The organism is Pseudomonas sp. CAN1 (genome assembly GCF_030462585.1).
Lineage (GTDB): Bacteria > Pseudomonadota > Gammaproteobacteria > Pseudomonadales > Pseudomonadaceae > Pseudomonas.
On record NZ_JASMRU010000009.1, the window covers coordinates 1 to 57,469 of the forward strand.

Annotated in this window: 47 protein-coding genes and 1 pseudogene (1 of these 48 cut by a window edge); 21 read left to right on the forward strand and 27 right to left on the reverse strand. The window is 66.4% G+C overall.

Annotation, left to right across the window (positions count from 1 at the left end):
• Positions 1-283 (forward strand): annotated as a pseudogene (locus tag QO207_RS14505) (methyl-accepting chemotaxis protein); the annotation flags it as partial.
• 691 nt (positions 284-974) lie between these two features.
• Here QO207_RS14505 and QO207_RS14510 read toward each other — a convergent pair.
• Together QO207_RS14510 and cra are read right to left on the reverse strand one after the other, a co-directional pair.
• Complete coding sequence (locus tag QO207_RS14510) at positions 975-1,754, reverse strand: TatD family hydrolase (RefSeq protein WP_301533086.1); 780 nt, start codon at positions 1,752-1,754, stop codon at positions 975-977.
• Positions 1,755-1,758: 4 nt separating this feature from the next.
• Positions 1,759-2,751: a catabolite repressor/activator gene (gene cra, locus QO207_RS14515; RefSeq protein ID WP_301533087.1), complete on the reverse strand. Its 993-nt coding sequence runs from the start codon at positions 2,749-2,751 to the stop codon at positions 1,759-1,761.
• Positions 2,752-2,954: 203 nt separating this feature from the next.
• Between cra and ptsP the strand changes: the two genes are divergently transcribed.
• The 3 genes from ptsP to QO207_RS14530 are packed head-to-tail and all read left to right on the forward strand — an operon-like array spanning position 2,955 to position 8,577.
• Positions 2,955-5,849: a phosphoenolpyruvate--protein phosphotransferase gene (gene ptsP / locus QO207_RS14520; protein ID WP_301533088.1), complete on the forward strand. Its 2,895-nt coding sequence runs from the start codon at positions 2,955-2,957 to the stop codon at positions 5,847-5,849.
• The gene (gene pfkB, locus QO207_RS14525; protein ID WP_301533089.1) at positions 5,849-6,796 is read left to right on the forward strand and encodes a 1-phosphofructokinase; all 948 of its coding nucleotides are present in this window, start codon (positions 5,849-5,851) and stop codon (positions 6,794-6,796) included. The genes ptsP and pfkB overlap by 1 nt, the downstream gene beginning before the upstream one ends.
• 26 nt (positions 6,797-6,822) lie before the next feature.
• Complete coding sequence (locus QO207_RS14530; protein ID WP_301533090.1) at positions 6,823-8,577, forward strand: PTS fructose-like transporter subunit IIB; 1,755 nt, start codon at positions 6,823-6,825, stop codon at positions 8,575-8,577.
• Between the two features lie 789 nt (positions 8,578-9,366).
• Here QO207_RS14530 and QO207_RS14535 read toward each other — a convergent pair.
• From QO207_RS14535 to arnB, 8 genes are read right to left on the reverse strand one after another with little or no spacing between them, the layout of a single operon-like run.
• The gene (locus QO207_RS14535; protein ID WP_301533091.1) at positions 9,367-10,764 is read right to left on the reverse strand and encodes a UDP-glucose/GDP-mannose dehydrogenase family protein; all 1,398 of its coding nucleotides are present in this window, start codon (positions 10,762-10,764) and stop codon (positions 9,367-9,369) included.
• A 38-nt stretch (positions 10,765-10,802) separates the two neighbouring features.
• Positions 10,803-11,231, reverse strand: coding sequence for a 4-amino-4-deoxy-L-arabinose-phosphoundecaprenol flippase subunit ArnF (arnF, locus tag QO207_RS14540; protein WP_301533092.1), 429 nt, complete (start codon positions 11,229-11,231; stop codon positions 10,803-10,805).
• Positions 11,228-11,572 (reverse strand): 4-amino-4-deoxy-L-arabinose-phosphoundecaprenol flippase subunit ArnE, encoded by a 345-nt coding sequence (gene arnE, locus QO207_RS14545; protein ID WP_301533093.1) that lies wholly within the window; start codon positions 11,570-11,572, stop codon positions 11,228-11,230. Before arnE ends, arnF begins: the two co-directional genes overlap by 4 nt.
• Positions 11,569-13,218, reverse strand: a complete 1,650-nt coding sequence (arnT, locus tag QO207_RS14550; RefSeq protein WP_301533094.1) for a lipid IV(A) 4-amino-4-deoxy-L-arabinosyltransferase — start codon at positions 13,216-13,218, stop codon at positions 11,569-11,571. Before arnT ends, arnE begins: the two co-directional genes overlap by 4 nt.
• Complete coding sequence (arnD, locus tag QO207_RS14555; RefSeq protein ID WP_301533095.1) at positions 13,215-14,099, reverse strand: 4-deoxy-4-formamido-L-arabinose-phosphoundecaprenol deformylase; 885 nt, start codon at positions 14,097-14,099, stop codon at positions 13,215-13,217. Before arnD ends, arnT begins: the two co-directional genes overlap by 4 nt.
• Positions 14,099-16,120, reverse strand: coding sequence for a bifunctional UDP-4-amino-4-deoxy-L-arabinose formyltransferase/UDP-glucuronic acid oxidase ArnA (arnA, locus tag QO207_RS14560; RefSeq protein ID WP_301533096.1), 2,022 nt, complete (start codon positions 16,118-16,120; stop codon positions 14,099-14,101). The genes arnD and arnA overlap by 1 nt, the downstream gene beginning before the upstream one ends.
• Positions 16,117-17,121, reverse strand: a complete 1,005-nt coding sequence (gene arnC / locus QO207_RS14565; protein WP_301533097.1) for an undecaprenyl-phosphate 4-deoxy-4-formamido-L-arabinose transferase — start codon at positions 17,119-17,121, stop codon at positions 16,117-16,119. The genes arnA and arnC overlap by 4 nt, the downstream gene beginning before the upstream one ends.
• Before the next feature lie 7 nt (positions 17,122-17,128).
• Positions 17,129-18,268, reverse strand: a complete 1,140-nt coding sequence (arnB, locus tag QO207_RS14570) for a UDP-4-amino-4-deoxy-L-arabinose aminotransferase (protein WP_301533098.1) — start codon at positions 18,266-18,268, stop codon at positions 17,129-17,131.
• Positions 18,269-18,559: 291 nt separating this feature from the next.
• On the opposite strand from arnB, the gene QO207_RS14575 reads away from it, so the two are divergent.
• The 4 genes from QO207_RS14575 (at position 18,560) to QO207_RS14590 (ending at position 23,006) form a co-directional block, all read left to right on the forward strand.
• Complete coding sequence (locus QO207_RS14575) at positions 18,560-20,605, forward strand: aminotransferase class I/II-fold pyridoxal phosphate-dependent enzyme (RefSeq protein ID WP_301533099.1); 2,046 nt, start codon at positions 18,560-18,562, stop codon at positions 20,603-20,605.
• Positions 20,606-20,674: 69 nt separating this feature from the next.
• Positions 20,675-21,460, forward strand: coding sequence for a transporter substrate-binding domain-containing protein (locus QO207_RS14580; protein WP_301533100.1), 786 nt, complete (start codon positions 20,675-20,677; stop codon positions 21,458-21,460).
• 72 nt (positions 21,461-21,532) lie between these two features.
• Positions 21,533-22,243 (forward strand): ABC transporter permease, encoded by a 711-nt coding sequence (locus tag QO207_RS14585; RefSeq protein WP_301533101.1) that lies wholly within the window; start codon positions 21,533-21,535, stop codon positions 22,241-22,243.
• A 13-nt stretch (positions 22,244-22,256) separates the two neighbouring features.
• Positions 22,257-23,006 (forward strand): ABC transporter permease, encoded by a 750-nt coding sequence (locus tag QO207_RS14590; RefSeq protein ID WP_301533102.1) that lies wholly within the window; start codon positions 22,257-22,259, stop codon positions 23,004-23,006.
• A 4-nt stretch (positions 23,007-23,010) separates the two neighbouring features.
• Here the strand turns inward: QO207_RS14590 and QO207_RS14595 are convergent, their stop codons facing one another.
• Complete coding sequence (locus QO207_RS14595; protein WP_301533103.1) at positions 23,011-23,634, reverse strand: TetR/AcrR family transcriptional regulator; 624 nt, start codon at positions 23,632-23,634, stop codon at positions 23,011-23,013.
• 118 nt (positions 23,635-23,752) lie between these two features.
• On the opposite strand from QO207_RS14595, the gene QO207_RS14600 reads away from it, so the two are divergent.
• Complete coding sequence (locus QO207_RS14600) at positions 23,753-24,766, forward strand: succinylglutamate desuccinylase/aspartoacylase family protein (RefSeq protein ID WP_301533104.1); 1,014 nt, start codon at positions 23,753-23,755, stop codon at positions 24,764-24,766.
• A 139-nt stretch (positions 24,767-24,905) separates the two neighbouring features.
• Here the strand turns inward: QO207_RS14600 and QO207_RS14605 are convergent, their stop codons facing one another.
• Positions 24,906-26,489: a peptide chain release factor 3 gene (locus QO207_RS14605; protein WP_253449548.1), complete on the reverse strand. Its 1,584-nt coding sequence runs from the start codon at positions 26,487-26,489 to the stop codon at positions 24,906-24,908.
• 127 nt (positions 26,490-26,616) lie between these two features.
• The gene (locus tag QO207_RS14610) at positions 26,617-27,888 is read right to left on the reverse strand and encodes a sodium:proton antiporter (protein WP_301533105.1); all 1,272 of its coding nucleotides are present in this window, start codon (positions 27,886-27,888) and stop codon (positions 26,617-26,619) included.
• Between the two features lie 80 nt (positions 27,889-27,968).
• Between QO207_RS14610 and QO207_RS14615 the strand changes: the two genes are divergently transcribed.
• The 6 genes from QO207_RS14615 (at position 27,969) to QO207_RS14640 (ending at position 33,554) form a co-directional block, all read left to right on the forward strand.
• Positions 27,969-28,154, forward strand: a complete 186-nt coding sequence (locus QO207_RS14615; protein WP_301533106.1) for a hypothetical protein — start codon at positions 27,969-27,971, stop codon at positions 28,152-28,154.
• A 180-nt stretch (positions 28,155-28,334) separates the two neighbouring features.
• A complete protein-coding gene (locus QO207_RS14620) occupies positions 28,335-29,051 on the forward strand; it encodes an ABC transporter permease (protein WP_301533107.1) in 717 nt (238 codons plus the stop codon).
• A 26-nt stretch (positions 29,052-29,077) separates the two neighbouring features.
• The gene (locus QO207_RS14625) at positions 29,078-30,019 is read left to right on the forward strand and encodes a glycine betaine ABC transporter substrate-binding protein (protein WP_301533108.1); all 942 of its coding nucleotides are present in this window, start codon (positions 29,078-29,080) and stop codon (positions 30,017-30,019) included.
• A gap of 1 nt (position 30,020) precedes the next feature.
• Entirely contained in the window at positions 30,021-30,686 is a 666-nt protein-coding gene (locus tag QO207_RS14630) for an ABC transporter permease (RefSeq protein ID WP_301533109.1), read from the forward strand.
• 2 nt (positions 30,687-30,688) lie between these two features.
• A complete protein-coding gene (locus QO207_RS14635; RefSeq protein ID WP_301533110.1) occupies positions 30,689-31,855 on the forward strand; it encodes a betaine/proline/choline family ABC transporter ATP-binding protein in 1,167 nt (388 codons plus the stop codon).
• Between the two features lie 535 nt (positions 31,856-32,390).
• Positions 32,391-33,554, forward strand: a complete 1,164-nt coding sequence (locus QO207_RS14640; protein ID WP_301533111.1) for a type III PLP-dependent enzyme — start codon at positions 32,391-32,393, stop codon at positions 33,552-33,554.
• Positions 33,555-34,393: 839 nt separating this feature from the next.
• Here QO207_RS14640 and QO207_RS14645 read toward each other — a convergent pair.
• From QO207_RS14645 to QO207_RS14655, 3 genes are all read right to left on the reverse strand, one after another.
• Entirely contained in the window at positions 34,394-36,196 is a 1,803-nt protein-coding gene (locus QO207_RS14645; RefSeq protein ID WP_301533112.1) for a phosphoethanolamine transferase CptA, read from the reverse strand.
• A gap of 103 nt (positions 36,197-36,299) precedes the next feature.
• Entirely contained in the window at positions 36,300-37,094 is a 795-nt protein-coding gene (locus QO207_RS14650; RefSeq protein WP_301533113.1) for a tetratricopeptide repeat protein, read from the reverse strand.
• Between the two features lie 6 nt (positions 37,095-37,100).
• On the reverse strand, positions 37,101-37,781 hold the full coding sequence (locus tag QO207_RS14655; RefSeq protein WP_301533114.1) for a Fe2+-dependent dioxygenase: 681 nt from the start codon (positions 37,779-37,781) through the stop codon (positions 37,101-37,103).
• A 201-nt stretch (positions 37,782-37,982) separates the two neighbouring features.
• On the opposite strand from QO207_RS14655, the gene QO207_RS14660 reads away from it, so the two are divergent.
• Both QO207_RS14660 and QO207_RS14665 read left to right on the forward strand, forming a co-directional pair.
• A complete protein-coding gene (locus tag QO207_RS14660; protein WP_301533115.1) occupies positions 37,983-40,244 on the forward strand; it encodes a TonB-dependent siderophore receptor in 2,262 nt (753 codons plus the stop codon).
• A gap of 198 nt (positions 40,245-40,442) precedes the next feature.
• Positions 40,443-42,989: a sulfite reductase flavoprotein subunit alpha gene (locus QO207_RS14665; RefSeq protein WP_301533238.1), complete on the forward strand. Its 2,547-nt coding sequence runs from the start codon at positions 40,443-40,445 to the stop codon at positions 42,987-42,989.
• Positions 42,990-43,356: 367 nt separating this feature from the next.
• Here QO207_RS14665 and lpxO read toward each other — a convergent pair whose 3' ends face one another.
• Positions 43,357-44,256 carry a lipid A hydroxylase LpxO gene (gene lpxO / locus QO207_RS14670; protein WP_301533239.1) on the reverse strand — a complete coding sequence of 300 codons (900 nt, stop codon included), beginning with the start codon at positions 44,254-44,256 and terminating at the stop codon, positions 43,357-43,359.
• Positions 44,257-44,387: 131 nt separating this feature from the next.
• On the opposite strand from lpxO, the gene QO207_RS14675 reads away from it, so the two are divergent.
• Genes QO207_RS14675 through QO207_RS14685 form a run of 3 tightly spaced genes read left to right on the forward strand, consistent with a single transcriptional unit; the run spans position 44,388 to position 46,731 of the window.
• Positions 44,388-45,143 (forward strand): 5-oxoprolinase subunit PxpA, encoded by a 756-nt coding sequence (locus tag QO207_RS14675; protein WP_301533116.1) that lies wholly within the window; start codon positions 44,388-44,390, stop codon positions 45,141-45,143.
• On the forward strand, positions 45,140-45,817 hold the full coding sequence (gene pxpB, locus QO207_RS14680; RefSeq protein ID WP_301533117.1) for a 5-oxoprolinase subunit PxpB: 678 nt from the start codon (positions 45,140-45,142) through the stop codon (positions 45,815-45,817). Before QO207_RS14675 ends, pxpB begins: the two co-directional genes overlap by 4 nt.
• Entirely contained in the window at positions 45,814-46,731 is a 918-nt protein-coding gene (locus QO207_RS14685; protein ID WP_301533118.1) for a biotin-dependent carboxyltransferase family protein, read from the forward strand. The genes pxpB and QO207_RS14685 overlap by 4 nt, the downstream gene beginning before the upstream one ends.
• A gap of 2 nt (positions 46,732-46,733) precedes the next feature.
• Here QO207_RS14685 and prfH read toward each other — a convergent pair whose 3' ends face one another.
• The 3 genes from prfH to QO207_RS14700 all read right to left on the reverse strand — a co-directional run bounded on the left by prfH (position 46,734) and on the right by QO207_RS14700 (position 49,174).
• Positions 46,734-47,345 (reverse strand): peptide chain release factor H, encoded by a 612-nt coding sequence (gene prfH / locus QO207_RS14690; protein ID WP_301533119.1) that lies wholly within the window; start codon positions 47,343-47,345, stop codon positions 46,734-46,736.
• Entirely contained in the window at positions 47,345-48,481 is a 1,137-nt protein-coding gene (locus QO207_RS14695; RefSeq protein ID WP_301533120.1) for an RNA ligase RtcB family protein, read from the reverse strand. Before QO207_RS14695 ends, prfH begins: the two co-directional genes overlap by 1 nt.
• Positions 48,482-48,691: 210 nt before the next feature.
• Complete coding sequence (locus tag QO207_RS14700; protein WP_301533121.1) at positions 48,692-49,174, reverse strand: Lrp/AsnC family transcriptional regulator; 483 nt, start codon at positions 49,172-49,174, stop codon at positions 48,692-48,694.
• Positions 49,175-49,309: 135 nt separating this feature from the next.
• Here QO207_RS14700 and QO207_RS14705 point away from each other — a divergent pair, with 135 nt between their 5' ends.
• Positions 49,310-49,936 carry a LysE family translocator gene (locus QO207_RS14705; protein ID WP_301533240.1) on the forward strand — a complete coding sequence of 209 codons (627 nt, stop codon included), beginning with the start codon at positions 49,310-49,312 and terminating at the stop codon, positions 49,934-49,936.
• A gap of 381 nt (positions 49,937-50,317) precedes the next feature.
• Here the strand turns inward: QO207_RS14705 and QO207_RS14710 are convergent, their stop codons facing one another.
• From QO207_RS14710 to QO207_RS14740, 7 genes are all read right to left on the reverse strand, one after another.
• Positions 50,318-50,980: a hypothetical protein gene (locus QO207_RS14710; RefSeq protein WP_301533122.1), complete on the reverse strand. Its 663-nt coding sequence runs from the start codon at positions 50,978-50,980 to the stop codon at positions 50,318-50,320.
• A 160-nt stretch (positions 50,981-51,140) separates the two neighbouring features.
• Positions 51,141-52,112: a peptide ABC transporter ATP-binding protein gene (locus QO207_RS14715; RefSeq protein ID WP_301533123.1), complete on the reverse strand. Its 972-nt coding sequence runs from the start codon at positions 52,110-52,112 to the stop codon at positions 51,141-51,143.
• On the reverse strand, positions 52,109-53,086 hold the full coding sequence (locus tag QO207_RS14720; RefSeq protein ID WP_301533124.1) for an ABC transporter ATP-binding protein: 978 nt from the start codon (positions 53,084-53,086) through the stop codon (positions 52,109-52,111). Before QO207_RS14720 ends, QO207_RS14715 begins: the two co-directional genes overlap by 4 nt.
• A gap of 148 nt (positions 53,087-53,234) precedes the next feature.
• Complete coding sequence (locus QO207_RS14725) at positions 53,235-54,146, reverse strand: ABC transporter permease subunit (protein ID WP_301533125.1); 912 nt, start codon at positions 54,144-54,146, stop codon at positions 53,235-53,237.
• 14 nt (positions 54,147-54,160) lie between these two features.
• Positions 54,161-55,171: an ABC transporter permease subunit gene (locus QO207_RS14730; protein WP_301533126.1), complete on the reverse strand. Its 1,011-nt coding sequence runs from the start codon at positions 55,169-55,171 to the stop codon at positions 54,161-54,163.
• 74 nt (positions 55,172-55,245) lie between these two features.
• Positions 55,246-56,832, reverse strand: a complete 1,587-nt coding sequence (locus QO207_RS14735; RefSeq protein WP_301533127.1) for an ABC transporter substrate-binding protein — start codon at positions 56,830-56,832, stop codon at positions 55,246-55,248.
• 11 nt (positions 56,833-56,843) lie between these two features.
• A protein-coding gene (locus tag QO207_RS14740) for an OprD family outer membrane porin (RefSeq protein WP_301533128.1) crosses the window boundary here: on the reverse strand, positions 56,844-57,469 show its final stretch. 790 nt of this gene lie beyond the right edge of the window; only the last 626 of its 1,416 coding nucleotides appear in the window; its start codon lies off the right edge, out of view — the gene reads right to left on this strand; its stop codon occupies positions 56,844-56,846.

The following is a 57,469-nucleotide window of genomic DNA, read 5'->3' on the forward strand; positions in this document are numbered from 1 at the left end:
CCACCAGACCGCCGATGGCACCGTCAGCCAGTCGGCCCAGGTGCAGCAGGCGCTGGAGAACATCCTCCAGGCGGTGGGCGCCATCGTCGACCAGAACCAGCAGATCGCCGCCGCCGCCGAGCAGCAGACTGCCGTGGCTCATGACATCGACCAGAACATCGTCGAGATCAACCAGGCTGGCGAGCGCACCTCCGAAGGCGCCAGCGAGACCGAGCGCGCCAGCCGCGAACTGGCCGGCCAGGTGGTGGAACTCAAGCGGCTGATCGGCGCGTTCCGCGTCTGATCGTCACTGACTTTGGGGCGGATGCTGTGATCCGCCCGGTAACCAGGTTTTCGCCAGCAGGCCGATGCCCGTGGGTCGCATGGATGCACCCCATCTCACGGGTATCGGTTTGTCGGTGAACTCAGGACTCTTGCCGTCTTGCGTGAGCACCATGGGGTTGGGTGTTTCTGCGCCGCTTCGGTGTGCGCTTATGGATTTGGTTTCGCCTCTCGGCGAGTCACTTCTTCCAAACGCCGAAGAAGTAACCAAGAAGGCTTGCCCCTCCATCCGGTTTTTCGCCTAGGCGAAAAATTCCCTCGTTGAATCGAAGTTTCAGGGGCACGCCACGACGGGCCATCCCTGGCCCATCGTGGCTCTCGCGACATCCATGTCGCTCAACCCCTGAAACTCCAATTCAACGAGGCCTCCTGAAAGGGGCATTCCGGAGCGTGCGAATGTTTCTCTGGAAAACCTCAACAGCTAAAGCCAAAGGGATGCGTATGCTCTCGTAGGAGCAACTGTCTTCTTTTGATAGATCGTGCCTTGGATTTTCCCTCTCCCTAACCCTCTCCCTGAAGGGAGAGGGGACTGGTTCGGTGCCGACTGAAACCGCAATGTCAGCCGGCACGGATAGCTCCCTCTCCCTTCAGGGAGAGGGCGGGGGGAGAGGGCTGGGGGCGAGCACAAGATTATCCAGGTAGGAGCGGACGGCTCAGCTCCAGCCGAACAGCTCCAGCGCATTGCGCGTGCTGGCGCTCGCCAGCTCCTCGGGGCTGACGCCCTTCAGTTCGGCCAGTGCCACGCAGATATCCGGCAGGTGTTCCGGGCTGTTGCGCACGCCGGGGTACATCGACGGCGCCATGTCCGGCGAGTCGGTTTCCAGCACGATGGATTCCAATGGAATCTCCGGCACCACCTTGCGCAGGCGGTTGGCCTGCGGCCAGGTCGGGGCGCCGCCCAGGCCCAGGCGGAAGCCCAGCTTGAGGTATTCGCGGGCTTCCTCGCGGCTGCCGGCGAAGGCATGGATGATGCCCTGGCGCTTGGGCTTGTAGCGCTTGAGCGTGGCGATCATCGCCGCGTGGGCGCGACGCACGTGCAGCAGCACCGGCAGCTCGTAGTCGATGGCGATGCGCAGCTGCTCCTCGAAGATGGCCTGCTGGCCGTCGCGGTCGAGGTCTTCCAGGTAGTAGTCCAGACCGATTTCGCCTACCGCGCAGAGCTTCGGGTGGCCGGCGAGGCGCTGCAGCCATTCGCGCAGCGCGATGAGGTGTTCGGGCCGGTGCCGCGCCAGGTAGATCGGGTGCAGGCCGAGTGCGGCGTACAGGTCCGGTTCCTGCTCCACCAGCGCCCAGACGTCTTCCCAGTTCTCGCGGAAGACTCCCAGCAGCACCTGTCGCTCCACCCCCAGCTCGCGGCTGCGTTGCAGCACGGCGGCGCGGTCCTGCTCGAAGTCCGGGCAGTCCAGATGGTTGTGGGTGTCGATCAGGCGCATCGGTTCACTCCGTGCGCAGCTTGAGGTTGCGCGGGATCGGGTGCACGCCGGGGGTGTAGCTGTTCTGCTCGATGGCGGCCAGCGCCAGGTCCAGCGCCCGATCGGCGATCAGCGCGTGCTGCTGGGAGATGGCGTTGACCTTCAGCGGCACGAAGTCGAGCAATTGGGTGTCGCCGAAAGTGGCGATACGCAGGCCGTCCGGCCAACCCTTGGGGCGCGCCTGGAGGACGTCGAACACGCCTTCGAGCAGCACGTAGGAGGTGGTGATCAGCGCGTCGGGCAACTGGCCCTGGCCGGCCAGCAGTTCTTCCATCAGGCGCCGCCCGCAGTCGCGGCTGAAGGTTTCGCCATGTTCGATCAGCACCTGGCCCTTGAAGTCACGCAGGGCGCTGCGAAAGCCCGCCGCGCGTTCCTGGGAAATGATCAGTTCCGGCCGTGCACCGAGCAGGGCGATGCTGCGCGGCGCCGGCTTGAGCAGGCTGGCGGTGAGTCGTTGGCTGGCGTCACGGTCGTCGCTGACCACCGAGCAGAAGCGCTGCGGGTCGAGCTGGCGGTCCACGGCGATGATCGGCACGCCATCGGCCTGCAGGCGCGTGTGGCTGTCGTCACTGGCCGGCAGGCAACTGGCAACTATCAGTGCGTCGCAGCGTCGCGCGCGGAACAGGCTGAGTACCTGGCGCTCGGTGTCCGGCTCGTCGTCCGAGCAGGCGATCAGCAGCTGGTAGCCGCGTGCCCGCGCGCCCTGTTCGAGCAGCTTGGCGAGCTTGGCGTAGCTGGGGTTTTCCAGGTCCGGGAGGATGAAGCCCAGGGTGCGGGTCTGCCCGCGGCGCAGGCTGGCGGCCTGCTGGTCCGGGTGGTAGCCGTGCTCTTCGATCACCGCGCGCACGCGCTCCACCGTGGCGGCGCTGATGCGGCGCTGGACGGCCTTGCCATTGATCACATAGCTGGCGGTGGTGACCGAAACACCGGCCAGGCGGGCGATATCACTGAGTTTCAACGCGGAATGCTGCCGACAATTGGGGGCTTCAAGGATCACGCATTATCGAGTAACGTGCCAGTCTCAATAGGTGAAACGATTCAGCATTGCGCACGCAGTATTGCCTGAGCCCTGTTCCTGCGCCGCGCCTTCTAAGCTGTTCACCGTACAAGCGGATAACCGCCCCAGCGCCGGCGTGCGCAAGCGCCGGTGAGGAGAAGACGATGCTCGAATTCAACGCGCAGCAGGTCCGCATGGGCCAGCGCGCCGCCGACAAGCAGGCCGCGCTGGCCATGCTTGGCGCCGCCCTGGAGGACGACGGCCTGGTCGCCTCGGGCTACCTTGCCGGCATCCAGGCCCGTGAAGCGCAGGGCTCCACCTACCTCGGCCAGGGCATCGCGATTCCCCACGGTACGCCGGACACCCGCCACCTGGTGCAACGCACCGGCGTGCGCCTGATGCACTTCCCTGAGGGCGTGCACTGGGGCGACGGGCAGACCGTACACCTGGCGATTGCCATCGCAGCCAAGTCCGACGAACACCTGCGTCTGCTGCAACTGCTGACCCGCGCCCTGGGCGACGGTGAGGTGGGCAATGCGCTGCGTGCGGCGCAGAAGCCCGAGGACCTGCTGCGGCTCCTGCAGGGGGGCAGCTCGCAACCCTTGCTGTTCGACGAGCAACTGGTCGGCCTGGGCGTCGCTGCCGAGGACTTCGACGAGCTGGCGCTGGTCGGTGCCCGTCGCCTGAAGAAGGCCGGCTGCGTCGTCCCCGGCTTCGCCGCCGCCCTGCACGATCAGGAAGCGCTGCCGCTGGGCAATGGCCTCTGGTGGCAGGACAGCGAACAGTGCGTCACCCGTCCCGGACTGGTATTCGTGACCCCCACACGCGAGCTGAGCCACGCCGGCCAGCCGGTGCGCGGGCTGTTCTGCCTGGCCCGCCAGGGCGATGCCCACGAGGCGGTGTTCGCTCGTCTCTGTGATCTGCTGGTGGATGGCCGTGCCGGTGAGCTGGCCAGTGCCACGTCCGTGCGCGCAGTGCTGGAAGCCCTGGGGGGCGAACTGCCGGTGGACTGGCCAAGCGTCCGCGTACCGCTGGCCAACCCCCATGGCCTGCATGCGCGCCCGGCGCAGGTGCTGATGCTGCTGGCGCGCGACTTCAGCGGGGAAATCCGCGTGCGCATCGCCGAAGGCGACAGCGCCCCGGTGTCGATCCGCAGCCTGAGCAAGCTGCTCAGCCTCGGCGCGCGGCGTGGGCAGATGCTGGAGTTCTTCGCCGAGCCGGAGATCGCCGAGGCCGCGCTGGCCGCCGTGCGTGCGGCGGTGGAGCAGGGCCTGGGCGAAGAGGTCGAACCGCTGCCGGAAGCCGTCGAGCTGATACTCGAAAGCGTCGCCGTCGACGAACTGGAGTTGCAGGCCGTACGTGCTCCGGAAGCCGGTGCGCAACTCCAGGCCATTCCCGCCTCGCCGGGCATCGCCAGCGGGCCGGCTTATTTGCAGGTCGCCCGTGCCTTCGAATTCGCCGAGCGCGGCGAGTCCGCCGATACCGAACGCCAGCGCCTGGACGAAGCACGCAGCGCCATCAGCGCGGAGATCGAAGCGCTGGTGGAACGCAGCCAGGTGAAGGCGATCCGCGACATCTTCGTCACCCACCAGGCTCTGCTGGACGACCCCGAGTTGCTCGACGAAGTGCAGACACTGCTGGTCTTGGGCGCCAGCGCCGAAGCGGCCTGGAGCCAGGTGATCGAGCGCGTCGCCAGCCAGCAGGAGGCTCTGCGCGATGCGCTGCTGGCCGAGCGCGCGGCTGATCTGCGGGACGTCGGCCGGCGTGTGCTGGCGCGGCTGTGCGGCGCCGAGAGCGCGAGCGAGCCGGAGCAGCCTTACATCCTGGTAATGGACGAAGTCGGCCCTTCCGACGTGGCGCGGCTGGACCCGGAGCGAGTGGCCGGCATCGTCACCGCGCGCGGAGGTGCCACCTCGCACAGCGCGATCATCGCCCGCGCGCTGGGCATTCCGGCGTTGGTCGGTGCGGGAGTCAGCGTGCTGGCCCTGGAGTCCGGCACCGTCCTGCTGCTGGATGGTGAGAAGGGCGAGCTGAGCATCGCGCCGGACGCGCAAACCCTGCGCACCGCCGAAGCCCAGCGCGACCTGCGCCAGCGCCGCGCCGAGCAGGCCGAGGCGCGCCGCCACGAGCCCGCCGTCACCCGCGACGGGCATGCCGTGGAGGTCTGCGCCAACCTCGGTGATACCGCCAGTGCGGCGAAAGCTGTAGAGCTGGGCGCCGAAGGCGTCGGCCTGCTGCGCACCGAATTCGTTTTCATGGACAGCCCCCAGGCGCCGGACCAGGCCGCCCAGGAGCTGGAATACCGCCGCGTGCTCGACGCCCTGGACGGTCGCCCGCTGGTGGCGCGCACGCTGGATGTCGGCGGCGACAAACCGCTGCCGTACTGGCCGATTCCCGAGGAAACCAACCCCTACCTGGGCATCCGTGGCGTGCGCCTGACCCTGCAGCGCCCGCAGATATTCCGCACCCAGTTGCGCGCTCTGCTGAGTGCCGCTGCGGGCCGGCCGCTACGCATCATGTTCCCCATGGTCGGGCAGGTGGAGGAGTGGCGGCAGGCCCGCGACCTCACCCGCGAACTCTGCGCCGAGCTGGGCGGTGAACACGACTTGCAGCTCGGCATCATGGTCGAGGTGCCATCCGCCGCGCTGCTGGCGCCGGTGCTGGCGCGCGAGGTGGACTTCTTCAGCGTCGGCACCAACGACCTGACCCAGTACGCCCTGGCCATCGACCGCGGCCATCCGACCCTCTCCGCCCAGGCCGACGGCCTGCACCCGGCGGTGCTGCAACTGATCGACATGACCGTGCGCGCCGCCCACGCCCACGGCAAATGGGTGGGCGTGTGCGGCGAACTGGCCGCCGACCCGCTGGCAGTGCCGCTGCTCATCGGCCTGGGGGTGGACGAACTGAGCGTCTCGGCGCGCAGCATCCCGCTGGTGAAGGCGCGGGTACGCGAGCTGGACCTGCCGACCTCCCGCGAACTGGCACAGGCGGCGCTGGGCCTGTGCTCGGCGGCGGACGTGCGCCAGAGTGTCGCCCTGGCGCTGCCGGAGGTGCACTGATGGCCCGCATCCTGACCCTGACCCTGAATCCGGCGCTGGACCTCACCGTGCGCCTGCCACAGCTGGAACCCGGCGAGGTGAACCGCAGCGAGTCGGTGCTCAGCCAGGCCGCCGGCAAGGGAGTGAACGTCGCCCAGGTGCTGGCCGACCTTGGCCATTCGCTGACGGTTGCCGGCTTCCTCGGCGCGGACAATGCGCAACCCTTCGAAGCGTTGTTCCGCCAGCGTGGCTTCATCGATGCCTTCGTCCGCGTGCCGGGTGAAACCCGCAGCAACATCAAGCTCGCCGAAGGCACCGGGCGCATCACCGATATCAACGGGCCCGGCCCGCAAGTCGGTGAAGCGCAGCAGGACGCGCTGCTGGATCGCCTCGATCTGATCGCCGCCGACTTCGAAGTGGCGGTGGTGGCCGGCAGCCTGCCGCGCGGTGTCGATCCGCAGTGGTTGCGCGAGTTGTTGCTGCGTCTGCAAGGGCAGGGCCTGAAGGTCGCCTTCGACTGCAGTGGCACGGCTCTGCGCGCCGGCATCGAGGCCGCTCCGTGGCTGATCAAGCCCAACGACCAGGAACTGGGCGAGGCCTGTGGACATCTCGCTGGCAGCGCCGGGGAACTGGCTGCGCAGGTGGCGTCGTTTCGTGCTCGCGGCATCGAACAGGTGGTGGTTTCCCAGGGCGCCGACGGCGTGCGCTGGTTCGGCCCAGCGGGTGTCTGGCAGGCCGTTCCGCCGACGGTGGAAGTCGCCAGCACCGTGGGTGCGGGTGACTCGTTGCTGGCCGGTATGGTCCACGGCCTGCTCGCCGGCTGGCCGGCCGAGCGCGTGCTGCGCCAGGCCACGGCAGTGGCGGCGCTGGCCGTGACCCAGTTCGGCTTCGGCATCGGTGATGTGCAGCGCCTGCAGCGCATCGAAGACGCCGTGCAGGTTCAGGCGCTGGCCCCGAGCCGGACCTGAGCGCAAGAACAACAAGAGGTATGAAGATGAACCTTGCCTTGATCACGGCCTGCCCCAATGGCCAGATTTCCAGCGTGCTCAGCGCCCGCCTGCTGCGTTCGGCGGCCGAGCGCCTGGGCTGGTCGGTGTGCGTCGAACAACGCGACCCGCAGCATCCCGAACGCCAGCTGAGCGAAGGGCAGATCGCTGCTGCCGACTGGGTGCTGGTGGTCAGCGCGCAGCCGCTGGACCTCTCGCGCTTCGCCGGCAAGCGCCTGGTGCAGGCGCGGCCGGCCGAGGCTTTGGCCGAGCCTGCTGTCTTCCTCCAGCGCGCTGCGCAGGAAGCATCGGTCTGGCAGCGCGACGAAGCTCCGAGTGCACCCGCCGAGGTTCAGAAAGTGGCGAGGATAGTTGCCGTCACTGCCTGCCCGACCGGCGTGGCGCACACCTTCATGGCCGCCGAGGCGCTGCAGCAGTCGGCGCAGCAGATGGGTGTCGAGCTGCGGGTGGAAACCCAGGGCTCGGTGGGCGCGCGCAACCCGCTGAGTGCGGAAGAAATCGCCGCTGCCGATGTGGTCCTGCTGGCGGCGGATATCGAGGTCAACCCCGAGCGTTTTGCCGGCAAGCGCATCTTCCGCTGCGGCACCGGCGTGGCGCTGAAGCAGCCGCAGGCGACCATCGAGCGCGCACTGAAGGAGGCGACGGCGGAGTCTTCGTCTTCCGCTGGTAGCGCGGCGGCGCCGAGCAAAAATGAAGCGCGTGGCGTCTACAAGCACCTGCTCACCGGTGTGTCGTTCATGCTGCCGATGGTGGTGGCCGGCGGCCTGTTGATCGCGTTGTCCTTCGTCTTCGGCATCGAGGCGTTCAAGCAGCAGGGCACCCTGGCGGCGGCGCTGATGCAGATCGGCGGCGACGCCGCGTTCAAGCTGATGGTGCCGATGCTCGCCGGCTACATCGCCTGGTCCATCGCCGACCGGCCGGGACTGGCGCCGGGGATGATCGGCGGCCTGCTGGCCAGTACGCTGGGCGCAGGCTTCCTCGGCGGCATTGTCGCCGGCCTGCTCGCCGGCTATTCGGCACGGGCGATTGCCCAGTGGATTCCGCTGCCGAGCAGTGTCGCGGCGCTCAAGCCGATCCTGATCATTCCTCTGCTGGCCAGCCTGTTCACCGGGCTGGTGATGATCTACGTGGTGGGCTCGCCGGTGGCGGCGATGATGCGTTCGCTCACCGATTTTCTTGCCGGCATGGGCACCACCAACGCCATCCTGCTCGGCCTGCTGCTGGGCGGAATGATGTGCGTGGACCTCGGCGGGCCGATCAACAAGGCGGCCTATGCGTTCTCCGTCGGCCTGCTCGCTTCGCAGAGCTACGCGCCGATGGCGGCGGTGATGGCCGGCGGCATGGTCCCGCCGATCGGCATGGGCATCGCCACGCTGCTGGCGCGACGCAAGTTCGCCCAGAGCGAGCGCGAGGCCGGCAAGGCGGCGCTGGTGCTGGGGCTGTGTTTCATCTCCGAGGGGGCGATTCCGTTTGCCGCCAAGGACCCGCTGCGGGTGATCCCGGCGAGCATCGCCGGTGGTGCGCTGACTGGCGCGCTGTCGATGCTGTTCGGCTGCAAGCTGCTGGCGCCCCATGGCGGGCTGTTCGTGCTGTTGATCCCCAACGCGATGAACCATGCGTTGCTCTATCTGCTGGCGATTGCCATTGGCAGTGTGGTGACCGGCGTGCTCTACGCGCTGCTCAAGCGTGGTGAGGCGGCGCCGATGATGGTGATGGGGGAGCAGGTGGCGGGGCGGGTTTGAGGGGGGGCTCGGCGGGTATAGGAGCGGGCCATCCCCGCGAGTCGCGCGCACGGTGTTTCTGCAGGCTGGCAGTGGGGTTGGGGCTTTTGTAGGAGCGGAGCTTCTCCGCGATGCTTTGGCTCCGGGTGTTCTGCGTCGCTTCGGCGTGCGCTCGGACTTCTTGTTTCGCCCCCTCGGGCGAGTCCCTTTTGGCAAACGCCCCAAAAGGAACCAAAAGGTCTTGCCCCGGACATCCGGTTTTTCGCCTAGGCGAAAAATTCCCTCGTTGAAGCGAAGTTTCAGGGGCACGCTGCGAAGGGCCATCCCTGGCCCATCGCAGCTCTCGCGACATCCATGTCGCTCAACCCCTGAAACTCCACTTCAACGCGGCCTCCTGAACGGGGCAGTCGGAGTGCGCGGATATTTCACTGGAAGTCTTCAAGAGCCAGAGCCGGCCGGAACGGAGGCGCTCTTCGTAGGAGCGAGCTTGCTCGCGAACCGCATGGCACAGGTATTCCCCTGTAGGAGCGGACCTTGTCCGCGAAATCCATCGCGGATGAATCCGCTCCTACAGGGAGCGCACTGGGCGCGGCGCGTACGTAGGAGCGGACTCCGTCCGCGATAGGCGTGCATCACGCCGGATGCTGTCGGTAGCTGGCCATGGTCGGCAGCGACGGGTGGCCCGTTCGCGAGCAAGCTCGCTCCTACGAAGGGCACGCCGGCGTATAGCCTGGAAGGGGGACGCCCAGTTCTTGTTCGCGAACCGCCGGCGCGCCCCAGGATGGGCCGCACCGGCTGGTCATCACGTCGTCAGGCGATGCGCTTCTGCCGATGCACCACGACCGGCTTGGCCGGCTTCGGCGCCGGCACCGGCAGGCGGTGGGAGTCGCCGCGGCCCATGGGGAAGTATTCGAAGCCGTAGCGGGCCAGGCGCTCGGGGTCGAACAGGTTGCGCCCGTCGAAGATCACCGGGGTCTTCAGGCGGCTGGCCACCAGGTCGAAATCCGGGGCCTTGAACTGGCGCCACTCGGTGCAGATCACCAGGGCGTCGGCGCCGCCGAGGGTCGCTTCCGGGGTGCCCATCAGGGTCAGGCGTTCATCGTGGCCGTACAGGCGCTGGGCTTCGGGCATGGCTTCCGGGTCGAACGCGCGGACCTTGGCGCCGGCCGCCCAGAGGGCCTCCATCAGCACGCGGCTGGGAGCGTCGCGCATGTCGTCGGTGTTGGGCTTGAACGACAGGCCCCAGAGCGCGAAGGTGCGGCCCTTGAGCTTGCCGCCGTAGTAGGCGCGGATACGCTCGAACAGCTTGTCCTTCTGCCGCTGGTTCACTGCTTCCACGGCGCGCAGCAGGTCGCTGGAGCAGTGGGCTTCGTCGGCGCTCTGGATCAGCGCCTGGACGTCCTTGGGGAAGCAGGAACCGCCGTAACCGCAGCCGGGGTAGATGAAGTGGTAGCCGATGCGCGGGTCGGCGCCCATGCCCTGGCGGACCGCTTCGATGTCGGCGCCCAGGTGCTCGGCGAGTTCGGCCATCTGGTTGATGAAGCTGATCTTGGTGGCGAGCATGCAGTTGGCTGCGTACTTGGTCAGCTCGGCGCTGCGCAGGCTCATGGTGAGGATGCGGTCGTGGTTGCGGTTGAACGGCTCGTAGATCTCGCGCATCACGTCCAGCACTTCGGCGTTCTCGCAGCCGATGACGATGCGGTCGGGCTTGCGGCAGTCGGCCAGGGCCGAGCCCTCCTTGAGGAATTCGGGGTTGGAGACGATCTCGAAGTCCAGGCTGCGGCCCTGTTCGGCGAGCACTTCGTGGATGCGCGCCTTGACCCGGTCGCCGGTGCCCACCGGCACGGTGGACTTCTCGACGATGATCACCGGCTGGGTGCGGTTGCGGGCGATGCCTTCGGCCACCGCCAACACCGCGCGCAGGTCGGCGGAGCCGTCGGCCTGGGGCGGGGTACCCACGGCGATGAACTGCACGCGGCCATGGCCGGCGGCTTCGGCGACGTCATGGGTGAAGCGCAGGCGGCCGGCCTCCAGGTTGTCCTTCACCAGCTCGGCGAGGCCGGGCTCGAAGATGCTGATCTGCCCGCGCTTGAGCTTGGCCACCTTGTCCTGGTCGATGTCCATGCACAGGACGTCGTGACCGACCTCCGCCATCACGGCTGCCTGCACCAGGCCGACATAACCGATACCGAATACGCTGATTTTCATGCTGTGCTCTCCCGATAAGGGCTCGAAGCGGGATGGGGTCAGTCCAGCTGCACTCGATCGTTGCGAGCGTCGCTGGGTTTGATGACGGTTGTTCTGTCGTGCCGGCGTGGCGCGTTGATGGTGATCACGCCGGCGATCACCAGGGCGACACCCAGGGTGCGTGGCAGGCTCAGGGCCTCGCCGAAGCCGGGCAGCCAGGCGGCGCCGAGGTAGACCAGGGCGTAGCTGAGGCTGAGCAGGGAGTAGGCGCGGCTCAGCGGCAGGTGCTTGAGCGCCAGCAGCCAGCAGAGCATCGACAGTGCGTAGGCCAGCACGGCGGCGACCAGCACCAGCAGGGCCGACAGGTCCAGCTGGGCAAGTTCGAACGGCCATTGCCTCGGCAGGCGCGTGACGCTCCAGCGCATACCCAGTTGGGCGCTGCTGACCAGCGCTACGCTGCCCAGCGCGAGAAGGATTCCGCGCTTCATGTGTGCATCCCCAGCAGTGCCACGCCACCGACGATCAGTGCCACGCCCGCCCAGTGGCGGCCGTCGATGTGCTCGCCGAACAGGCGGCTCGCCAGCAGGGTCACCAGCACGAAGTTGAGGCTCAGCATCGGGTAGGCGACGCCGACCTCCAGGCGCTGCAGCACCAGCAGCCAGAGCAGCAGGCCGCCGCCCAGGCAGGCGATGGCCGTCAGCAGCCAGGGCGAGAAGAGCTTCGCGGCGATGCTGGCTGGCGCATCACGCCAGCTTTCCACGGCAAGCTTCTGCGCCATCTGGCCCAGGCAGGTCAGCAGGCAGACACCGGCGAGCAGCAGGGCGGTCATGGCTTCGCCTGGGGAATCAGCAGCACCACGATGTGGTTCTGCCGGTAGCTGACGGCGTCGCTGGGCAGCATCGCCAGTTCGGCTTCGTCGTCGGCGCTGTTGACGCGCATGACCACGCCGACGGAGCCCTCGGTGCGCGCCTGGTCGATCCAGGCGCGGATTTCGTCGTTGCCGACGCTACGGCCCTGACCTTCGGGATAATTGCGCAGGCCGTATTTCAGCTCGCCCACGGTATTGAACAGGGTCACGTCGCTGCGCCCGGTACGCCAGGCCAGCGCGGTGGCGGCGCCCAGGTCGTTGCTCAGCAGCTTGTGGGATTCGCTCAGAGCGTCCAGGTGCTCGGCGATGAACTGGTCGGGCATCTTGCTACCGATCAGCTTGTTCGGCATGGCGTTGGGCACCAGCGCCACCAGCAGCCAGACGGCCAGTGCGGGGGCGGCCCAGAAGCGTGTGGGGCGCAGCAGTTGTAGCAGGCCGGTGACGACCCAGGCGATGCAGACCAGGGCGATCATCAGCACGCTGGGCAGTTCGTCGTGGTACTGCGGATGACGCGCCTGCATCACCAGCAGGCCGGCCAGCGCACCGCTGCCCAGCAGCAGGTTGAGCGCGCCATTGAGGCGCAGCGCAAGCAGCCGGCGGTTCTGCAGGGCGCGGCCCAGGCAGTCGGCGATCAGCAGGGCCAGTGGGGCGAAGCAGGGCATGATGTAGGTCGGCAGCTTGCCCTTGGCCAGGCTGAAGAACAGGAACGGCATGACCAGCCAGAGCAGCACGAACAGCGTCTTCGACTGGCGCCAGCCCTTGAAGCCGTCGCGCAGCGCCGGGAGGATCAGCACCGCCCAGGGCAGGGCGCTGGCGAACAGCAGTGGCACGAAGAACCAGAACGGGCGGGTGTGCTGGGCATCTTCGGCGGCAAAGCGACGGATGTGCTCGTGCCAGAAGAAGAAGTTCCAGAAGTCCGGCTCGCGTGCGTGGATCATCAGTACCCAAGGCGCCGAGACGGCTGCTGCGACCAGCACGGCCAGCGGCCCGTAGCGCAGCAGTTCGCCGAAGCGCCTCTGCAGTACGGCATAGGGCAGGCCGATGAGCACCGGCAGGAGGAAGGCGAGGAAGCCCTTGGTCATGAAGCCGAAGGCGCAGGCGGCGCCGAGCAGGCTCCAGGCGGCGAGGCGCCCGCGCGTGGTGGCGGCGTCGAAGGCGTACCACAGCGCGACCAGGCTGAGGTTCACGCACAGGGTGAACTGCGGGTCGAGGTTGGCGTAGCCGGCCTGCCCGGCGATCAGCCCGAAGCTCATGTAGAGCAGGCCGGCGGTCCAGGTGCGGCGCGGGTCGTTCCACAGGCGACGGGCCACCAGGATGACCAGCAGGGTGCTCAGCGCAGAGACCAGCGCCGAGGCGAAGCGCACGCCGAACAGGTTCTGGCCGAACACCGCCTGGCTGATCGCGGTCAGCCAGTAGCCGCCGGTGGGCTTCTCGAAATAGCGCAGGCCGAGCAGGTGCGGCGACACCCAGTCGCCGGTCTGCAGCATGGCCTGGGTGATCTGGGCGTTGCGCGACTCGTCCGGGATCCACAGGCCGTGGAAGCCCATCGGCAGCAGGATGCACAGGACGAAGGCGGCGAGCAGCTTCGGGTAGGCCAGGCGGTTCATGCGCGCTGTACCCCGAGCCAGCCTTCGCGGCCGGCCAGCTCGCCGCGCACCAGGCTGGCGACGGGCAGGGTGGCGGGATCGTCCGGCAGCAGCCGGCCCAGCGGCACGAAGCGGATGCCGTTGCTGCGCGCCTGGCTCAGCAGGCGGCGGAAGTCGTGGGCCATGAGGATGCCCTCGACTTCGGCGTGAATGGTGTACACGTTCAGGGCGTCCATGTCGAAGCGTGAAAGGATGAAGTCGTTGAACGAGGCGGAGGGCAGCTGCGGCCCGACGACCTCGTCGAAGGTGGGCAGGTCCACCGGAATCTGCGGAGTGCCGGCGCGGCCGTCGGCGAGGCGCGGGCGGAACAGCGAGGTACCGCGGCAGTCGCTGTTGTAGCGGAAGCCGAAGCGCTCCTTGGCTTCGACCGTGCGCTCGTCGGCGCGCCAGCCGGCCACCGCCGAGCACTCGACCTTGTGACCGAGGATGTCGGCGAGGGTGTCGGTACCCTGGCGAATCTGCTCCTCCAGTTGCGCGGAACTCCAGCGGCCGGCGTTGGCCTGCCAGCCGTGATGGTCCCAGGCGTGCAGGCCGACCTCATGGCCGGCCTCGCGGGCGCGCCGCATCAGGTGGCCGAGGTCGCGGCCGATGCGCTTGCCCGGCCAGGCGGTGCCGGCCAGGAGGATGTCCCAGCCGTACAGCCCGGCTGCATTGGAGCGCAGCATCTTCCACAGGAACTGCGGGCGGATCAGCCGCCACAGGTGCCGGCCCATGTTGTCCGGGCCGACACTGAAGAAGAAGGTCGCCTTGACCCCGGCTTCGTCGAGCATGTCCAGCAGCCGCGGCACACCGTCACGGGTGCCGCGGTAGGTGTCCACGTCGATACGCAGTCCCGCTTTCATCAGGCGATGCTTTTCTTCAGCGGCACCACGTGCGGCTGGCTGCCGGCACGCTCGGCCAGGGCTTCGCGGAGGAAGAAGTCCAGCGTCTTGCCGATGGTCTCGGCCAGCTCCACGCTCGGCTGCCAGTTCAGCAGGCGGCGGGCGTTCTCGATGCTCGGCTTGCGGTGCGACACGTCCTGGTAGCCATCGCCGTAGAAGCTGCGGCTTTCCACTTCGCGGAAGCCGGCGAAGGGCGGGAACTGGTCGCGCAGCGGGTGGGCTTCGAACTGGCGCAACAGCTCTTCGCCCAGCTGGCGGATGCTGGCTTCGTTGTCCGGGTTGCCGATGTTGACGATCTGCCCGTCGCAACGGCCGCCTTCGTTATCGATGATGCGTGCCAGCGCTTCGATGCCGTCATCCACGTCGGTGAAGCAACGCTTCTGCGCGCCGCCGTCGACCAGACGGATCGGGGTGCCTTCGACGAGGTGCAGGATCAGCTGGGTGATGGCGCGCGAGCTGCCGATGCGCGCGGAGTCCAGGCGGTCCAGGCGCGGGCCCATCCAGTTGAACGGACGGAACAGGCTGAACTTCAGGCCCTTCTGGCCGTAGGCCCAGATGACGCGGTCGAGCAGCTGCTTGGAGACCGAGTAGATCCAGCGCTGCTTGTTGATCGGGCCGACCACCAGGTTCGAGGTGTCTTCGTCGAAGTTGGCGTCGGTGCACATGCCGTACACCTCGGAGGTCGAGGGGAAGATCACGCGCTTGTTGTACTTGACGCAGTAGCGCACCAGCTTGAGGTTTTCCTCGAAGTCCAGCTCGAACACGCGCAGCGGGTTGCGGGTGTATTCGATCGGGGTGGCGATGGCCACCAGCGGCAGGACCACGTCGCACTTCTTGATGTGGTACTCGATCCACTCGGTGTGGATGCTGATGTCGCCTTCGACGAAGTGGAAGTCCGGGTTGCCCTTCAGGCGCTCGATGGCGTCGGAGCCGATGTCCAGGCCGTAGACTTCGTAGTTGCCGTCGCGCAGCAGGCGCTCGGACAGGTGGTTGCCGATGAAGCCGTTGACGCCGAGGATCAGCACGCGGGTCTTGCGCTTGGGCTTGCCGCTGGCACCGTGCAGACGCGAGCCTTCCACCAGGCCCATCTCGCGGGCCAGTTGCGGGCCGGCGAGGAACAGGCCGCTGTCGCCCTGCTGGCCGGCGAGGATTTCCAGCGAGTCTTCGCCACAGGCGATGCGCAGCGGGTCGACCGCCAGCACCGAGCCGGGCGCCTTGCCGCCGTTGCCGGCGACGACGCGCGAGCCCCAGACGATCAGCTTGCGATCACCCACCGGGGCGAAGGCGCCGGGGTAGGGCTGGGTCACCGCGCGTACCAGGTTGTGCAGCTCGCGAGCCGGACGCTGCCAGTCGATCTGGCCGTCAGCCGGGGTACGGCGGCCGAAGTAGCTGGCGCGGGATTCGTCCTGGGCAACTTCCTGCAGCTCGCCACGGGCCAGGCGCGGCAGGGCCTGGTTGAGCAGCTCGCGGGAGGCTTCGCGCAGCTTGCCGTGCAGCATCAGCGCGGTGTCGTCGGCGCCGATGGCGACGCTCTGCTGGGCGAGGATGCCGCCGGCATCGGCGCGCTTGACCATGCGGTGCAGGGTCACGCCGGTCTCGGTTTCGCCGTTGACCAGCACCCAGTTCGCCGGGGCGCGGCCGCGGTAGCGCGGCAGCAGCGAGCCGTGCAGGTTGTAGCCACCCTGGCTGGCGCAGGCCAGCAGCTCTTCGCTGAGCAGGTGGCGGTAGTAGAAGGAGAAGATGAACTGCGGCTGCAGCTCGCGAATGCGGGCGATCCACAGTGGGTGGTTGACGTCTTCCGGCGCGTGCACCGGGATGCCGAGGCGCGCGCAGAGCTGGGCGACGGAGCCGTAGAAGCGGTTTTCCTTGGGATCGTCGGCGTGGGTGAAGACGGCGTCGATCTGGTAACCGGCGGCGAGCAGGGCTTCGATGCCGGCGCAGCCGAAGTCGTGGTAGGCGAAGACGATGGTCTGCTGGGTCATGGCTGGATGGACTCGAGAGAAGAAGAGGAAGTGGAGAGCTGGACGCGCGGGGCGTCGGATCGAACGATGCGTTCGATGAAGAAGCGGGGGCGGGCGCGGACGTCGTTGTACATGCGGCCCAGGTACTCGCCGAGCAGGCCCATGCCGACCAGCTGCACGCCGGTGAACATGAACAGCACGGCGAACAGCACGAAGGTGCCGTGGCCGGCCCAGGCGGCGCCGAAGATCAGGCGCAGCAACACCAGCAGCACGGCGAAGGCGAAACCGGCCACTGCCATGCCGCCACCGATGAAGGACAACAGGCGCAGCGGCGAGGTGGTCATGCAGGTGACCAGGTCGAACATCAGGTTGATCAGGCGCACGAAGTCGTATTTCGACTCGCCGTGCTCGCGCTCGGCGTGGGCCACGTGGATCTCGGTGGTGTGGCGGGCGAAGCTGTTGGCCAGGATCGGGATGAAGGTGCTGCGCTCGCGGCAGGCGAGCATCGCCTTGACGATGCTCGCGCGGTAGGCGCGCAGCATGCAGCCGTAGTCGCTCATGGCGACGCCGGTGGAGCGCTGCACGGCAAGGTTGATCAGCTTCGACGGCCAGCGGCGCAGAGCCGAGTCCTGGCGCTTCTGGCGCACGCTGCCGACCACGTCGTAGCCCTTGGCGGCTTCCTCGACCAGGCGCGGGATTTCTTCCGGCGGGTTCTGCAGGTCGGCGTCGAGGGTGATCACCAGGTCGCCCTGGCACTGCTCGAAGCCGGCCATGATCGCCGCGTGCTGGCCGTAGTTGCGGTTGAGGATGATCGCCACGATGTGGCTGCCCGGAGCCTGCGCGGCTTCCTGCAGCAGGTCGGCGGAACTGTCGCGGCTGCCGTCGTCGATCAGCACGATCTCGTACGGACGATTGAGCTGCTCGCAGGCGGCCGTGGTACGGCGCAACAACTCGGGCAGGCTGGCCTCTTCGTTGTACACCGGGATGACGATGGACACGAGGTTGATCGGGTAGGGTTTCACGACGGCGTTACCGAGTCAGGTTTTCGATGGCGTCGACCACGCGGTCCTGGTCGGCGCGGGTCATGTCGGGGAACAGCGGGATGGAGCAGATCCGCGCCGAGTTCCACTCGGTGTTGGGCAGGCTCACGTTGGGGAAGCGCTGGCGGTAGTAGCTGTGCAGGTGGCTGCCGATGAAGTGGATGCCGCTGCCGATGCCGCGCTCCTGCAGGCCCTGCATGAAGGCGTCGCGGTCCAGGCCGCAGCGTTCGGCGTCGATGCGCAGGATGTACAGGTGCCAGGCGTGGTGCTGCGGGTAGCTCGGCACTGCCAGCGGCTGCACCGGCAGGTGCGCCAGGCGCTCGGCGTAACGGGCGGCCAGTTCGGCGCGGCGGACGTTGAGCGCTTCCAGCTTGGGCAGCTGCGACACGGCGATGGCGGCATTGATGTCGGTGAGGTTGTACTTGAAGCCGGGCTCCACCACCTGGGCCTGCGGCTTGCGGCCGTGGGTCAGGCGGTCGTAGGCGTCCACGCCCAGGCCGTGGAACTTCAGGGTGCGCACGCGGTTGGCCAGGGCTTCGTCGTCGGTGACGAACATCCCGCCTTCGGCGCAGGTGAGGTTCTTGATGGCGTGGAAGGAGAAGATCGCGGTGCCGGTCTGGCCGACGTGGCGGCCGCGGTACAGCGTGCCGGCAGCGTGGGCGGCGTCCTCGATCACGGCGATGCCGTGGCGCTGGGCCAGCGCGTTGATCGGGTCCATGTCGCAGGCTGCGCCAGCGTAGTGCACCGGGACGATGGCGCGGGTGCGCGGGGTGATCGCGGCTTCTATGCGGGCGGCGTCGGTCATCAGGGTGTCGCGGTCGACGTCGACGAACACCGGCGTGGCGCCCAGCAGGCAGATCATGTTGGCCGTCGAGACCCAGGTCTGCGACGGGGTGATCACTTCATCGCCCGGGCCGATGCCCAGGGCCAGCAGGGCCAGGTGCATGCCACCGGTGGCGGAGGACAGCGCGACGGCGTGGCGGCAACCGATGGACTCTGCGAAGCGCTGTTCCAGTTCCTGGTTCTTCGGGCCGGTGGTGATCCAGCTCGAACGCAGCACGTCATTGACGGCCTGGATTTCGTCTTCGCCGATGCTAGGACGGGAAAAAGGGAGGAATGGCGTATCCATGTCGGGTTCCAACGGCCGCGAGGCTCAGACTTTCAAGTGTGCGAAAGCTACGTCGAAGTTCGTTAAGAAGCCGTTAAGTGGATGTCGTGATTACGTTTACCGATCGGTCTTGCGACTTATCGCACCGGACGTATGGAAGTCAGTTGAGTGAAATGTCCGAAAGCGACGTATTCCGTGTCGCAAAACACTGTTGAACAGTCGTTCATCCTTGGCTATGGTGGCCCCACGCTCCTACGGACGCTTCCTGCGGGAAAGTCGCAGGAATTTCCGTCATTCGGATGAGGCCCTTGCATGCGTTATTCGTCGCTTGTGGACAGGATGGTCGGACCCGGCGTTGCCGCCTGGGACATTCACTACGCCGCGATCGCCGCCCAGCGCGAAGGCCGCGACGTGATAGTGCTGAGCGTGGGCGACCCGGACTTCGCCACGCCGGACTTCATCACCGAAGCCGCCGTCACCTCCCTGCGCGGCGGCGACACCCACTACAGCGACGTGGCCGGCAAGCCCGAGCTGCGCCAGGCCATCGCCGCGCTGCATGAACGAAAGTGCGGGCAGGTTGTCGGGGCGGAAAACGTCATCGTGGTGGCCGGTGCGCAGAACGGTCTGTTTGCCGCTGCCATGTGCCTGCTGGAGAAGGGCGACGAGGTCATCACCTTCGATCCGGTCTACGTCACCTACGAGGCCACGCTGAAGGCCACTGGCGCGGTGCTGGTGGGCGTTCCGACCCGCCCGGAACATGGCTTCCGACCGCAGGCCGCCGACATTGCTGCCGCCATCACGCCGCGTACCAAAGCCATCTTCCTGGCCAACCCGAACAACCCCACCGGCGTCGTGCTGGATCGTGAGGAACTGCTGGCCATCGCCGAGCTGGCCCAGGCCCATGACCTCTGGGTGGTGGTGGACGAGGTCTACGAGGGCCTGACCTTCGAGCGTGAGCACCAGAGCTTCGCCGCCCTGCCGGGCATGGCCGAGCGCACCCTGAGCATTGGCAGCCTGTCGAAATCCCACGCGATGACCGGCTGGCGCACCGGCTGGATCGTCGCCAACCCGACCCTGGTCGTGCACCTGGAAAACCTTGCGCTGAACATGTTCTACGGCTTGCCGGGGTTCATTCAGGAGGCCGCGCGGGTAGCGGTGGAAAGTCACGATGAGGTGGTTTCGTCGATGCGCGAGATCTACCGCCGCCGCCGCGACCTGGTGGTTGCCGCGCTGAGTGACAGCCCGCGCCTCAAGGTGCTGAAGCCCGAGGCCGGCATGTTCGTCATGGTCGACGTGCGCGACACCGGCCTCAGCTCGCTGGACTTCTCCTGGCAGCTGTTCCATGCCACTGGCGTCTCGGTGCTCGATGCCGCGGCGTTCGGCCCGCAGGCGCAAGGCTTCGTACGGTTGTCCTTCGGCCTGAGCGACGAGAGCATGGCCGAGGCCTGTGCGCGGATCATCCGTTTCGTCGAGACCCTGCCGGCGTATACCAAGCCTGTAGGAGCGGACCTTGTCCGCGATTCCACTCCAGGCGTTGCAGCTGATCGCGGACAAGGTCCGCTCCTACAACAGACGGCTCAGACCGCGACCAAACCGGTCATCGACGTGCGCGATATCCACAAGCGCTTCGGCGATTTCGAGGTGCTCAAGGGCGTTTCGCTGTCGGCCCGCGAGGGCGAGGTGATTTCGCTGATCGGCGCCAGCGGCTCGGGCAAGAGCACCCTGCTGCGCTGCATCAACATGCTGGAGATTCCCAACCAGGGCTCGGTCACCGTCAATGGCGAAACCATCGCGCTGGCGCAGAACCGTCACGGTGAGCCGATGGTGGCCGACCAGAAGCAGCTGACGCGCATCCGTTCGCAGCTGGGCATGGTGTTCCAGAGTTTCAACCTGTGGCCGCACCGCACGGTGCTGGAGAACCTGATCGAGGCGCCGACCTTCGTCCTTCACGAGAGCAAGGCCGAGGCCCGCGAGCGCGCCGAGGCGCTGCTGGAACGCGTCGGCCTGGCCGAGAAACGCCACGAATACCCGGCCTTCCTGTCCGGCGGCCAGCAGCAGCGCGTGGCCATCGCCCGTGCACTGGCCGTGCGGCCGAAAGTGATGCTGTTCGACGAGCCGACCTCGGCGCTGGACCCGGAGCTGGTGGGTGAGGTGCTCAAGGTGATCCGCTCGCTGGCCGAAGAGGGGCGCACCATGATCCTGGTCACCCATGAGATGGCCTTCGCCCGCGACGTGTCCAGCCATGTGGCGTTCCTGCACAAGGGTTTGATCGAGGAGGAGGGCACCGCCGAGGAGGTCTTCTCGCGGCCGCGCAGCGAGCGCTGCCGGCAGTTCGTCAACGCGCACCAGAATCGCTGACCGATGCCGCGCAGTCGGCGCATCGATGAGCGTGACCCAACACTAAATACAACAATGCAGGGGATCACGATGAACAAGAAAGGTCTGTGCAATCTGATGGTGGGTGCGGCGATGCTGGTGGCTGGCATGGCGAGCGCCCAGGCCGAGACGATCCGCTTCGCCCTGGCCGCCGAACCCTATCCGCCGTTCTCCCAGAAGCAGCCCGATGGCAGCTGGGTCGGCTTCGAGCCGGACCTGATTCGCCAGGTCTGCGCCGAAATGAAAGCCACCTGCGAGATCGACGAAGTGGCCTGGGACGGCATCATCCCGGCGCTGCTGGCGAAGAAGATCGACGTGATCTTCAACTCGCTGTCGATCACCGACGAGCGCGAGAAGCAGATCGCCTTCAGCCGCCCCTACTACGACACCCCGGTGGCCGTCGCCGCGCCGCAGGCGGTGGACGTGCAGATCACCCCCGAGGGCCTGAAGGGCAAGGCCATCGGCGTGCAGATCTCCACCGTCAGCTCCAACTACCTGAAGAAGTACTACGAGAAGATCGCCGACGTGCGCTACTACGACACCCAGGACTCGGTGAACGCCGACCTGGTGGCCGGGCGCATCGACCTGATGATGGCCGACGGCATCGCCGTGGCGTCCTTCGTCAAGTCGCCGGACGCCCAGGCGGCCGGCATCGTCAACAAGGGCGAAGTGAAGTACGACCCGCTGTTCGGCCGTGGCGTCGGCGCCGGCATGCGCAAGGGCGATACCGAGCTGAAGGCGAAGATGGACGAGGCCATCGGCAAGCTGCTCGCCAGCGATGACTACAAGGCGCTGTCGGACAAGTACTTCGGCATGAGCGTCGCGCCCAAGCAGTGATCCTGGCTTGAGCTGGACCCGTGCCCGTGGCGGGCACGGGGTGATCCCGAGCCTCCCTTCCTGGAGACGGCCATGCAAAGCATCTTCGACCTGATCGGCTTCGGCCCCACCGGCTGGGGCCCGGCCCTGCTCAAGGGGCTGCTGGTCACCCTGCAGATTTCCGTCGGCGCCTTCCTGGTCGGCCTGCTCATCGGCCTGGCTGCGGCCAGTGCCAAGATCAGCGGACCGCGCCCGCTGGCCATGCTTGCGCGCGGCTACACCACGCTGTGCCGGGCGGTGCCGGAGCTGCTGCTGATCCTGCTGCTGTTCTACGTCGGCTCCATGGGCCTGAACCAGTTCTTCGAGTGGCTCGGCTACGGCCAGGTGAAGCTCAACGGCATGATGGTCGCCATCGTCGTGCTCGGCCTGGTACAGGGCGCCTACGCCTCGGAAATCTTCCGTGGCGCCATCCAGTCGATTCCCTACGGACAGATCGAGGCGGCGCGCGCCTACGGCATGCACGGCTTCGGCCTGTTCCGCCGGGTGACCTTGCCGATGATGGCGCCCAACGCGCTGGCCGGCATGGCCAACCTGTGGGTCAACCTGATCAAGGACAGTGCGCTGATCAGTGTGGTCGGCACCAACGAACTGCTCTACACGGCCAAGCAGGCCGCCGGTTCGACCCGTCACTACCTGACCTTCTACCTCACCGCGGCGGCGCTGTATTACGTGCTCACCGTGCTTTCCAACCTGTTCTCCGGCTACCTGGAGCGGCGTTTCCGCCGCTGGATTCCGGCGGTCTGAACGAGGCGCGGCGATGAACGAACACTGGCTATTCGTCTACGGTGCCCTGCTGCTCAAAGGGCTGGGCACCACCCTGGTGATCCTGCTGATTTCCGCCACGCTGGGCTTCGTGCTGGCGTTGGGTGTGGCGCTGGCGCGGATGTCGCGCAACTTCCTGGTCTCGCGCCTGGCGCTGGCTTACACCAGCGTGATTCGCGGCACCCCGCTGCTGGTGCAGATCTACATCTTCTACTACGGCCTGGGCAGCCTGTTCGCGCAGTTCCCGCTGATTCGCGGCAGCTTCCTCTGGCCATACCTGCGCGATGGTTTCTGGTACATCGTCATCGCGCTGATCCTCTCGGTCGGCGCCTACGTCGGCGAGGTGGTGCGCGGCGGCCTGAAGGCCGTGCCGCGCGGCGAGCTGGAGGCCGCTTCGGCGTTCGGCATGAACCGCACGCTGGTGCTCTACCGTGTGTGGCTGCCGCGGGCGATTCGCCTGCTGCTGCCGACCCTGGCAGGGGAGAGCGTGATGCTGCTCAAGTCCACCGCGCTGGCGTCCACCATCGCCGTGGTCGACCTGCTCGGCGCGGCCAACGTGGTGCGCGCGCAGACCTTCCAGGTCTACCAGCCGCTGCTGCTGGTGGCGGCGATCTACATCTGCCTGACCTTCATCATCGAGGCGCTGTTCGCGGTGCTGGAGCGCGCGACGCCGGTTCGCCGCGAGACACCCAAGCCGACGCAGCGTTCGTGGCTGGGCAAGCGCAGGCCGCGTACGGCCGTGTGAGTGGTTACGCGTAGGCACCGCGACGCAGGCCTTCGACCCAGCAGCGGCTGAGTTCGAGGCCGTCGGCGGCGCTGAAGGTCGAGGGATTCAGGCACCACTCCAGCCACAGGCCGTCGAGCATGGCGGACAGGCCGATGGCGGCCAGGCGCGGGCGTGCCACCTTGAAGCCCTCGGCGTCGGCGAGTTCGCTGATGAGTTTTTCCAGGATGGCGAGGTAGCTGTGATAGCCGCGCTCGTGCGCTTCGTTTACCGGCGGCGAGTGGCGGATCAGGCTCCAGAACACTACCCAGGGGCTGAGCAGGTCGGGGTCGAGCACCTGGGGCGAGAAGGAGCCGGTGAGGAAGGCTTCCATGCGCACGGCCGGGTCGCTGCCGACCGCGTCGACCTGCTGGTACAGCGCCTGGGTGACATCCCTGGCAAGCGTCTCGTAGGCCTGCGCGACCAGTGCGTCGATGCTGCCGAAATGGTGGTTGACCAGGCCCACGGCGACGCCGGCTTCCTTGGCGATGCGGCGCACCGAGATGCCCGCGTGGCCATCGGCGACCAGGCACTTGAGGCAGGCGCGGACCAGATGGTCGCGACGCTCCTCGGAGGTGGCGCGCTGGGCTTTCTGGCGGGGGATATCCAAGGGCGGGCGTCCTCTGAGCGTGGTGCCGGTACGCGGCGAACGGGTTCGATACTAGGAGGCGCTGGCGAAGATTTCCATGGGCTTTTCGGACAGACACAGGACAGAGGAGGCAGTGCAGATGATCGAGGACGTATCCTTCAGCGTACCCGGCGACTCCGGCGCCGAATTGTGCGTGCGCGCCTGGCACATCGATGGTGGAAAACCGGGCCCGAGAGTGCACTTGCAGGCCGGTGTGCACGCCGACGAAATCGCCGGGATGCTGGTGCTCCACGAGTTGCTGCCGCGTCTGCACGATGCAGCCGAACGCGGCGAGCTGAACGGCAGCGTGACAGTGGTTCCGCAGGCCAATCCGTTCGGCATCGCTCAGTTCCGCCAGGGACGGATTCTCGGTCGAAACCACGAAGCGACCTCGCGCAATTTCAACCGTGGCTTCATCGCTTCGGCGGCCGCCAGCGGCACTCTCGACAACCTCACGCTGTGGCAAAAGCGCGTGGCCGAACTGGCCGCGCCGGCGGACATCGTGCTCGACCTGCACACCGACGACGAGGCGTTGCAGTACGTGTATATCCACGAGTGCTTCTGGCCTGCCGCACAGGACCTCGCCGCCGCGCTCCGTGCTGAGCTGGCGATCATCTGGGAAGGCGATGGCGACGGCGCTTTCGAGGAGGTAGTGATCGCCCCGTGGCTGGCCGAACAGCGCTTTGCCGGACGCCTGGTGGCGACGGTCGAATTGCGCGGTCAGGGCGACGTCAGCGACGCGCTGGCGCAGCAGGATGCCGATGGCCTTTACCGCTTTCTCGGTGCCCGCGGCGTGGTGAGCGATGCCGGGTCGTTGCCGGAGTGGCAGGGCGTTGCCACGCCCATGGGCTTCATGGAAACCGTGTTCGCCCCGGCAGCCGGCGTGCTGGTCTTCGAGCGTGAGCTGGGTGAATGGATCGAGGCGGGCGAACGCTTCGGCCGCATCATCTCCCGCCCCGGCGATGCCAGCAGCGAGCACATCCTGCGTGCTCCACAGGGCGGCCTGCTCGTTACACGCTATCGCGACCGGCTGATTCCTCAGGGTGCCATCGCCGCCAAGCTGACCGGCAGCACGACGTCCAGCACCTGGAGCTCCGGCGCACTCGATCCATAACGCCGAACGGCTCTTCGTAGGAGCGAGCTTGCTCGCGAACCCAGGCCCCGCAGCGGGGTTTGTTCGCGAGCAAGCTCGCTCCTACGAAAAGACAAACAAAAACGCCCGCACAAGGCGGGCGTTTTCGTGAGTGGCGAACTCAGTGGTGTTCGCGGGTGGCGCGGAAGGTGACGTCCGGCCAGCGCTCTTCCATCAGGCTCAGGTTGACGCGGGTCGGGGCCAGGTAGGTGAGGTGGCCGCCGCCGTCCACGGACAGGTTCTCGAAGGCCTTGTCCTTGAACTCCTTGAGCTTCTTCTCGTCCTTGCACTCGATCCAGCGCGCGGACCAGACGTTGATCTGCTCGTAGGCGCACTCGACCTTGTATTCCTCCTTCAGGCGGCTGGCGACGACGTCGAACTGCAGCACACCGACGGCGCCGAGGATGATGTCGTTGTTGCGCTCGGGGAAGAACACCTGGGTGGCGCCTTCCTCGGCCAGTTCCTGCAGGCCCTGGCGCAGCTGCTTGGACTTCAGCGGGTCCTTCAGGCGCACGCGGCGGAACAGTTCCGGGGCGAAGTGCGGGATGCCGGTGAAGCCCAGCGCCTCGCCTTCGGTGAAGGTGTCGCCGATCTGGATGGTGCCGTGGTTGTGCAGGCCGATGATGTCGCCGGCGAAGGCTTCTTCGAGCTGCTCACGCTCGCTGGAGAAGAAGGTCAGCGCGTCGGCGATCTTCACGTCCTTGCCCAGGCGCACGTGGCGCATCTTCATGCCCTTCTCGTACTTGCCCGAGCAGATGCGCATGAAGGCGATACGGTCGCGGTGTTTCGGGTCCATGTTCGCCTGGATCTTGAACACGAAGCCGGAGAATTTCTCCTCGGTCGGCGCCACGGTGCGCTCGTGGGCGCCGCGTTCCAGCGGTTGCGGGGCCCAGTCGACGATGCAGTCGAGCACCTGGTCGACGCCGAAGTTGCCCAGTGCGGTACCGAAGAATACCGGGGTCATCTCGCCCTTGAGGAAGGCGTCCTTGTCGAACTCGTGGCAGGCGCCCTGCACCAGCTCCAGTTCTTCGAGGAAGTTGTCGTAGAGGTCGCCCAGGTGCGCGCGCGCTTCGTCCGAGTCGAGCTTGTCGATGACCTTCGTCTCGATGCGCTCGTGGCCGTGGCCGGGCACGTAGACGATGATCTTGTCCTGGGCGAGGTGGTACACGCCCTTGAAGTCGCGGTAGCAACCGATCGGCCAGGTGATCGGCGCGGCCTTGATCTTCAGGACCGCTTCGATCTCGTCGAGCAGCTCGATGGGGTCGCGGATGTCGCGGTCGAGTTTGTTGATGAAGCTGACGATGGGCGTGTCGCGCAGCCGGCAGACTTCCATCAGGGCGATGGTGCGCGGCTCTACACCCTTGCCGCCGTCGAGGACCATCAGCGCCGAGTCCACCGCGGTCAGGGTGCGGTAGGTGTCTTCGGAGAAGTCTTCGTGGCCGGGGGTGTCGAGCAGGTTGATCATGTGCTCGCGGTAGGGGAACTGCATCACCGAGGTGGTGATGGAGATGCCGCGCTGCTTCTCCATTTCCATCCAGTCGGAGGTGGCGTGACGGTCGGATTTACGCGACTTCACGGTACCGGCGACGGCAATCGCCTTGCCCATCAGCAGGAGCTTCTCGGTAATGGTGGTCTTACCGGCGTCGGGGTGGGAAATGATCGCGAACGTGCGGCGCTTCGCGACTTCGGCGGCTTGGATGCTCATGGATGGGTGCCTGGTCGATTCGGTGAAGATGGGCAGCGAGCGGCCCGAAAAGCGCGGGATTATAGCGTAAACCGCAGCGTCGCCGGCAGACCCGGCGACGCAAGGCGCTTGACCCCGTTAGGGGCCGTCAGTGGTCGCTGTCGGCGGCGGGCTCGGCGCCCTGGTAGATGCGCCGCACCAGCGGGCCGATGGACAGGCCCTGGAGCAGGATCGACACCAGCACCACCACGTAGGTCAGGCTGAGGATCAGGTCGCGCTGCTCGCCCAGCGGCAGCGATAGTGCCAGGGCCACCGAGACGCCACCGCGCAGGCCGCCCCAGACGAGGATGCGGATGGTGCCGGCGGGCACCTGGCGGCGGCCGTTTTCCCGCTGGCGCAGCACCAGGATGGCCGGGGCCACGGTGAGCAGGCGCGAGATCAGCACCGCGCCGCCGAGGGCGAAGGCAGCCACCACGTGCAGCCAGTTGAACGGCAGCAGGAGCAGCTCCAGGCCGATCAGGGCGAACAGCAGGGCGTTGAGGATCTCGTCGATCAGCTCCCAGAACTTGTCGATGTAGCGCCGCGTCTCGTCGGACATGGCGTACTGGCGGGCCTGGTTGCCGATGATCAGGCCGGCCACCACCATGGCGATCGGCGCCGACACATGCAGCCGCGCGGCCAGTGCCGCGCCGCCGAGTACCAGGGCCAGGGTCAGCATGACTTCCACCTGGTACTGGTCGATGCCGCGCATCATCAGGAACACGCCATAGCCCAGCGCCGCGCCGAACAGGATGCCGCCTATGGCTTCCTGCACGAACAGCCAGGCGATGGTGGATGCAGTGGGCGTTTCGCCGGCCAGCAGGATGCCCAGCAGGATGGTGAAGACCACCACGGCGGTGCCGTCGTTGAACAGCGACTCGCCGACGATGGTGGTGGCCAGCGGCTTGGGCGCGTTGGCCGACTTGAGGATGCCCAGCACCGCGATGGGGTCGGTGGGTGAGATCAGCGCGCCGAACAGCAGGCAGTAGATGAAGTCCACGTGCCAGCCGAAGAGGGCGAAGGTGTAGTAGGCCAGGTAGCCGATCACGGTGGTGGCGATCAGCACGCCGAAGGTGGCCAGCAGGCCGATGGGCCACTTGTAGTTGCGCAGGTCGGCGAGGTTCACGTGCAGCGCGCCGGCGAACAGCAGGGCGGGCAGGAACCAGGTCATCAGCACGTCGGAGAAGTCGATGCGGCTGATCATCTGTTGCATCTCGACTTCCAGAACCGGATAGCCGATCAGCGACATGCCCTGGGCGATGAAGGAGAACACCAGGGCGGTGGCCATGACGCCGATGGTCGGCGGCAGACGGATGAAACGGTAGTTGACGTAGGTGAGCAGGGTGGTCAGCGCGATGAACGCTGCGGCCAGATCAAGCATGGCGATGAATCTCCGTGGTAGGCAAGACGCCGGCCCCGAGTGACCTATCCATGGGTCGGGGGCACGCGAAAGGAATCCCGATGATAACCGCTGAGTTGCAAAGCGTGCGGAACCGCTGGGCGCATTCGGCGTTTGGCAAGTCATGGGGTGCGATGGTTCACCCGGATGGGCGAATTTTCGAAAAAAATTTTGTCGGCTACAACCCCCGGCCCATGGGAGCTGACGGCGAAAACGCCGTTGCGCAATGGCACAAGGATGGCAAATAAACTGAACCCAGCCGCACTTGAGGGGGTCCACCCCTTCGCGACGACAGTCCGCCAGCGATTTGCAAGTGCTTGATTCTCGTCGCGTTTAATCGCGGTCCCAACTAGCTTTCTGGACGGGATCGAGCGTCAAGTGAGTGCGGCGATGCCAGTCGCCGTGCACCCGAAGGGAGTCCCCCAACCATGGTGAAGACCACCACGGGCAAGGCCCTGTTCGGCGTCTGCTTTGCAGTCGTTGTTCTGGCCCTGCTGATCCACTGGATCACCCCCGCCACCTTGTGGCAATACCGCGAAGACCTGCAGTTCTACCTGCAGGCGCACCTGTTCCTGGTGTTCGTCTCCATGCTGGCCGCCGTTGCGGTCGGTATCCCCGCCGGCATCCTGCTCAGCCGGCCCGCCCTGCAGGGGCAGGCCGAACGCCTGATGCAGATATTCAACGTCGGCAACACCATCCCGCCGCTGGCCGTGCTGGCCATCGCCCTGGCGATAGTCGGGATCGGCAATGGCCCGGCGATCCTCGCGCTGTTCCTCGCCTCCCTGCTGCCCATCGTGCGCAACACCTACGAAGGCCTGCGCGCCGTGCCGGCCTCGCTCAAGGAAGCGGCCACCGGTATCGGCATGACCCCGCGCCAGGTGCTGCTGCGGGTCGAGTTGCCCAACGCGGTGCCGCTGATCATGGGCGGTGTGCGCATTGCGCTGGCGCTGAACGTCGGTTCCGCGCCGCTGGCTTTCCTGATCGGTGCCAACAGCCTGGGCAGCCTGATCTTCCCCGGCATCGCCCTGGACGACCAGTCCAAGCTGCTGCTCGGCGCCGTGTGCACCGCGCTGCTGGCGCTGGTGCTCGATGGCCTGGTGGTACTGTTCAGCCGCAGCGTGCTGGAACGGGGGCTGACGCAATGAAAGCTTTCGATTTCAAAGGAATCAGCATGAGACACCGACTGCTTGGTGCGCTCGGCCTGTTGCTCGCCGCCGCCACCGGAGCTGCGCATGCGGCCGACGTGATCCGCATCGGCGGCAAGCCGTTCACCGAACAGCGCATCCTCACCGCCATCACCGCGCAGTACCTGCAGAGCAAGGGCTACGAGGTGAAGGTCACCAACGGCCTGGGCAGCACCCTGGCGCGCAGCGCCCAGCAGAGCGGGCAGCTGGACCTGGTCTGGGAGTACACCGGCTCGTCGCTGATCGTCTACAACAAGGTCAAGGAAAAGCTCGACGCCGAGCAGTCCCTGGCCAAGGTCCGCGAGCTGGACGGCAAGAAGGGCCTGGTCTGGCCCAAGCCCGCACCGTTCAACAACACCTACGCCCTGGCGATGCCCGAGGAGCAGGCCGAACAGCTCGGCGTGCGCACCCTTAGCGACCTGGCGCGGGTGATGAAGGAGCAGGGCACGAAGCAGACCCACCTGTTCGCCATGGACCCGGAGTTTGCCGGGCGCCCCGATGGTCTCGCGCCGATGAGCGAGCTGTACGGCTTCCACTTCACCCGTGACGACGTGCGGCAGATGGACGCCGGGCTGGTCTACACCGCGCTGAAGAATCGCCAGGTGTTCGTCGGCCTCGTCTACACCACCGACGGCCGCCTGAAGGACTTCAAGCTGCGCGTGTTGGAAGACGACAAGCACTTCTTCCCCTTCTACAACGCCGCCCCGGTCCTGCGCGCCGATGCGCTGCAGAAGCACCCGGAGCTGAAGACCCTGTTCGAGCCCATCTCCGACCTGCTCGACGACAAGACCATGCAGGCGCTCAACGCCCAGGTCGACATCGAACAGGAACCGCCGCAGCGCGTGGCGCAGAAATTCCTGCGCGAGCACAAGCTGCTGGGTGACAAGGCCCAGTCCACCAATGACCAGCCTGCCGGGGAGGAAAACTGACATGGACTTCATGACCGTGATTTCCCGCCTGGACTGGACCCAGGTCGGACAACTGACCATGCAGCACCTGATGCTGGTGTCCATCGCCGTGGGCCTGGCGATCATCGTCGGCGTGCCGCTGGGCGTGCTGATGACGCGCTTCCGCTGGCTCGCCGGGCCGCTGCAGGGCGCCGCCACCGTGGTGCTGACCATCCCGTCCATCGCGCTGTTCGGCCTGATGCTGCCGCTCTACTCGAAGATCGGCCAGGGCCTCGGCCCGCTGCCGGCGATCACCGCGGTGTTCCTCTATTCGCTGCTGCCGATCCTGCGCAACACCTACCTTGCGCTGACCAACGTCGAACCCGGCATCCGCGAAGCCGGCAAGGGCATCGGCATGACCTTCTGGCAGCGCCTGCGGATGGTCGACATCCCCATCGCCGTACCGGTGATCCTCGCCGGCGTGCGCACCGCCGTGGTGATGAACATCGGCGTGATGACCATCGCCGCGGTGATCGGCGCCGGCGGCCTGGGCGTCCTCATCCTCAATTCCATCAGCCAATCCAACATGCCCATGCTGGTGGTCGGCGCGGTGCTGGTGAGCCTCTTGGCCATCGCCGCCGACCTGCTGCTGCAATGGCTGCAGCGTGCGCTCACCCCGAAGGGCCTGCGCCCGCAGACAGGAGACTGAACATGATCGAACTCGACCAACTGACCAAGACCTTCACCCTCAAGGACGGCAAGGAGTTCCGCGCCGTCGACAAGGTCAGCCTGACCGTGGAGAAGGGCGAGATCTGCGTGTTCCTCGGCCCCTCCGGTTGCGGCAAGACCACCACGCTGAAGATGATCAACCGCATCATCCAGCCCACCTCGGGGCGCGTGCTGATCGACGGCCAGGACACCGCCGAACTGGACGAGGTGACCCTGCGCCGGCAGATCGGCTACGTCATCCAGCAGATCGGCCTGTTCCCCAACATGACCATCGAGGAAAACATCATGGTCGTGCCGCGCCTGCTCGGCTGGGACAAGCAGAAGTGCAAGGAGAAGGCGCGCGAGCTGATGGCCATGGTCAAGCTCGAACCCAAGCAGTACCTGTCGCGCTACCCGCGCGAGCTGTCCGGCGGCCAGCAGCAGCGTATCGGCGTGATCCGTGCGCTGGCGGCGGATGCGCCGCTGTTGCTGATGGACGAACCCTTTGGCGCGGTGGACCCGATCAACCGCGAGTCGATCCAGAACGAGTTCTTCGAGCTGCAGCGCAAGCTGGGGATGACCGTGATCATGGTCAGCCATGACATCGACGAGGCGATCAAGCTGGGCGACAAGGTGGCTGTGTTCAAGAGCGGCCGCCTGCTCCAGTACGACCACCCGGACACCTTGCTGGCACACCCGGCGGACGAGTTCGTCAGCGCCTTCACCGGCCAGGACAGCACCCTGAAGCGCCTGCTGCTGGTGCGCGCCGAGGATGCCGCCGACAGCAGCATCGTCACCGCCAGCCCCGGCTCCACCGTCGCCGAGGCGATTGAGAAGATGGAAGAAGACGATCGCCGCTACCTGGTGGTGGTCGACGCCAACGGCAAGGGCCTGGGCTACGTGCGCCGCAAGGACATGCGCCGCAAGGACGGCGTGTGCAGCGACTTCCTCAACGAGTTCCGCGTCACCGCCAGCCACGACGAGCACCTGCGCATCCTGCTGTCGCGCATGTACGAGTTCAACAGCTCGTGGCTGCCGGTGCTGGATGCCGAGGGGCAGTTCCTCGGCGAGGTGACCCAGGAGTCGATCGCCGATTACCTGAGCTCGGGGCGCTCGCGCGGGCGCAAGACCACTATCGTGTCGCCGGCCGAGGTGGCGCAGGCTTCGTGATCCGGCTCTCGTGATCTGACATTGTAGGAGCGAGCTTGCTCGCGAACCTGTTCCTCTGCTGCGGGGTTCGTTCGCGAGCAAGCTCGCTCCTACGAAAAGCCTCAAACAACTCCCGCTCGAAGTCCTCCCGCACCACCCATCCCAAACAGCTGAACTCCCTCTTCTGTCACCGGTCGTTAACTGTGTAGGACGATGATGCAGAAACGCGTCGAAAGCCCCGTTCTGTGCGGTATTCCGTGCATTTTGTTGAGTATCCGAAACAGTCAACCGGCAGTGCGACAAAGGGATGCGAAAAAGCGGCAATTCAGGGTTGAACTCATGAACTTCAGGTCCTAAAGTTCGCGCCCGAACGTCCATGCTGGAAACGATCCATCCGGCTCAAGTACTGACGACGAGAGATAGCCGGTGCCTTTGCCCGGTATCGGTAATGCTCGGCGACATGCCTTGGGAAGTAGGCGAACCAAAGTGGGGAAACGGATTCGACGTTCAGCTTCACCCCTACGAATAACCTGTTCTGCCATTTGGAGTCCCAACCATGTCCATCAAGGTCGAGGATTACTTCGCCCCCGAAACCTTCCAGCGCATGAAGGCGTTTGCCGACAAGCAGGAAACCCCCTTCGTCGTCATCGACAAGCAGACCATTTCCGATGCCTACGACCAGCTGACCGGCTGCTTCCCGTTCGCCAAGATCTACTACGCGGTGAAGGCCAACCCTGCCACCGAGATCACCGAGCTGCTGCGTGACAAGGGCTCGAACTTCGACATCGCCTCCATCTATGAGCTGGACAAGGTGATGAAGACCGGCGTGCGCGCCGAGCAGATCAGCTACGGCAACACCATCAAGAAAGCCCGCGACATTCGCTACTTCTACGAGAAGGGCGTGCGCCTGTTCGCCACCGACTCCGAGGCCGACCTGCGCAACATCGCCAAGGCCGCGCCGGGCTCCAAGGTCTATGTGCGCATCCTCACCGAAGGTTCCACCTCGGCCGACTGGCCGCTGTCGCGCAAGTTCGGCTGCCAGTCGGACATGGCCATGGACCTGCTGGTGCTGGCCCGCGACCTGGGTCTGGTGCCCTACGGCGTGTCCTTCCACGTGGGGTCGCAGCAGCGCGACATCGGCGTGTGGGACGCAGCGATTGCCAAGGTGAAGGTCATCTTCGAGCGCCTGAAGGAAGAAGACGGCATCGAGCTGAAGCTGATCAACATGGGCGGCGGCTTCCCGGCCAACTACATCGCCAAGACCAACAGCCTGGAAACCTACGCGGAAGAAATCATCCGCTTCCTCAAGGAAGACTTCGGCGACGAGCTGCCGGAAATCATCCTCGAGCCGGGCCGCTCGCTGATCGCCAACGCTGGCATCCTGGTCAGCGAAGTCGTGCTGGTGGCGCGCAAGTCGCGTACCGCGGTCGAGCGCTGGGTGTTCACCGACGTGGGCAAGTTCTCTGGCCTGATCGAAACCATGGACGAGTCCATCAAGTTCCCGATCCACGTGGAGAAGGCGGGCGAGCTGGAAGAAGTGGTGATCGCCGGCCCGACCTGCGACAGCGCGGACATCATGTACGAGCACTACAAGTACGGCCTGCCGCTGAACCTGGCGGCTGGTGATCGCCTGTACTGGCTGTCGACCGGTGCCTACACCACCAGCTACAGCGCGGTGGAGTTCAATGGGTTCCCGCCGTTGAAGGCGTTCTACCTGTAAGGCGCGCCTGGATGAAATGGCCCCGCATCAGCGGGGCTTTTTCTTTTGGGGGATTGTTGTGTCGGGAGGCTGCTTTTGTAGGAGCGGAGCTTCTCCGCGATGCTCTTGCTTGGCGTTGGGTGTTTATGCGCCGCTTCGGTGTGCGCGTGGACTCCGTATTTCGCCCCCTCGGGCGAGTCCCTTTTGGCAAACGCCCCAAAAGGAACCAAAAGGTCTTGCCCCGGACATCCGGTTTTTCGCTTAGGCGAAAAATACCCTCGTTGAAACGAAGCTTCAGGGGCACGCTGCGAAGGGCCATCCCTGGCCCATCGCAGCTCTCGCGACATCCATGTCGCTCAACCCCTGAAACTCCGCTTCAACGAGGCCTCCTGAACGGGGCAGTCAGAGTGCGCGGATGTTTCTCTGGAAGTCTTCAAGAGCCAGAGCCAGAGACGGCCGGAGTGGTGGCGCTCTTCGTAGGAGCGAGCTTGCTCGCGAACCGAGCCCTGCCGTCGTCCTCGGCAAAAGCATGCGTAGGATGGCGTGGAGCGCAGCGATACCCATCGATTTGCGTAGGGCGCATAACCCGGAACGGGTTATCCGCCGATACCACGACGGCGGATAACGCTGACGCGCTATGCGCCCTACGATCTGATGCTCTTCGTAGGAGCGAGCTTGCTCGCGAACCGAGCCCTGCCGTCGTCCTCGGCAAACGCATGCGTAGGATGGTGTGGAGCGCAGCGATACCCATCGAATCCAATGCACCGGCAGCATGCGCTCCACCCATCCTGCGTCGCGACCCGCCTCGGAATGAAAAACGCCCCGCAAAAGCGGGGCGTTTTCATCAACTCAGCGAAGACTCAACCCTCGTCAGGCTGCGCCTTCACCGGCACCTGAGCGGTGGTGGGGGCCTTGGTGCTGGTGGCGATTTCCTGATGCAGTGCTGCCTGGTCCTGCGGCAGCTTGTCGAACTCGTGCAGGCCGTTCTTCGCGTAGGGGTCGCCGATCCAGCGCGGGGTGCTGGCGAACTGCTGGTTCACCAGGCTCTTGGCTGGCTCGTAGAGGTCGTAGCTCAGGCCGGCGAGGTCGGAGAGGGTGTGGATCAGGTGCGAGCTGCTGTACGACCGGTTGGCCACTGCCTGCAGATCGCGCGGGTGGGCGGCCTGCCAGCTCGGCGAGGTCCAGATCATGAACGGGATGGTGTACATCGGCCGGGTCGGGTCCATCTCGTTGCGGCCCAGACGGTCATGGCTGCCGGAGCTGTAGACCTCCTCGCCGTGGTCGGAGAGATAGAGCATGAAGCCGTTGGCGTTGGACTCGGCGTAGCGTTTCATCAGGCTCGACACCACGAAATCGTTGTAGCGCACCGCGTTGTCGTAGAAGTTGTAGGTTTCCACCTGGTCATCCGAGAGCGCCGCCGGCACGCCCTGGCGGTCCTTGAAGTAGGCGAACTCGTCCGGGTAGCGGTAGCGGTAGTCCATGTGCGTGCCCAGCAGATGGATGACGATGAGCTTCTTCTGCGCAGGGTCGCGCAGCGCCTTCTCGAACGGCGCCAGCACCACGCCGTCGTACTGGCTGGCGTTCTGGTTGCGCTGGTTGTTCAGGTACACCGGCTCGTCCGTCTGCTGGGAGAAGGTGGTGAGCATGGTGTTGCGCTTGGTCATCGTCTGCTGGTTGGTGATCCAGAAGGTCTTGTAGCCCGCCTGTTTCATCAGGTTGATCAGCGACGGGTCGGTGAGGAACCGATCCGGGTTCTGCTCATCGCCGAAGGTGAGGATCTGCTGCATCACTTCGATGGTGTAGGGGCGCGGCGCGACCACGTTGTTGAACACGGTCAAGCCCTTGCCGCTGGCGGCCAGGGCGTCGAGGTTCGGCGTGGTGTCGCGGTTGTAGCCGTACAGGTGCATGTGCTGGCGGGTGGTGGATTCGCCCAGCACCAGCACCAGGGTGCGCGGCTCGTCGCCGCTGCTGTCCTTGAGGTTCTTCAGCGGCGGCAGCGAGGCGTTCTGCTGCAGCAGCTTCTGCATGTTGTCCAGCTGCTGGCGGTACTGCTGGTAGCCCACGACAAGCTGCCAGGGCACGGCGGGTTCCATGCGCTGCTGCACCTTCTCCATGGCTTCGGCGAAGGTGCGCTCCTGGGTGACCATCTGCTTGTAGAACGGGTAGACCAGGTTCATCGCCACCAGCAGCGCCGCCACCGGGATGCGCGCGAAGACCGGCAGGCGCACCGGGCGGATGCGCTTCCACAGCAGCACGGCGACCACGCTGTAGGCCAGCAGGGCCAGGCACAGCCAGAGGCTGAAGTACTGGCTGAAGTACTCGCCGGCCTCGGCGGTGTTGGACTCGAACATCACGAAGATGACGCTCTGCGAGAACTCCTGCTTGTAGATGCCGAAGTAGCTCAGGCCCACCAGCGAGGCGCCCCAGAGCACCAGGCCGATGACTGCCGAGATGCCCTTGGTGAAGCGCGGCAACAGCAATACCGGGGCAAGCCACAGGCTGCTGAGGAAGAAGGCGTCACGGAAGCCGGCGAAGCCGGTGGTGCCGCTGAACAGGATCAGCGCCTGGGTAACGCCGGAGAAGTACCAGAAGAACAGCAGGAGCCAGCCCAGGCCGGCCCAGTCCACGCCTTTGCGCGCTGCGGGGGAATTGGTGTTCGTCACTTGCGCCTCGTTGTTGCCGGGCGGCTGCCGAATGCTCCGACAGCCAGGATGGCTGGCGAAGCTAGCAAGGCGATCGTGAAAATTGCGTCAAGTGGCTTGTGGGTCAGGCTGCGCCCAGATGTACGGCAAGCTGATGCAGGTCAGATTCGTCCCCCAACTCCGCGGCTTTCTGGAAGTAGGCCAGGGTCAGCTCCGCCAGGCTTGGCGGCATGGAAGCGGCCAGCTGCTGGCGGGCAACGCGGAGGAAGTTGAGATTGCCGCCCTCCAGCGCGCGCTCCAGCCAGATGCGCGCGGCCGGCAGGTCACCACGCTCGGCAAGCACCGAGGCATGGCTGAACTGGCCGCGGAAGTCGCCGGCTTCGGCCGATCGGCGGTACCACTGTTGGGCCGCCTCCAGGTCGCGCGGTACCACCAGGCCTTCCTCGTGGAAGCGCCCGACCAGGTTCATCGACTTGGCGTGGCCCAGCGCCGCGGCGCGCTGGTAAAGCTCCAGCGCGCGAGCGTCGTCGCGGGCCACGCCGCGCCCGGTGGAAAGCAGGTTGGCGAGGTTGTACAGGGCCCAGTCGAGCTTCTGCCGGGCCGCCAACTCGTACTGGCGGGCGGCGGCTGACTCATCCTGGGCGCAGCCCCAGCCGTGCTCCAGGCAGCGGCCGAGCATGTTGCGCGCCATGGCGTGGCCGCGGTCGGCGGCGAGGCTGAACCAGGTCACCGCCAGTGGCACGTCCTGCTCGATGCCGTGGCCGTCGAGCAGTATCTGCCCGAGCAGGGCCTGGGCTTCGAGGTCGCCCTCACGGGCACCGGCGAGGATCAGCCGGGCGGTCTGGCGCGGGTCACCAGCCAGCTGGCCGCTGAGGTCTTCGACGTTGATTTCTTCGGTACGACGCAGGACGAAACTCATGGCAGGTCAGACGTCCACCCAGCGGCGCAGCAGGTTGTGGTAGGTGCCGGTCAGCTCGACCAGTGCCGGGTGGTCGGGCACATCGCGGGTCAGCGCCTGGATCGACTGGTCCATCTGGAACAGCAGGGCGCGCTGGCTGTCCTCGCGCACCAGGCTCTGGGTCCAGAAGAACGAGGCGATGCGTGCGCCGCGGGTCACCGGGTTGACCTTGTGCAGGCTGGTGGCGGGGTAAAGCACCAGGTCGCCGGCGGGCAGCTTGACCTGCTGGGTGCCGTAGGTGTCCTGGATCACCAGTTCGCCGCCGTCGTAGTCCTCCGGGTCGCTGAAGAACAGCGTCGAGGAGACGTCGGTGCGCACCCGCTCGCGGCCTCCCTGGGTGTCGCGCACGGCGTTGTCGATGTGGAAGTCGAACGAGCCGCCGCCGGTGTAGCAGTTGAACAGCGGTGGGAACACCTTGCTTGGCAGGGCGGCGGACTGGAACAGCGGGTTGATCCACAGGCGCTGCAGCATGGCTTCGCCAATCTCGCGGGCCAGCGGGTGGTCCTGCGGCAGTTGCAGGTTGTGCTTGGCGCGGGACGACTGGTAGCCGGCGGTGACCTTGCCGTCGGCCCATTCGGCCTGTTCCAGGGCGGCGCGGATGCGCGTCACCTCCTCGCGGGTGAAGACGCCGGGAATGTGCAGCAGCATGGGGCGATTCCGTCAGAACTGGATAATTTGCCAATGATAATGATTTGCAACATATCGGTACACCGGCATACCCCTACTTCCGACAGGGAGAAAGTGTAAATGTTGTAAATCATCTGCGTATGGGAATATTTGTGAATTGATACAATTTCTCAATTGCAATAGATTGCGCGGCCTTCATGAGCCCCTGGGGAGGGAGTTCCAATGTCGCGTCAATCCACCGAGTTCGCCGGCAGCAAGCCGCGCCTTCTAGTCAGCGCCGTCGGCGTGGCGATCACCGCCATGTCCGGCACCCACCTGGCCCACGCCGCCGAGGCGTCGGACAAGAAGTCCGGCCAGGACGTGCTGTCCCTGGACGCCGACACCGTCGTCGGCAGCCAGCAGCAGGACCCGACCACCTATAACGTCGAGAAGTCCTCCAACGAGAAGTACACCGCGCCGCTGCTGGATACGCCCAAGACCGTCACCGTGATCCCGCAGCAGGTGATCAAGGATACCGGCGCGCTGACCCTGCAGGATGCGCTGCGCACCACGCCCGGCATCACCTTCGGGGCGGGTGAGGGTGGCAACCCGGCGGGTGATCGCCCGTTCATCCGCGGCTTCAACGCCGAGAGCGACACCTTCCTCGACGGCATGCGCGACGTCGCCTCGCAGACCCGCGAAATCTTCAACATCGAGCAGATCGAAGTGAGCAAGGGCCCGGGTTCCGCCTACACCGGCGCCGGCTCCACCGGTGGCAGCCTGAACCTGATCAGCAAGACCGCCAAGCAGGCCGACTTCAACGACGCCAGCGTCGTGCTGGGCACCGACCAGACCCGCCGTACCACCCTCGACGTCAACCACATGCTGGGCGACAACGCGGCCTTCCGCCTGAACCTGATGAAGCACGATGCCAACGTCGCCGGCCGCGACGAGGTGAATGTCAGCCGCTGGGGCGTCGCGCCGACCATCACCTTCGGCTTCAACACGCCGACCCGTGCGACGCTGTCCTACTACCACCTGTCCACCGACGACATGCCCGACTACGGCATCCCGCTGACCCTCACCGGGCGCAGCGAGCGCAACCCGAGCAAGCCGGTGTCCGTGGACAAGAGCAACTTCTACGGCCTGAACGATCGCGACTATCGCAAGAGCACCACCGATACCGGGACCTTCCGGATCGAGCACGACCTGAACGACAACCTGACCCTGTCCAACAGCTTCCGTCTGGTGCGCACCACCCTCGACTACATCGTCACCAACCCCGACGACAGTCGTGGCAACGTCGCCAACGGCCTGGTCTATCGCTCCTCGAAGAACCGCAACTCCACCTCCAAGGGCTGGGTCAACCAGACTGACCTGAAGTCCACCTTCGACACCGGCTTCGTCGGCCACACCCTGGTGACCGGCATGGAGTTCAGCTACGAGGACGTGCACAACCGCCCGTACGTGATCACTCCGGGCGGCGGCAGCGGCAACATCTGCACGCCATCGCTGATCGCCAGCGGCGACTGCACCAGCCTGAACAAGCCGACTCCGGGCGACCACTGGACCGGCAGCATCACCGACAGCGCCGCCTTTACCGACACCGACACCAAGACCGCCTCGGCCTACGTGTTTGATACCCTCAAGCTCAGCGAGCAGTGGGACCTCAACCTCGGCCTGCGCTACGACGACTTCGAGACCCGCTCCAGCGGTTATTCCACCGGGGGCCGCGGCTCGCCCGCCGGCGATTTCGACCGCCAGAACAACTCGCACTTCTGGAACTACCAGCTCGGCGTGGTCTACAAACCGGCGCCCAACGGCAGCGTCTACGCCGCCTGGTCCACTTCCAGCAACCCCAGCGGCGAGACTGCCGGTGAAGGCGGTGGCGACCTGGCCCTGGCCAACACCAACCTCGATCCGGAACGCAACCGCAACTACGAGATCGGCACCAAGTGGGCGTTCTTCGACGAAGCGCTGTCGCTCAATGCGGCGATCTTCCGTACCGACAAGACCAACGCCCGTGTCGCCTCGCCGGATGACTCCACCGTGCAGGTGCTCGATGGCGAGCAGCGTGTGCAGGGCGTCGAGCTGGGCTTCAGCGGCGCGCTGACGCCCAAGTGGAAAGTCTTCGGCGGCTACACCTACCTGGACAGCGAGATCCTCAAGTCCAGCGTGGCCAGCGACGAAGGCAACCGCATGCCGCAGACCGCACAGAACAACTTCACCCTCTGGTCGACCTACGACGTGCTGCAGAACTTCACCGTGGGCGGCGGCGCCACCTACGTCGACGAGCAGTACGGCAACACCGCCAACAGCACCATGATCCCGTCCTACTGGCGCTACGACGCCATGGCCAAGTACGTGATCAGCAAGAACGTCGACCTGCAGCTCAACGTGCAGAACCTGACCGACAAGCGCTACTTCGACCAGGTCTTCAGCACCCACATGGCCCACGTGGCCCCTGGTCGCACGGCGCTGCTGGGCGTCAACGTCCACTTCTGAGAACGAGCTCCTTCCGTTGGGGCGCGCACCTCTGGCGCCCCGCCCCGGCCGATGCTCCTCGGCCGGGGCTTTTCTTTATCCGGGCTCCCTCGGCGAGAGTAAGGCCAGGGTAAAGATTGTTAAATCGGCTGCGTATGCGAGCCATTCTCATTAAAATGCCCACCCTGCGTGATGGGTGTCCGAAGGTGAGTCGCGGTGTTGAAGAAAGTCCTGTTCCAGTTGCATTGGCTGTTCGGTATCAGCGCAGGTCTGGTGCTGGCGCTGATGGGCATTACCGGGGCGATGCTGTCGTTCCAGGACGAAATCCTGCGCGCCATCAACCCCGACAGCCTGGTGGTGGAAAAGCGCGCCGAAGCCGTGCTGCCGATGGACGAGCTGATCCGCCGGGTGGAGAGCGCCGAGCCGGGCAAGAAGGTTTCCTTCCTCTGGCTCAAGACCGAAGGCGTGGAGTCCGCACGCATCTTCTTCAGCCCGCCGCCGGGCCAGCGTCGCGGCGAATCGCGCTATGTCGACCCTTACACCGCTGAAGCTCTGCCCGCACCCGTGGGCGAGGGCGCCTTCATGTTCATCATGCAGCTGCACCGCTTCCTCGCCGCCGGCGAAGTCGGCCAGCGCATCACGGCTGCCTGCACCCTGATCCTGATCTTCTTCTGCCTCTCCGGCCTCTACCTGCGCTGGCCGCGCAAGGCGCTGAACTGGCGCACCTGGCTGACCTTCGACTGGCGCAAGACGGGCCGCGCGTTCAACTGGGACTTGCATGCCGTGGTCGGCACCTGGTGCCTGGTGTTCTACCTCCTGGCCGCGCTGACCGGCCTGTACTGGTCCTACGAGTGGTACCGCAACGGCCTGTTCAAGCTGCTCGACGACGCCCCCGCCGGCCAGGCCAAGGGCGGCCAGCGCGGCGGCAAACGCGGCCCGGCGCCTGAAGGCCCGCCGCCGGTGGTGGATGCCACGGCCGTCTGGAACACCATCGCGCAGACCGGCGGATCCAACATGACCGCCTACAACCTGCGCCTGCCGCCGGTGAAGGGCCAGCCGGCCACCGTGTTCTACCTCCTCGATGACGCCGCCCACGAGCGTGCCTTCAACGAGATGACCATCGACCCGGCCAGCGGCAAGCTGCTCAAGGACCGTCGCTATAACGACAGCAGCGCTGGCAAGCAACTGCTCACCAGCGTCTACGCGCTGCACGTGGGCAGCTACTTCGGCCTCACCGGGCGCATCCTGATGATGCTCGCCAGCCTGAGCATGCCGCTGTTCTTCATCACCGGCTGGCTGCTCTACCTCGACCGCCGGCGCAAGAAGCGCGCGGCCCTGGCCGCCCGTGGCGAGTTGGACAACAACAGCGGCGGCGCCGACTCCTGGCTGGTGGGTTATGCGAGCCAGAGCGGCTTCGCCGAGCAACTGGCCTGGCAGAGCGCCGGCCAGTTGCAGGCCGCCGGGCTGCCGGTGCGTGTCGAACCGCTGGGCAAGCTGGACCGCGCGCAGCTGGAGCAGACTCGCAACGCGCTGTTCGTGGTCAGCACCTTCGGTGAAGGTGAAGCGCCGGACAGCGCCCGCGGCTTCGAGCGCCAGGTGCTTGGTCAGGCCCTCGGCCTCAACGACCTGCGTTTCGCCGTCCTGGCTCTGGGCGACCGCCAGTACGAACACTTCTGCGGCTTCGCCCGGCGCATGCAAGACTGGCTGCAAGGGCAGGGCGCGCGCCCGCTGTTCGATGGCGTGGAAGTCGACAACGGCGATGCCGCCGCGCTGCACGACTGGCAGGTGCGCCTGGCCGAACTCTCCGGCGCTGCACCGCAAGTGGCTTTCACCGCGCCGGCTTTCGAGGTCTGGACGCTGAGTGGTCGCGAACACCTCAATCCCGGCAGCCAGGGTGAATCCACCTGGCTGCTGAGCCTCTCCGCACCGAGCGATTCGCAGATCGACTGGGCCGCCGGCGACCTGGTGGAAATCGTCCCGCGCCAACCGGACTTCCTCGTCGCCCGCTGGCTCGAACGCCTGGGCCTGGATGGCGTCGCCAAGGTGCAGGTGGATGGCCTGGCCATGCCGCTCAAGGACGCTCTGGCCGGTTGCCTGCTGCCGGGCAACCTCGAACACCTGGTCGGCCAGCACGGCCAGGCGGTCTACGACGGGCTGATCAAACTCTCGGTGCGCCAGTACTCCATCGCCTCGCTGCGCAGCGCAGGTGCCCTGGAGCTGATCGTCCGCCAGGAGCAGCACGCCGATGGCTCGCTGGGCATCTGCTCCGGCTGGCTGACCGAGTACCTGCCAGAGGGTGGCAGCCTGCTGCTGCGCCTGCGGCGCAACCGCAGCTTCCACCTGACCGAGGAGGATCGCCCGCTGATCCTGATCGGCAACGGCACCGGCATCGCCGGCCTGCGGGCACTGCTGCAGGCGAGCGTGGCCGAGGGCCGCGCGCGCAACTGGCTGCTGTTCGGCGAGCGCAACATCGCCCACGACTTCTACTGCCGCGAGGAGCTGGAAGGCCTGCTGGCGCGTGGCGAACTGCAGCGGCTGGATGTTGCCTTCTCCCGCGATCAGGCCGAGAAGGTCTACGTGCAGGACCGCCTGCGCGAGAGTGGCGAAGTCCTCGCCCAGTGGCTCGACGACGGCGCGGCGATCTACGTCTGCGGCAGCCTGCAGGGCATGGCCGAGGGCGTCGACCGCGCCCTGCGCGAGATGCTCGGCGACGTGGAGGTCGAGGCGCTGCTGGAGAGCGGGCGCTATCGCCGTGATGTTTATTGATTTGGCGTTGGGGGTGGCCAATCGCGGACGGAGTCCGCTCCTACGCCTGGTTTGAGTGGGTTTCGTAGGAGCGAGCTTGCTCGCGAACGGATTCCCCGGCGGCTCCGGTGTGGGGCGGGTTCGCGAGCAAGCTCGCTCCTACAGGATCAAAGGCGGGCGCACCCTGTAGGAGCGGACCTTGTCCGCGATCCGCCGGCAGGGCCGGCGTTGGCGTTGTAGGCAGTGTTCACCGGGTGTAGCGAGTTCCGCCGCGTGGGGTTTCGCGGACAAGGTCCGCTCCTACAACGCCCCCATTGCCCCAAACAAAAGGCCCCCGCATTTGCGGAGGCCTTTGTTGTTTCAGGAGCGGCTCATATCCACAGCCGGCTCAAATCCACAGAAAGACGGCCAGCACCGCCGCAAAGAAGCCCCACTTCTGCAGGTAATACAGCTTGCGGTTGCGCTTCTTCAGGGCTTTGCCCTGCAGGCGAATCTTGTACAGCGAAGCGAAGGCGCGGTTGATGCCGCCGGTCTTGTCGCCCGCGTCGTTGGGCGAGGCCGCGGCGGCCATCACGTTGCGGCTGAACCAGCGGTTGAAGGCCGTCACCCAGCCGTATTTCAGGGGCCGCTCGATGTCGCAGAAGAGGATCACCCGGTCGTGGTCCGTGGTGTTCTCGGCGTAGTGGATGAAGGTCTCGTCGAACACCACCGCCTCGCCGTCGCGCCAGTGGTAGCGCTCGCCGTCCACCTCGATGAAGCAGCCCGGATCGTTCGGCGTCAGCAGGCCCAGGTGATAGCGCAGCGAACCGGCGTAGGGATCGCGGTGGCGCACCAGGCGCGAACCCGGCGGCAACTCGGCGAACATGGCCGCCTTCACCGACGGAATCTGTCGCAGCAGCTCGGTAGTCTTCGGGCACAGCGCGTCGGCGGACGGGTGGCTGTCGTCGTACCACTTCAGGTAGAAGCGCTTCCAGCCGGTCTTGAAGAAGGAGTTGAAGCCCACGTCGTTGAGCTGCTCGGAGCGCTTGATGCTGCCAGCGTCGCGCAGGTGCAGGGCTTCGCTGCGGATGGTCTCCCAGTTCTCGGACAGCAGGCGCATCTCGGGGAATTCGTCGGTCGCCAGGTACGGCCGGCTCGGCACCTTGGAAAACAGGTACATCAGGCAGTTGATCGGCGCCAGGAAGCTGGAGTGGTCACTCAGCTGACGCGTGAACTTGTGGCGCACCCGCCCACGCAGGTGGACATAAACGATGCTCAGGCCGAAGGCGGCCAGAATGGCGGCTTTGATCATTCGGGGGACGGTTTCCACGGGTCTAGAGGCGGAATGGTACTCCTCCTGAACGTGACTGAATATTCTCCAAAGGCCAAAGGTGGATTCGTACAGTAACCTGTGTACCAGATTGATCCCGGGGCCTACCGATGAACCAGCGCACCACGCCAATCCTGCTCAACTGCGACATGGGCGAAAGCTTCGGCGCCTGGCGCATGGGCGATGACGCCCACGCCATGCCGCTGATCGACCAGGCCAACCTCGCCTGCGGCTACCACGCGGGCGACCCGCTGACCATGCAGCGCACCGTTCGCCTGGCGGTGGAGCAGGGTGTCAGCATCGGCGCGCACCCGGCCTACCCGGACCTGGCCGGCTTCGGCCGCCGGCACATGAGCTGTTCGCCCGAGGAAGTCCACGCCCTGGTGCTCTACCAGATCGGCGCGCTGGATGCCTTCTGCCGCGCCGCCGGCACCCAGGTGGCCTACGTGAAGCCTCACGGCGCGCTGTACAACGACCTGGTGCGCGACGACGCGTTGCTCGCCGCTGTGCTCGACGCCTGCGCCGCCTACCGCAAGCGCCTGCCGCTGATGGTGCTGGCCCTGGCCGACAACCGCCGCGAGCTGCAACTGGCTGACACCGCCGACGTGCCGCTGATGTTCGAAGCCTTCGCCGACCGCGCCTACCTGCCCGACGGCCAGCTCGCCCCGCGCCGGCTGCCCAACGCCGTGCACCATGATCCGCAGCGCATCCTCGACCAGGCCCTGGCCATTGCCCGTGGCGAAGCCTTCCCGGACATCGACGGCAACCCGCTGCGCCTGCGCGCCGACAGCCTCTGCGTGCATGGCGACAATCCCGAATCCCTGGCGGCGCTGCGGCGCCTGCGTGGCCTGCTGGACCAGGCATGATCCGCGTCGAAGCCTTAGGCGCCTCGGCGCTGCTGATTACCCTCGCCGAGCAGCCCGACGACGCGCTGCCGCTGCGCATCGCCCATCTGGCCGAGCGCCTGCGCGCCGAGCTGGGTTCGACGCTGACCGACTGTGTGCCCGGCTGGACCACGCTGTTGCTGCACTACGACCTGCTGCGCATCGACCTGCCGCAGTTGCAGCTTCGCGTGCAGGCCGCGCTGGCGGACTGGCCCGGCGACTCCCACGCCGACAACGCCGGACGCCTGCATGAGATCGCGGTGTGGTACGCCAGTGAAGACCTCGCGGAAGTCGCCCGTCTCTGCGGGCTTACCCCGGCCCAGGTGATCGACCTGCACGCCGGCCGCGACTATCGCGTCGGCGCCATCGGTTTTTCCCCCGGCTTCGCCTACCTCGGAGAGCTGGACCAACGCCTTGCCCTGCCGCGCCGGGCCACACCGCGCACCCACGTGCCTGCCGGCAGCCTGGCCATCGCCGAACGGCAGACGGCAGTTTATCCACAGGCATCGCCCGGCGGCTGGCACCTGCTCGGCCGCACCGCGCAGCGCCTGTTCGATCCGCACCGGCAGCCGCCTTGTCCGTTGGCGGTGGGCGATCTCGTGCGCTTCCTGCCCATCGACGAGGCGACTTATCGCGCAGCCGGAGGCCGGCCATGAGCCTGCAAGTCATCGCCTGCGGCCCGTTGTGCCTGCTGCAGGACGGCGGCCGGCAGGGCTGGCAGCACCTCGGCGTATCCCCCGGCGGTCCTGTGGATAAACATGCGGCCGCCTGGGCCAATCGTCTGCTCGGCAACACGTCGGGCCTGCCGTTGCTGGAGATAGCGCTGGGCGGCGTGGAGCTGGAAGTGCGGGCGGACACCTGGCTGGCGCTGACCGGCGCCGAGCTGCCGGCGACCCTCGAAGGCGAGCCGCTGCCGGGCTGGTCGCGCTTTCGCGTACGGGCAGGGCAGCGCCTGAAACTGGGCTTCGCCCGTGCCGGACAACGGGCGTATCTCGCCGCTGCCGGAGGTTTCGTGGCGCAGCCGATACTGGGCAGCGTCGCGACCCAGGCGCGGGAAAAGCTCGGCGGCCTTGCCGGCAATGGCCAGCCGCTGGTGGCAGGTGATCTGCTGGAGTGCGCCGCCCTCGGTGGGCACTTCGCGCACGGCGCCAGCGTGCCCTGGCCTTATCGACCGGATTACCGCGAGAGCCCAATCTTGCGCGTGCTGCCCGGCCCGGATGCCTTCAGCGAAGAGCAGCGCCAGGCCTTATTCGCGCAGGGCTGGCAGGTCAGCCCGCAATCCGACCGCATGGGCGTGCGACTGCGCGGCGAGGCGCTGAGCGCGCCTCGCCGGCAATGGTCGTTGGGGATAGTGGAAGGTGCCATCCAGGTGCCGCCGGACGGCCAGCCGATTGTCCTGCTGGCCGACCGCCAGAGCATGGGCGGCTATCCGTTGCTGGGCGTGCTGCACCCGCTGGACATCGGCCGCCTGGCCCAATGCCCGGCGCACAGCGCAGTACGCTTCGCCCCGGCCAGCGTGGAACAGGCGCAGGCGGACCTGCGCGCATTCCTGCGTTTCTTCTGCGGCTGAACTCAGCCTTCGAAGCGTTCGCCGCGAAACACCCGGCGCGGATTGCCGCGTTCAAGGTGGTGATGCACCAGCCGGCGTTCGGCGCGCAGCTCGCTGCTCGCCTGCTCCGCGCGTTCCTCCAGCTTGCGGGCGATCAGCAGCAGCGCCAGACGCTTGTTGGCGTGCTGGCTGCGTTCGCTCTGCACCTTCACGCTCAGGCCGCTGGCGACGTGGGTGGCGCGCACCGCCGAGTCGGTGGTGTTGACGTGCTGCCCGCCGGGGCCGGAGGAGCGCAGGGTTTCAAAGCGTACTTCACCTTCGAGGCTGGCCTGCGGCGCGCTGAATACCGCGCCGCCGAAGTACCAGTTCTTGCGCCCGTGATTGGGCCGGTAAGGGCTGGCGCAGACCCATTGCAGGGTGCCGCTCCAGTCCTCGGCCAGGGTTGCCGCCGAGCCGCCGTCCAGCGCCAGCAGCACCGAGAGCAGGGTGCCCCGGCGCGCGCCGGCTTCTTCCTCGATCACGCGCACCTCGGCGCCGCTGGCCTCGGCCTCGCGCAGCAGGTGCTGCAGGGCCTTGGTCACGGCCAGCGCGCATTCGTCCGGCCCCTGGGCCGCGGAAAGTTGCAGCAGGATCATCAGCAGCACTCCCCGCGGGTCTTGTAGGTCAGCACCGGCTTCAGCCGCGCCAGTACCCGCAGCAGCCCCGCTTCACGCAGCGCGCCGACCACCGAGTCGATGGCCTTGTAGGCTTCCGGCGCCTCCTCGTAGAGCAAGCCGCGATCACCGCAGATTACCCGGCTGCCCAGCGCGGTGCGGGCCAGTTGCTCGACGCGGTAGCGTGCCGAGAGCCGGTCCTTGCACTCGCTGCGCATCCACTTGCGTCCCGCGCCGTGGGCGAGGGAGAACAGGCTGCGCGGATCGGCGACCGGCTCCACCAGGTAGCTGTAGTCGCCGCGCGAACCGGGGATGACCATCACCCCACGATCCGCCGGCGTGGCGCCCTTGCGGTGCAGCCAGCCGTCGACGCCTTCGACCTGCGCCGGGCTGACCAGGTTGTGGTTCACGTCCAGCACCTGCGCACCGTCTGAGCGCAGGCGGTCGAGCATGCGCAGGGCGATCAGCTGACGGTTGGCTTCGGCGAAACGCAGCGCGCCGTCGTGGCGGTTCAGATAGTGCGTGCAGTCGTCGGTGCCTTGTTCGAGGCCCTGGTGGCTGAAGCGATCCACCTGTTCGCGCAGGATGGCTTCGCCCAGGCCGCGCGAGCCGCTGTGCACCAGCAGGAGCAGGTGCCGGCGGTCGAGACCGAGGGCTGCCACGGCCGCTTCGTCGTAGAGCTGGTCGAGTTGCTGCAGCTCGGCGAAGTGGTTGCCGCCGCCGATGGTGCCCAGCGAATGCTCGTGGCCGCAGGGTGGCAGGCCGAAGCTCGCAATGCGCTCGCTCCAGTCGTCGTCCAGCGGGCCGTCGAGGTTGCCCAGGCGCTTTTCCAGCTTGTCGAGGTTCAGCTTGGCGGTGGCGATATCGGTGCGCCACAAGGCCATGCCGCAGCCGATGTCGTTGCCCACCAACGCCGGGTACAAGCGGCCGCTGGAGAAGAACGCCGCGCCGATCGGGTAGCCGCGACCGGGGTGCAAGTCCGGCATGCCGGCGACACGCTGCATGCCCGGCAGGCGGGCGGTGGTTTCAAGTTGCTGGATCGCTTTACCTTCGATCCAGGTGTCGTCCGCGGCGATCAGGGTGATGCCGTCGGACAGATTTTGGATGCAATTGCCCATTGTCCAATCCCATGAGGAATGAAACGAAAAAAGAGGATGGGGGCAGGCCGGAGCCGGGCAATGCGATGCCGCCAGAGGGGCGGCGGAGAAGCGATTACGCCAGACGCGACCTGCAAAGGGTGATCAGTGCTTGCATGATGTCTCTCCTTTGCTGTCGGTGGATGGGAAGGCTGCGAATGATAGGCGCGCGGCCGCCCGCGCGCAATCCCGCTATTTCGGCAAATGGCGCAGCGGCAGGGGCGCCGACTCCTTCACCGTCTGGATCGCGAAGTTGCTGCGGATGTCGCTGACGCCCGGCAGCTTGAGCAGGGTGCCGGTGAGGAACTGCTCGTAGGCGCGCAGATCGGGCAGCACCACTTGCAGGAGGAAGTCCGACTCGCCGCTGACCAGGTGCACCGAGATGACTTCCGGCAAGTCGATCACGGCCTGGCGGAAGGCGGCGGCGCTGCTGTCGCTGTGGCGCTCCACCTTCACCCCGACGAACACGGTCAGCCCCAGGCCGACTTCGTCGCGACCCAGTTCGGCGTGGTAGCCGCGGATCATCCCGGCCTCTTCCAGCAGGCGTACCCGGCGCAGGCAGGGGGAGGGCGACAGACCGATCTCCTCGGCCAGTTCGACGTTGCTCAGGCGGCCATCGCGCTGCAGCGCGGCGAGGATGCGGTGGTCGTAGGCGTCTAGTTTTGGAATTGGCATGATTGGCTTGTCGATTAGTTCTTGGTTGGCAGGATATGCCAATCCTGAGCTCCATGCTGGTCGAATACGCAAGCACCTACCTTGGCTTTCAGGCATAGAATCCCTATCCGCAATGACTTCTTCGGAGTGATTCTTGTGGATATCGGCGTGTTCCTGCTGGCCCTGGCGATGGTCTACCTGCTGCCGGGGCCGGACATGATTCTCCTGCTGCACACGGGTGCCCGTGACGGTTGCCGCGCAGCCCTGGCAACCGCTGTAGGGCTCGGCCTCGCCCGTGGCTGCCACGTCGCCCTGGCGGCGACCGGGCTGGCGCTGCTGTTTCGCACGGCACCCTGGACCTTCGATGTGGTGCGCATCGGCGGTGGTCTCTACCTGGCGTGGATCGGCCTGCAACTGCTGCGTGCACCGGTTGGTTTGCCGGTGGCGACGGGCGCGGCTGGTTTATCCACGGTCAGCTATCGGCGTGCATTCCGTCGCGGCCTGCTGACCAACCTGCTCAACCCCAAGGCGCTGCTGTTCTGCTCGGTGTTGCTGCCGCAGTTCATCCATCCACAGAACGGCCCGTTGGCATTGCAGTTCGCCCTGCTGGGTGGCGTGCTGGTGCTGGTCGGGATGGGCTTCGACAGCTTCTACGCCGTCAGCGGCGAGCGTATGGGCCGCTGGCTGGCGCGGCACCGGGCGATGCAGCGCGTTCAGCAGTGGGGCTTCGGCGGCATCCTGCTGGGCTTCGGCGTGCGCCTGGCGCTGCTTCGCGATCTGTAGGCGCGCACGATGCGCTTCGTTACGGTTCCGCTCCGTTGTCTGGATAGGGCGTAGGAGCGGACTCCGTCCGCGATAGATTGCCGGCGGTTCCGAGCTGGCCTGTGGCACATCGCGGACAAAGTCCGCTCCTACAGGTCTGCGCCGTGGCCTGGAGAGGGCGTAGGAGCGGACTCCGTCCGCGATAGATCGCCGGCGGCTCTGAGCTGGCCTGCGGCACATCGCGGACAAAGTCCGCTCCTACAGGTCTGCGCCGTGGCGTGGAGAGGGCGTAGGAGCGGACTCCGTCCGCGATAGATCGCCGGCGGTTCCGAGCTGGCCTGTGGCACATCGCGGACGAAGTCCGCTCCTACGGAAGTCGCAATGACAGCGCGGGGCCGCGATTCAGAGGTCTTCCGGCTGGATCTTCCACAGCCGCGCCACCGAAGGCTTCTGCGGATTACGCGCCACCACCAGCAGCCCCAGCTCCTGGCCACGCAACTCGCGTAGCAACTGCGCGCCCTTGCACGGCTTCAGGTTCTCGGCGAGATGGCCGAGGGCAATGGCTGCTGCAGCCGGGTGCGTTGCCACCGGCACGTAGCTGCCATCGTCCATGTCCAGCACCACGTGCTTCTCACCTGGCTCTGGGGCGGGGATGTGCAGGCCGGCTTTGAGCAGATGCGCCATGGCCTCGTCGCGTTGGGCGGCTGTGAGCTGCCCTGGCGGCAGAGCCCTTTCCAGCGGGAAAAACTCGTCCTTTGGCTCCGTTTTCGGCTTGGCCTCGACTGGCGGCTGGGCGGGAGCCTTGGCACGGGTCGGCGCGGGCGGTGGCTTTGGCGCTGGCGGGGGCGGCGCGCTGAAATCCAGCTCTTCCTGGTCGAGACCGTCCCAGTCGATTTCGTCGAGATCGACTTCCGCTGTCGCCTTTTTCCTCGGCGCAGGCTTCTTCTGCTTCTGCGACTTCACTGCCGCGCGCACGTCCATGCGCCGCTGACGCTTCCACCTGTGCAACTGCACATTGGCGACGACGGCGGTGACGAGGATGAGCAGGAGGTAGAACAGCAGCATGGATGGTGTGGCCCTGTGGATAACGGCCACGGCGTGCAGGCAGTGGCGGGACGCCACCCTGGCGGGACTGTCTGGATCAGGCGATAGGCCTGTTCCGTCTGCGCTGTAGGACGCAGCTGATTCCGAAAGAGGGGCCGGCCTATGACCGGCCCGTTTCGTATCAGTTCAGGAACTGCTCTGCATGGTGGCAGGCCACCTGGCGTTCATCGAGTACGCGCAGCTCGGGCACCTCGCTCTTGCAGCGCTCGGTCGCATAGGGGCAGCGCTTGTGGAAGGCGCAGCCGGTAGGCGGGTTGAGCGGGTTGGGGAGTTCGCCCTGGATCTTGATCTTGGGCTTGTCCGGATCGGGGTGGATGGCCGGGGTCGCCGACAGCAGCGCCTGGGTGTAGGGGTGCAGTGGTCGTTCGTAGAGCTTGTCCGCCGGGCCCATCTCCGCCGGGCGGCCGAGGTACATCACCAGCACATCGTCGGCCACGTGGCGGACCACGGCGAGGTTGTGGGAGATGAATACGTAGGCGGTGCCGAACTCCTGCTGCAGGTCCATGAACAGGTTGAGCACCTGCGCCTGGATCGACACGTCCAGCGCCGAGGTCGGCTCGTCCGCCACCAGCACCTTGGGCCGCAGCATCATGGCGCGGGCCAGGGCGATGCGCTGGCGCTGGCCGCCGGAGAACATGTGCGGGTAGCGCTGGTAGTGCTCGGGGCGCAGGCCGACCTGCTTCATCATCGCCTGCACGCGCTCGCGGCGTTCGACGCGGGACAGGCTGGTGTTGATGACCAGCGGCTCGGCCAACTGGTCGCCGATCTTCTGCCGCGGGTTGAGCGAGGCGTAGGGGTTCTGGAAGACCATCTGCACGTCGCGGCGCAGTTGCTTGCGGGTGTCGTGGTCGGCGCCCTTCACCTCGTGGCCGGCGATCTGCAGCGAACCGGAGGTCGGCTCCTCGATCAGGGTCAGCGCGCGAGCGAGGGTGGACTTGCCACAGCCGGACTCGCCGACCACGGCGAGGGTCTTGCCGGCCTGCAGGTCGAAGGACACGCCGTTCAGTGCGCGGACCAGGGCGTGCGGCTTGAACAGGCCCTGGGAGATTTCGTAATGACGGGTCAGGTCGCGGGCGGTCAGGACGGCGCTCATCGGGCCACCTCGGTGTTCAGGTTGAGCGGGTAGAAGCAGCGCACGGCGCCGCGCTCGTGAGCTTCCAGGGCTGGACGCACGTTGCGGCAGTTGTCCTGCACGTAGGGGCAGCGCGGCGACAGCAGGCAGCCCTGTGGACGGTCGTACTTGCCGGGAACGATGCCGGGCAGGGTGGCCAGGCGCTCCTCGCCGGCGCTGTGCTCGGGAATCGCCTTGAGCAGCGCCTCGGTGTACGGATGAGTCGGCACGTCGAACAGCGCCGGCACTTCGCCGATTTCCACTGCTTGCCCCGCGTACATCACACAGACGCGCTGGGCGGTCTCGGCGACCACGGCGAGGTCGTGGGTGATCAGGATCAGCGCCATGCCCTGGTCGCGCTGCAGGTTCAGCAGCAGCTCCATGATCTGCGCCTGGATGGTCACGTCCAGCGCGGTGGTGGGTTCGTCGGCGATCAGCAGCTTGGGCTCGCCGGCAATCGCCATGGCGATCGCGACGCGCTGGCTCATGCCGCCGGACAGCTGGTGCGGGTAGGCGTCCAGGCGCTGCGCGGCGCCGGGGATTTCCACCCGTTCGAGCAGTTCCAGGGCGCGCTGGCGCAGGGCCTTGCCGCGCAGGCCGAGGTGCAGCTTGAGCACTTCCTCGATCTGGTAGCCGACGGTGAAGCTGGGGTTGAGGGCGGTCATCGGGTCCTGGAAGACCATGGCGATGTCCTTGCCGACGATGCGCCGCCGCTCGCGGCCCTTCAGGCGCAGCATGTCAGTGCCGTCGAACTGCATGGTGTCGGCGGTGATGATGCCGGGGGCGTCGATCAGGCCCATCAGGGCCATCATGGTCACCGATTTGCCGGAGCCGGATTCGCCGACGATGGCCAGGACTTCGCCCTTGTCCACCGAGAGGTCGAGGCCGTCCACCACCGGGACGGCGTTGCGGTCGCCGAAGCGGACCGAGAGATTGCGCAGGTCGAGGAGGCTCATACGGCGGTCTCCATCAGGCTCTTGTTCTTTTTGTAGGAGCGAGGGGGACGCCTTAGTCCTTGCTCGCGAATTGGGGGCGCAGAGGACTGCAGGTTCGCGAGCAAGCTCGCTCCTACGAAGAGCACGAAAGTATTCATCGGGATGCTCCTCACGCCGCGTTCTTCAGCTTCGGGTCCAGCGCATCGCGCAGGCCGTCGCCCATCAGGTTGATCGCCAGCACGCTGAGCAGGATGGTCAGGCCGGGCAGCGAGACGACCCACCAGGCGCGCTCGATGTAGTCGCGCGCGGAGGCCAGCATGGTGCCCCACTCGGGCGTCGGCGGTTGCACGCCGAGGCCGAGGAAGCCCAGGGCGGCGGCGTCGAGGATCGCCGAGGAGAAGCTCAGGGTGGCCTGCACGATCAGCGGCGCCATGCAGTTGGGCAGCACGGTGACGAACATCAGGCGCAGGGTGCCGGCGCCGGCCAGGCGCGAGGCGGTGACGTAGTCTCGATTCAGTTCGCCCATTACCGCGGCGCGGGTCAGACGCACATAGGCCGGCAGCGAGACGATGGCGATGGCGATCACGGTGTTGATCAGGCCCGGGCCGAGGATGGCGACGATGGCCACCGCCAGCAGCAGCGAGGGCAGGGCCAGCATGATGTCCATCAGGCGCATGATCACTGGGCCCAGGCGGGTCGGCGAGAAGCCGGCGAGCAGGCCGAGGAAGATGCCGGGGATCATCGAGATCAGTACCGAGGTCAGGCCGATCATCAGCGACAGCCGCGCGCCGTGCATCAGCCGCGAGAGCAGGTCGCGGCCCAGTTCGTCGGTGCCCAGCAGGAACTGCGCGTTGCCACCTTCGAGCCAGAGTGGCGGGGTGAGCAGGAAGTCGCGGAACTGCTCGCTCGGGTCATGGGGCGCGACCCAGGGCGCGAACAGCGCGCAGAACACGATGACCAGCATGAACAGCAGGCCACCGACCGCGCCCTTGTTGCGCGAGAAGGCGTGCCAGAATTCTTTCAGCGGGGACGGATAGACCAGACTCGGGTCACTGGCGGGAGCTTTGGCGTTGGCATTCATGGCTTCGGCTCCGGTTAGCGTTGGTGACGGATGCGTGGGTTGGCGAGGCCGTAGAGGATGTCCACGATGAAGTTCACCAGGATCACCAGGGTCGCCACCAGCAGGATGCCGTTCTGCACCACCGGGTAGTCGCGGCGGCCGATGGCGTCGATCAGCCACTTGCCGATGCCCGGCCAGGAGAAGATGGTCTCGGTCAGCACCGCACCGGCCAGAAGCGTGCCGACCTGCAGGCCGAACACGGTGAGCACCGGGATCATGGCGTTGCGCAGGGCGTGCACGAACACCACGCGAGCCGGCGACAGGCCCTTGGCGCGGGCAGTTCGCACGTAGTCCTCGCGCAGCACTTCGAGCATCGAGGAGCGGGTCATGCGGGCGATCACCGCCAGCGGGATGGTGCCCAGCACGATGGCCGGCAGGATCAGGTGGCGCACGGCGTCCACGAAGGAGCCTTCCTCATCCGAGAGCAGGGTGTCGATGAGCATGAAGCCGGTTTTCGGCTCGATGTCGTAGAGCAGGTCCAGGCGCCCGGAAACCGGCGTCCAGCCCAGGGAGACGGAGAACAGCATGATGAGGATCAGGCCCCACCAGAAGATCGGCATCGAGTAGCCGGCCAGGGAGATGGTCATCACTCCGTGGTCGAACAGCGAGCCGCGCTTCAAGGCCGCGATCACCCCGGCGAGCAGGCCGAAGACGCCAGCGAACAGCAGGGCCGCCAGGGACAGTTCGAGGGTCGCGGGGAACAGGGTGAGGAACTCGTGCCAGACGCTGTCGCGGGTGGTCAGCGATTCGCCGAGGTTGCCCTGGGCGAGGTTGCCGACGTAGTCGAGGTACTGCTGGTAGAGGGGCTTGTCGAGCCCCAGGCGGTGCATGGCCTCGGCATGCATCTGCGGATCGACGCGGCGTTCACCCATCATCACTTCCACGGGGTCGCCCGGAATCAGGCGGATCAGCGCGAAGGTGAGCAGGGTGACGCCGAAGAAGGTCGGGATCAGCAGACCGAATCGGCGTGCGATGAAACTCAGCATGGTGGTCGGGGGCTCCTCATCGAGCGGCTACCCGTCGGATCACGACGGGCGCCGGTTTCTTATGACTTTGCCGGTTACTGGATCTGAACGTCGGCGAAGTTGTTTTTCGTCAGCGGGCTGATGGTGTAGCCCTGGATATTGCTGCGGCGCACATTGAACAGCTTAGGATGTGCCAGGGGAATCCACGGGGCCTGTTCGTGGAATATGGATGTCGCCTTTCTGTAAAGTTCCGCCCGTTTTGCGCTATCGCTGGTCTGGCGGGCTTCCTGGATCAGCGCCTCGAAGCTCTGATCGCACCAGAAAGCATGGTTTTCGCCCGATTTCGCCGCCGCGCAGCTCAGGTTGGGCGAGAGGAAGTTGTCCGGGTCGCCGTTGTCGCCAGCCCAGCCGCCGTACAGCGAAAGGTCGTGCTCGCCGGCCTTGATGCGCTTGATCAGCTCGCCGAATTCCAGGGTGCGGATCTCCAGGGTGATGCCAACCTTGGCCAGATCGGACTGCAGCATCTGTGCCATCTGCGCCGCATTGGGAATGGTCGAGGAACTGCCATTGCGGGTGAACAGGGTCAGCTTGAGGTTCTCCACGCCCGCTTCCTTGAGCAGCGCCCTGGCGCGCTCCGGGTCGTGCGGCCAGTCGGCAATGTCCTTGTTGTAGCCCAGCATGGTGGCGGGGTAGGGGTTGATGGCCGGCGTGGCGGCGCCGGGGCCGTAGACGGCATCCAGCATGGCCTTCTTGTCGAACGCCAGGTTGATCGCCTGGCGGACTCGCACGTCATCCAGCGGCTTGTGTCGGGTATTCAGGGCGACATAGGTCGTGAGCAGCGCGTCGATGCTGTCCACGGCGAGGTTCTTGTCCTGCGCGAGGCCCGGAACGTCCGACGGCTTGGGGTAGAGCGCGATCTGGCACTCGTTGCGTCGGATCTTCTGCAGCCGGACGTTGGAGTCCGGGGTAATGGCGAACACCAGGTTGTCGATCTTCGGCTTGCCGCCGAAGTAGTCGGGGTTGGCGCGGAAGCGCACCTGGGCGTCCTTGGCGTAGCGATTGAAGACGAAGGGCCCGGTGCCGATGGGCAGGTTGTTCAACTGGCCCTGCTTGCCGGCGGCCAGCAACTGGTCGCCATACTCGGCGGAGTAGATGGAGGCGAAGTCCATTGCCATGTCGGCCAGGAAGGGTGATTCCGGATGGTTCAGGGTGATGCGCACCGTGAGGTCGTCCACCTTGTCCACCGACTTGATCAGGTCGCGCATGCCCATGGCGTCGAAGTAGGCATAGCCGCGTGCGGCCGACTCATGCCAGGGGTGCTTCGGGTCCAGCGGGCGCTGGAACGTCCAGACGACGTCGTCGGCATTGAAGTTGCGGGTGGGCTTGAAGTAGTCGGTGGTGTGGAACTTCACGTCCGGCCGCAGGTGGAAGGTGTAGGTCAGCCCGTCGGGGCTGACCTCCCAGCTCTGCGCCAGCGACGGTACCACTTCGGTCGTGCCGGGGCGGAAGTCCGCCAGACGGTTGAAGACAGTCTGGCCGCTGGCGTCGGCGGTCACCGCACCGGTGTACTGGACGATGTCGAAGCCTTCCGGGCTCGCTTCGGTGCAGACCACCAGGTTCTGCGCCAGGGCGGTGCCGCTGCCGAGGGCGAGCAGAAGCGGTATCAGTCGCGGGATGGGCATGCCGGGTCTCCTTACAGCAGGTTGAACGGGAAGTTGCTGACCAGACGGATCTCGTTGACGCTGCCGTCGACCTGATTCTGGCTGGCCAGGTGCTTCATGTAGGACAGGCGGAAGTTGCTGTTCCTGAGCGGGCCGCCCTGTAGCGTGTAGCCGGTGGAAAGGCCCAGCTCGTGGTGCCTCTCGCCATCCTGATTGCGGACTTCGGCGTAGTTGCCATAGGCACCATTGCGGTCGCCGTCGTAATGGGTGCCGTCGATGCCCCAGCCCTTGGCGTACCACGCCATGGTGGTCAGGCCCGGCACGCCGAAGCCAGCCCAGTCGGTGCTGTAGCGCAGCTGCAGGGACTTTTCGTTGGGACCGTTGTAGTCCGACAGCAGCGAGTTGGCCAGGTAGATCGCGGCGGTCTCGTGGACGTAGTCGAAGTACTCGTCGCCACGAATCTGCTGCCAGCCCAGCAACACGGCATGGGCGCCGTGGGTCAGGGTGAAGGCCAGGCTGTAGGCGTCGTTGTCGATGTAGCCGGCCTTGCGCGAACCGGTGTCGGCGGTGTGGTAGTAGTTCAGGCTGGTGTTCAGCGCGAGGGTCGCGGGGTCGCCCAGGTCATGGGAGGCGCCCAGGTAGTACTGGTTCCAGACGT

Coding starts and splice junctions, on each gene's coding strand:
- QO207_RS14735 (WP_301533127.1), bottom strand. CDS start 56,832: ATGCCCATCCCGCGACTGATACCGCTTCTGCTCGCCCTCGGCAGCGGC.
- QO207_RS14605 (WP_253449548.1), bottom strand. CDS start 26,489: ATGAGCATCCAAGCCGCCGAAGTCGCGAAGCGCCGCACGTTCGCGATC.
- QO207_RS14685 (WP_301533118.1), top strand. CDS start 45,814: ATGAGCCTGCAAGTCATCGCCTGCGGCCCGTTGTGCCTGCTGCAGGAC.
- QO207_RS14720 (WP_301533124.1), bottom strand. CDS start 53,086: ATGAGCCTCCTCGACCTGCGCAATCTCTCGGTCCGCTTCGGCGACCGC.
- QO207_RS14625 (WP_301533108.1), top strand. CDS start 29,078: ATGAGACACCGACTGCTTGGTGCGCTCGGCCTGTTGCTCGCCGCCGCC.
- QO207_RS14510 (WP_301533086.1), bottom strand. CDS start 1,754: ATGCGCCTGATCGACACCCACAACCATCTGGACTGCCCGGACTTCGAG.
- arnD (WP_301533095.1), bottom strand. CDS start 14,099: ATGAAAGCGGGACTGCGTATCGACGTGGACACCTACCGCGGCACCCGT.
- QO207_RS14700 (WP_301533121.1), bottom strand. CDS start 49,174: ATGCCAATTCCAAAACTAGACGCCTACGACCACCGCATCCTCGCCGCG.
- QO207_RS14640 (WP_301533111.1), top strand. CDS start 32,391: ATGTCCATCAAGGTCGAGGATTACTTCGCCCCCGAAACCTTCCAGCGC.
- pxpB (WP_301533117.1), top strand. CDS start 45,140: ATGATCCGCGTCGAAGCCTTAGGCGCCTCGGCGCTGCTGATTACCCTC.
- QO207_RS14575 (WP_301533099.1), top strand. CDS start 18,560: ATGCGTTATTCGTCGCTTGTGGACAGGATGGTCGGACCCGGCGTTGCC.
- QO207_RS14585 (WP_301533101.1), top strand. CDS start 21,533: ATGCAAAGCATCTTCGACCTGATCGGCTTCGGCCCCACCGGCTGGGGC.
- QO207_RS14725 (WP_301533125.1), bottom strand. CDS start 54,146: ATGAATGCCAACGCCAAAGCTCCCGCCAGTGACCCGAGTCTGGTCTAT.
- QO207_RS14615 (WP_301533106.1), top strand. CDS start 27,969: ATGATAACCGCTGAGTTGCAAAGCGTGCGGAACCGCTGGGCGCATTCG.
- ptsP (WP_301533088.1), top strand. CDS start 2,955: ATGCTCGAATTCAACGCGCAGCAGGTCCGCATGGGCCAGCGCGCCGCC.
- arnA (WP_301533096.1), bottom strand. CDS start 16,120: ATGACCCAGCAGACCATCGTCTTCGCCTACCACGACTTCGGCTGCGCC.
- QO207_RS14695 (WP_301533120.1), bottom strand. CDS start 48,481: ATGGGCAATTGCATCCAAAATCTGTCCGACGGCATCACCCTGATCGCC.
- QO207_RS14650 (WP_301533113.1), bottom strand. CDS start 37,094: ATGAGTTTCGTCCTGCGTCGTACCGAAGAAATCAACGTCGAAGACCTC.
- QO207_RS14530 (WP_301533090.1), top strand. CDS start 6,823: ATGAACCTTGCCTTGATCACGGCCTGCCCCAATGGCCAGATTTCCAGC.
- QO207_RS14590 (WP_301533102.1), top strand. CDS start 22,257: ATGAACGAACACTGGCTATTCGTCTACGGTGCCCTGCTGCTCAAAGGG.
- QO207_RS14610 (WP_301533105.1), bottom strand. CDS start 27,888: ATGCTTGATCTGGCCGCAGCGTTCATCGCGCTGACCACCCTGCTCACC.
- QO207_RS14580 (WP_301533100.1), top strand. CDS start 20,675: ATGAACAAGAAAGGTCTGTGCAATCTGATGGTGGGTGCGGCGATGCTG.
- QO207_RS14600 (WP_301533104.1), top strand. CDS start 23,753: ATGATCGAGGACGTATCCTTCAGCGTACCCGGCGACTCCGGCGCCGAA.
- QO207_RS14630 (WP_301533109.1), top strand. CDS start 30,021: ATGGACTTCATGACCGTGATTTCCCGCCTGGACTGGACCCAGGTCGGA.
- QO207_RS14655 (WP_301533114.1), bottom strand. CDS start 37,781: ATGCTGCTGCACATTCCCGGCGTCTTCACCCGCGAGGAGGTGACGCGC.
- QO207_RS14660 (WP_301533115.1), top strand. CDS start 37,983: ATGTCGCGTCAATCCACCGAGTTCGCCGGCAGCAAGCCGCGCCTTCTA.
- pfkB (WP_301533089.1), top strand. CDS start 5,849: ATGGCCCGCATCCTGACCCTGACCCTGAATCCGGCGCTGGACCTCACC.
- QO207_RS14620 (WP_301533107.1), top strand. CDS start 28,335: ATGGTGAAGACCACCACGGGCAAGGCCCTGTTCGGCGTCTGCTTTGCA.
- prfH (WP_301533119.1), bottom strand. CDS start 47,345: ATGATCCTGCTGCAACTTTCCGCGGCCCAGGGGCCGGACGAATGCGCG.
- QO207_RS14715 (WP_301533123.1), bottom strand. CDS start 52,112: ATGAGCGCCGTCCTGACCGCCCGCGACCTGACCCGTCATTACGAAATC.
- arnT (WP_301533094.1), bottom strand. CDS start 13,218: ATGAACCGCCTGGCCTACCCGAAGCTGCTCGCCGCCTTCGTCCTGTGC.
- arnF (WP_301533092.1), bottom strand. CDS start 11,231: ATGAAGCGCGGAATCCTTCTCGCGCTGGGCAGCGTAGCGCTGGTCAGC.
- QO207_RS14535 (WP_301533091.1), bottom strand. CDS start 10,764: ATGAAAATCAGCGTATTCGGTATCGGTTATGTCGGCCTGGTGCAGGCA.
- QO207_RS14675 (WP_301533116.1), top strand. CDS start 44,388: ATGAACCAGCGCACCACGCCAATCCTGCTCAACTGCGACATGGGCGAA.
- arnE (WP_301533093.1), bottom strand. CDS start 11,572: ATGACCGCCCTGCTGCTCGCCGGTGTCTGCCTGCTGACCTGCCTGGGC.
- QO207_RS14710 (WP_301533122.1), bottom strand. CDS start 50,980: ATGCTGCTGTTCTACCTCCTGCTCATCCTCGTCACCGCCGTCGTCGCC.
- QO207_RS14730 (WP_301533126.1), bottom strand. CDS start 55,171: ATGCTGAGTTTCATCGCACGCCGATTCGGTCTGCTGATCCCGACCTTC.
- QO207_RS14635 (WP_301533110.1), top strand. CDS start 30,689: ATGATCGAACTCGACCAACTGACCAAGACCTTCACCCTCAAGGACGGC.
- arnB (WP_301533098.1), bottom strand. CDS start 18,268: ATGGATACGCCATTCCTCCCTTTTTCCCGTCCTAGCATCGGCGAAGAC.